The organism is Amycolatopsis thailandensis (assembly GCF_042723255.1).
Lineage (GTDB): Bacteria > Actinomycetota > Actinomycetes > Mycobacteriales > Pseudonocardiaceae > Amycolatopsis > Amycolatopsis thailandensis.
This window is the reverse complement of the sequence record NZ_JBHXJK010000042.1, coordinates 1-57,671: the sequence shown is the minus strand read 5'-3', so window position 1 is coordinate 57,671 and position 57,671 is coordinate 1. Positions and strand designations below refer to the sequence as shown.

Annotated in this window: 48 protein-coding genes and 1 riboswitch (1 of these 49 running past the window's edge); of the genes, 27 read left to right on the top strand and 21 right to left on the bottom strand. The window is 70.0% G+C overall.

Features of this window, described 5'->3' with window-relative positions; genetic code table 11:
- The 4 genes from gltB to ACFWMR_RS18765 all read left to right on the top strand — a co-directional run.
- Positions 1–1,641 carry the end of a glutamate synthase large subunit gene (gene gltB, locus ACFWMR_RS18780; protein WP_378379257.1) on the top strand. The gene continues 2,901 nt to the left of window position 1, outside the view, so 1,641 of the gene's 4,542 nt are visible here — the last part of the coding sequence; its start codon lies off the left edge, out of view; the stop codon is at positions 1,639–1,641.
- Positions 1,634–3,085, top strand: coding sequence for a glutamate synthase subunit beta (locus tag ACFWMR_RS18775; RefSeq protein WP_378379256.1), 1,452 nt, complete (start codon positions 1,634–1,636; stop codon positions 3,083–3,085). The genes gltB and ACFWMR_RS18775 overlap by 8 nt, the downstream gene beginning before the upstream one ends.
- 745 nt (positions 3,086–3,830) lie before the next feature.
- Positions 3,831–5,240, top strand: coding sequence for a Dyp-type peroxidase (locus ACFWMR_RS18770; protein WP_378379255.1), 1,410 nt, complete (start codon positions 3,831–3,833; stop codon positions 5,238–5,240).
- A gap of 284 nt (positions 5,241–5,524) precedes the next feature.
- Positions 5,525–6,310, top strand: coding sequence for a DeoR/GlpR family DNA-binding transcription regulator (locus ACFWMR_RS18765; RefSeq protein ID WP_093933661.1), 786 nt, complete (start codon positions 5,525–5,527; stop codon positions 6,308–6,310).
- On the opposite strand, the gene ACFWMR_RS18760 is transcribed toward ACFWMR_RS18765, so the two are convergent.
- Positions 6,300–7,193, bottom strand: a complete 894-nt coding sequence (locus ACFWMR_RS18760) for an ROK family protein (protein WP_093933662.1) — start codon at positions 7,191–7,193, stop codon at positions 6,300–6,302. The two genes, ACFWMR_RS18765 and ACFWMR_RS18760, sit on opposite strands and share 11 nt — an antisense overlap.
- Before the next feature lie 207 nt (positions 7,194–7,400).
- Here ACFWMR_RS18760 and ACFWMR_RS18755 point away from each other — a divergent pair, with 207 nt between their 5' ends.
- Positions 7,401–7,607 (top strand): CbtB domain-containing protein, encoded by a 207-nt coding sequence (locus tag ACFWMR_RS18755; RefSeq protein ID WP_005162643.1) that lies wholly within the window; start codon positions 7,401–7,403, stop codon positions 7,605–7,607.
- 14 nt (positions 7,608–7,621) lie between these two features.
- The gene (locus tag ACFWMR_RS18750) at positions 7,622–8,383 is read left to right on the top strand and encodes a CbtA family protein (protein ID WP_378379254.1); all 762 of its coding nucleotides are present in this window, start codon (positions 7,622–7,624) and stop codon (positions 8,381–8,383) included.
- Here the strand turns inward: ACFWMR_RS18750 and ACFWMR_RS18745 are convergent.
- A complete protein-coding gene (locus ACFWMR_RS18745; RefSeq protein ID WP_378379253.1) occupies positions 8,380–9,837 on the bottom strand; it encodes a cobyric acid synthase in 1,458 nt (485 codons plus the stop codon). The two genes, ACFWMR_RS18750 and ACFWMR_RS18745, sit on opposite strands and share 4 nt — an antisense overlap.
- Positions 9,834–10,766 carry a cobalamin biosynthesis protein gene (locus ACFWMR_RS18740; RefSeq protein ID WP_378379252.1) on the bottom strand — a complete coding sequence of 311 codons (933 nt, stop codon included), beginning with the start codon at positions 10,764–10,766 and terminating at the stop codon, positions 9,834–9,836. The genes ACFWMR_RS18745 and ACFWMR_RS18740 overlap by 4 nt, the downstream gene beginning before the upstream one ends.
- 36 nt (positions 10,767–10,802) lie before the next feature.
- On the opposite strand from ACFWMR_RS18740, the gene ACFWMR_RS18735 reads away from it, so the two are divergent.
- From ACFWMR_RS18735 to ACFWMR_RS18725, 3 genes are read left to right on the top strand one after another with little or no spacing between them, the layout of a single operon-like run.
- Positions 10,803–11,408: a bifunctional adenosylcobinamide kinase/adenosylcobinamide-phosphate guanylyltransferase gene (locus tag ACFWMR_RS18735; protein ID WP_378379251.1), complete on the top strand. Its 606-nt coding sequence runs from the start codon at positions 10,803–10,805 to the stop codon at positions 11,406–11,408.
- 11 nt (positions 11,409–11,419) lie between these two features.
- Complete coding sequence (cobT, locus tag ACFWMR_RS18730) at positions 11,420–12,439, top strand: nicotinate-nucleotide--dimethylbenzimidazole phosphoribosyltransferase (RefSeq protein WP_378379250.1); 1,020 nt, start codon at positions 11,420–11,422, stop codon at positions 12,437–12,439.
- Positions 12,436–13,182, top strand: a complete 747-nt coding sequence (locus ACFWMR_RS18725) for an adenosylcobinamide-GDP ribazoletransferase (protein ID WP_378379249.1) — start codon at positions 12,436–12,438, stop codon at positions 13,180–13,182. The genes cobT and ACFWMR_RS18725 overlap by 4 nt, the downstream gene beginning before the upstream one ends.
- Positions 13,183–13,266: 84 nt before the next feature.
- Here ACFWMR_RS18725 and ACFWMR_RS18720 read toward each other — a convergent pair whose 3' ends face one another.
- From ACFWMR_RS18720 to ACFWMR_RS18700, 5 genes are all read right to left on the bottom strand, one after another.
- Positions 13,267–13,896, bottom strand: coding sequence for a hypothetical protein (locus ACFWMR_RS18720; RefSeq protein WP_378379248.1), 630 nt, complete (start codon positions 13,894–13,896; stop codon positions 13,267–13,269).
- A gap of 125 nt (positions 13,897–14,021) precedes the next feature.
- Positions 14,022–15,038, bottom strand: a complete 1,017-nt coding sequence (cobC, locus tag ACFWMR_RS18715; RefSeq protein ID WP_378379247.1) for an Rv2231c family pyridoxal phosphate-dependent protein CobC — start codon at positions 15,036–15,038, stop codon at positions 14,022–14,024.
- The gene (locus tag ACFWMR_RS18710; protein WP_378379246.1) at positions 15,031–16,365 is read right to left on the bottom strand and encodes a cobyrinate a,c-diamide synthase; all 1,335 of its coding nucleotides are present in this window, start codon (positions 16,363–16,365) and stop codon (positions 15,031–15,033) included. Before ACFWMR_RS18710 ends, cobC begins: the two co-directional genes overlap by 8 nt.
- Positions 16,359–16,973 (bottom strand): cob(I)yrinic acid a,c-diamide adenosyltransferase, encoded by a 615-nt coding sequence (gene cobO, locus ACFWMR_RS18705; RefSeq protein ID WP_093933672.1) that lies wholly within the window; start codon positions 16,971–16,973, stop codon positions 16,359–16,361. Before cobO ends, ACFWMR_RS18710 begins: the two co-directional genes overlap by 7 nt.
- Positions 16,973–18,943, bottom strand: a complete 1,971-nt coding sequence (locus ACFWMR_RS18700; RefSeq protein WP_378379245.1) for a putative cobaltochelatase — start codon at positions 18,941–18,943, stop codon at positions 16,973–16,975. Before ACFWMR_RS18700 ends, cobO begins: the two co-directional genes overlap by 1 nt.
- Before the next feature lie 60 nt (positions 18,944–19,003).
- Between ACFWMR_RS18700 and cbiE the strand changes: the two genes are divergently transcribed.
- The 5 genes from cbiE to ACFWMR_RS18675 are packed head-to-tail and all read left to right on the top strand — an operon-like array spanning position 19,004 to position 25,777.
- The gene (gene cbiE / locus ACFWMR_RS18695; RefSeq protein WP_378379244.1) at positions 19,004–20,149 is read left to right on the top strand and encodes a precorrin-6y C5,15-methyltransferase (decarboxylating) subunit CbiE; all 1,146 of its coding nucleotides are present in this window, start codon (positions 19,004–19,006) and stop codon (positions 20,147–20,149) included.
- Positions 20,146–20,907: a precorrin-4 C(11)-methyltransferase gene (gene cobM / locus ACFWMR_RS18690; protein ID WP_093933675.1), complete on the top strand. Its 762-nt coding sequence runs from the start codon at positions 20,146–20,148 to the stop codon at positions 20,905–20,907. Before cbiE ends, cobM begins: the two co-directional genes overlap by 4 nt.
- Positions 20,904–21,899 (top strand): Gfo/Idh/MocA family protein, encoded by a 996-nt coding sequence (locus ACFWMR_RS18685; protein ID WP_378379243.1) that lies wholly within the window; start codon positions 20,904–20,906, stop codon positions 21,897–21,899. Before cobM ends, ACFWMR_RS18685 begins: the two co-directional genes overlap by 4 nt.
- Positions 21,896–22,639, top strand: coding sequence for a cobalt-precorrin-6A reductase (locus ACFWMR_RS18680; protein WP_378379263.1), 744 nt, complete (start codon positions 21,896–21,898; stop codon positions 22,637–22,639). The genes ACFWMR_RS18685 and ACFWMR_RS18680 overlap by 4 nt, the downstream gene beginning before the upstream one ends.
- 33 nt (positions 22,640–22,672) lie before the next feature.
- The gene (locus ACFWMR_RS18675; protein ID WP_378379242.1) at positions 22,673–25,777 is read left to right on the top strand and encodes an arabinosyltransferase domain-containing protein; all 3,105 of its coding nucleotides are present in this window, start codon (positions 22,673–22,675) and stop codon (positions 25,775–25,777) included.
- A 119-nt stretch (positions 25,778–25,896) separates the two neighbouring features.
- Here the strand turns inward: ACFWMR_RS18675 and helR are convergent, their stop codons facing one another.
- The gene (gene helR / locus ACFWMR_RS18670) at positions 25,897–28,071 is read right to left on the bottom strand and encodes an RNA polymerase recycling motor ATPase HelR (protein ID WP_378379241.1); all 2,175 of its coding nucleotides are present in this window, start codon (positions 28,069–28,071) and stop codon (positions 25,897–25,899) included.
- Positions 28,072–28,183: 112 nt separating this feature from the next.
- A complete protein-coding gene (locus tag ACFWMR_RS18665) occupies positions 28,184–31,849 on the bottom strand; it encodes an nSTAND1 domain-containing NTPase (RefSeq protein ID WP_378379240.1) in 3,666 nt (1,221 codons plus the stop codon).
- 94 nt (positions 31,850–31,943) lie between these two features.
- Between ACFWMR_RS18665 and ACFWMR_RS18660 the strand changes: the two genes are divergently transcribed.
- Positions 31,944–32,573 carry a LuxR C-terminal-related transcriptional regulator gene (locus ACFWMR_RS18660; protein ID WP_378278281.1) on the top strand — a complete coding sequence of 210 codons (630 nt, stop codon included), beginning with the start codon at positions 31,944–31,946 and terminating at the stop codon, positions 32,571–32,573.
- Here the strand turns inward: ACFWMR_RS18660 and ACFWMR_RS18655 are convergent.
- The 3 genes from ACFWMR_RS18655 to ACFWMR_RS18645 are packed head-to-tail and all read right to left on the bottom strand — an operon-like array spanning position 32,564 to position 35,783.
- Positions 32,564–34,069: a precorrin-2 C(20)-methyltransferase gene (locus tag ACFWMR_RS18655; protein WP_378379239.1), complete on the bottom strand. Its 1,506-nt coding sequence runs from the start codon at positions 34,067–34,069 to the stop codon at positions 32,564–32,566. The two genes, ACFWMR_RS18660 and ACFWMR_RS18655, sit on opposite strands and share 10 nt — an antisense overlap.
- Complete coding sequence (locus ACFWMR_RS18650) at positions 34,066–34,689, bottom strand: precorrin-8X methylmutase (protein ID WP_093933682.1); 624 nt, start codon at positions 34,687–34,689, stop codon at positions 34,066–34,068. Before ACFWMR_RS18650 ends, ACFWMR_RS18655 begins: the two co-directional genes overlap by 4 nt.
- Positions 34,686–35,783, bottom strand: a complete 1,098-nt coding sequence (locus ACFWMR_RS18645) for a precorrin-3B synthase (RefSeq protein WP_378379238.1) — start codon at positions 35,781–35,783, stop codon at positions 34,686–34,688. The genes ACFWMR_RS18650 and ACFWMR_RS18645 overlap by 4 nt, the downstream gene beginning before the upstream one ends.
- Before the next feature lie 98 nt (positions 35,784–35,881).
- Here ACFWMR_RS18645 and ACFWMR_RS18640 point away from each other — a divergent pair, with 98 nt between their 5' ends.
- From ACFWMR_RS18640 to ACFWMR_RS18610, 7 genes are all read left to right on the top strand, one after another.
- Complete coding sequence (locus tag ACFWMR_RS18640) at positions 35,882–36,790, top strand: ABC transporter ATP-binding protein (protein WP_093933684.1); 909 nt, start codon at positions 35,882–35,884, stop codon at positions 36,788–36,790.
- Entirely contained in the window at positions 36,787–37,638 is an 852-nt protein-coding gene (locus ACFWMR_RS18635) for an ABC transporter permease (protein WP_378278277.1), read from the top strand. The genes ACFWMR_RS18640 and ACFWMR_RS18635 overlap by 4 nt, the downstream gene beginning before the upstream one ends.
- A gap of 3 nt (positions 37,639–37,641) precedes the next feature.
- Entirely contained in the window at positions 37,642–37,887 is a 246-nt protein-coding gene (locus ACFWMR_RS18630) for a helix-turn-helix transcriptional regulator (protein WP_005162705.1), read from the top strand.
- A 76-nt stretch (positions 37,888–37,963) separates the two neighbouring features.
- On the top strand, positions 37,964–38,713 hold the full coding sequence (locus ACFWMR_RS18625; protein WP_378379237.1) for a hypothetical protein: 750 nt from the start codon (positions 37,964–37,966) through the stop codon (positions 38,711–38,713).
- A gap of 185 nt (positions 38,714–38,898) precedes the next feature.
- Positions 38,899–39,936: a hypothetical protein gene (locus ACFWMR_RS18620; protein ID WP_378379236.1), complete on the top strand. Its 1,038-nt coding sequence runs from the start codon at positions 38,899–38,901 to the stop codon at positions 39,934–39,936.
- A gap of 35 nt (positions 39,937–39,971) precedes the next feature.
- Complete coding sequence (locus ACFWMR_RS18615; protein WP_378379235.1) at positions 39,972–40,370, top strand: hypothetical protein; 399 nt, start codon at positions 39,972–39,974, stop codon at positions 40,368–40,370.
- A gap of 156 nt (positions 40,371–40,526) precedes the next feature.
- Entirely contained in the window at positions 40,527–41,780 is a 1,254-nt protein-coding gene (locus ACFWMR_RS18610) for an HNH endonuclease signature motif containing protein (RefSeq protein WP_378379234.1), read from the top strand.
- Between the two features lie 64 nt (positions 41,781–41,844).
- On the opposite strand, the gene ACFWMR_RS18605 is transcribed toward ACFWMR_RS18610, so the two are convergent.
- Positions 41,845–42,252, bottom strand: a complete 408-nt coding sequence (locus ACFWMR_RS18605) for a hypothetical protein (RefSeq protein ID WP_378379233.1) — start codon at positions 42,250–42,252, stop codon at positions 41,845–41,847.
- 130 nt (positions 42,253–42,382) lie between these two features.
- Positions 42,383–42,458, top strand: a riboswitch (cobalamin riboswitch).
- A 53-nt stretch (positions 42,459–42,511) separates the two neighbouring features.
- On the opposite strand from ACFWMR_RS18605, the gene cobN reads away from it, so the two are divergent.
- Positions 42,512–46,093 carry a cobaltochelatase subunit CobN gene (cobN, locus tag ACFWMR_RS18600; RefSeq protein WP_378379232.1) on the top strand — a complete coding sequence of 1,194 codons (3,582 nt, stop codon included), beginning with the start codon at positions 42,512–42,514 and terminating at the stop codon, positions 46,091–46,093.
- A gap of 376 nt (positions 46,094–46,469) precedes the next feature.
- On the opposite strand, the gene ACFWMR_RS18595 is transcribed toward cobN, so the two are convergent.
- Positions 46,470–47,558, bottom strand: coding sequence for a dihydrofolate reductase family protein (locus ACFWMR_RS18595; RefSeq protein ID WP_378379231.1), 1,089 nt, complete (start codon positions 47,556–47,558; stop codon positions 46,470–46,472).
- A 119-nt stretch (positions 47,559–47,677) separates the two neighbouring features.
- Between ACFWMR_RS18595 and ACFWMR_RS18590 the strand changes: the two genes are divergently transcribed.
- The gene (locus tag ACFWMR_RS18590; protein ID WP_378379230.1) at positions 47,678–49,249 is read left to right on the top strand and encodes an ABC-F family ATP-binding cassette domain-containing protein; all 1,572 of its coding nucleotides are present in this window, start codon (positions 47,678–47,680) and stop codon (positions 49,247–49,249) included.
- A 60-nt stretch (positions 49,250–49,309) separates the two neighbouring features.
- On the opposite strand, the gene paaE is transcribed toward ACFWMR_RS18590, so the two are convergent.
- Genes paaE through paaZ form a run of 6 tightly spaced genes read right to left on the bottom strand, consistent with a single transcriptional unit; the run spans position 49,310 to position 54,982 of the window.
- Positions 49,310–50,380, bottom strand: a complete 1,071-nt coding sequence (gene paaE / locus ACFWMR_RS18585; protein WP_378379229.1) for a 1,2-phenylacetyl-CoA epoxidase subunit PaaE — start codon at positions 50,378–50,380, stop codon at positions 49,310–49,312.
- Positions 50,380–50,868 (bottom strand): 1,2-phenylacetyl-CoA epoxidase subunit PaaD, encoded by a 489-nt coding sequence (paaD, locus tag ACFWMR_RS18580; protein WP_378379228.1) that lies wholly within the window; start codon positions 50,866–50,868, stop codon positions 50,380–50,382. Before paaD ends, paaE begins: the two co-directional genes overlap by 1 nt.
- Positions 50,862–51,719: a 1,2-phenylacetyl-CoA epoxidase subunit PaaC gene (paaC, locus tag ACFWMR_RS18575; protein WP_093933694.1), complete on the bottom strand. Its 858-nt coding sequence runs from the start codon at positions 51,717–51,719 to the stop codon at positions 50,862–50,864. Before paaC ends, paaD begins: the two co-directional genes overlap by 7 nt.
- 1 nt (position 51,720) lies before the next feature.
- Positions 51,721–52,005: a 1,2-phenylacetyl-CoA epoxidase subunit PaaB gene (gene paaB / locus ACFWMR_RS18570; protein WP_005168080.1), complete on the bottom strand. Its 285-nt coding sequence runs from the start codon at positions 52,003–52,005 to the stop codon at positions 51,721–51,723.
- On the bottom strand, positions 52,002–52,946 hold the full coding sequence (gene paaA, locus ACFWMR_RS18565) for a 1,2-phenylacetyl-CoA epoxidase subunit PaaA (RefSeq protein ID WP_093933695.1): 945 nt from the start codon (positions 52,944–52,946) through the stop codon (positions 52,002–52,004). The genes paaB and paaA overlap by 4 nt, the downstream gene beginning before the upstream one ends.
- On the bottom strand, positions 52,943–54,982 hold the full coding sequence (paaZ, locus tag ACFWMR_RS18560; RefSeq protein ID WP_378379227.1) for a phenylacetic acid degradation bifunctional protein PaaZ: 2,040 nt from the start codon (positions 54,980–54,982) through the stop codon (positions 52,943–52,945). The genes paaA and paaZ overlap by 4 nt, the downstream gene beginning before the upstream one ends.
- 204 nt (positions 54,983–55,186) lie before the next feature.
- Here paaZ and paaI point away from each other — a divergent pair, with 204 nt between their 5' ends.
- The 3 genes from paaI to ACFWMR_RS18545 are packed head-to-tail and all read left to right on the top strand — an operon-like array spanning position 55,187 to position 57,443.
- Complete coding sequence (gene paaI, locus ACFWMR_RS18555; protein ID WP_020634304.1) at positions 55,187–55,570, top strand: hydroxyphenylacetyl-CoA thioesterase PaaI; 384 nt, start codon at positions 55,187–55,189, stop codon at positions 55,568–55,570.
- Between the two features lie 2 nt (positions 55,571–55,572).
- Positions 55,573–56,856 (top strand): phenylacetate--CoA ligase PaaK, encoded by a 1,284-nt coding sequence (gene paaK, locus ACFWMR_RS18550; RefSeq protein WP_378379226.1) that lies wholly within the window; start codon positions 55,573–55,575, stop codon positions 56,854–56,856.
- A complete protein-coding gene (locus ACFWMR_RS18545; protein ID WP_378274729.1) occupies positions 56,853–57,443 on the top strand; it encodes a TetR/AcrR family transcriptional regulator in 591 nt (196 codons plus the stop codon). Before paaK ends, ACFWMR_RS18545 begins: the two co-directional genes overlap by 4 nt.
- Positions 57,444–57,671 lie beyond the last annotated feature (228 nt).

Genomic DNA, 57,671 nt, shown 5'->3' with positions numbered 1-57,671 from the left:
GGCCAGCTTCCCGGCGCGAAGGTGTACCCGTGGATCGCGAAGACGCGGCACTCCACGCCGGGTGTCGGGCTCATCTCCCCGCCGCCGCACCACGACATCTACTCGATCGAAGACCTGGCGCAGCTGATCCACGACCTCAAGAACGCCAACCCGGCCGCGCGCATCCACGTGAAGCTCGTGTCCGAGGTCGGCGTCGGCACGGTCGCGGCCGGTGTCTCCAAGGCGCACGCGGACGTCGTGCTCATCTCCGGGCACGACGGCGGTACGGGCGCTTCCCCGCTTTCGTCCATCAAGCACGCGGGCGGCCCGTGGGAACTCGGGCTCGCCGAGACGCAGCAGACGCTGCTGGCCAACCGCCTGCGCGACCGGATCGTCGTGCAGACCGACGGCCAGCTCAAGACCGGCCGCGACGTCGTCATCGCCGCGCTGCTGGGTGCCGAGGAGTTCGGTTTCGCGACCGCGCCCCTGGTGGTGTCCGGCTGCATCATGATGCGCGTGTGTCACCTCGACACCTGCCCGGTCGGCGTCGCGACGCAGAACCCCAAGCTGCGCGAGAAGTTCAGCGGCAAGGCCGAGTACGTGGTGAACTTCTTCGAGTTCATCGCGCAGGAGGTCCGGGAGTACCTGGCGGAGCTGGGTTTCCGGTCCATCGCCGAGGCCGTCGGCCACGCGGAGATGCTCGACAAGCGCAAGGCGATCGACCACTGGAAGGCCGCCGGTCTCGACCTGACGCCGATCTTCCACGTGCCCGACACCGCGCCCGCCGGTCTGCGTCACCAGCAGACGGTGCAGGACCACGGGCTGGAGAAGGCGCTCGACAACACGCTGATCCAGCTCGCCGAGGGCGCGCTGTCGTCCGGGGACAAGGTGCGGCTGGAGCTTCCGGTCCGCAACGTGAACCGGACCGTCGGCACCATGCTCGGTCACGAGCTCACCAAGCGGTGGGGTGGCGAAGGCCTGCCGGACAACACGATCGACGTCACCTTCACCGGGACCGCCGGTCAGTCGTTCGGCGCGTTCGTGCCCAAGGGCATCACCTTGCGGCTGTTCGGTGACGGCAACGACTACGTCGGCAAGGGCCTGTCCGGTGGGCGGCTCATCGTGCGGCCGCCCGAGGTGGCGCGGTACGACGCCGAAGAGCACATCATCGCGGGCAACGTGATCGGCTACGGCGCGACCAGCGGCGAGATCTTCATCCGCGGCAAGGTCGGCGAGCGGTTCTGCGTGCGCAACTCGGGCGCGCTGGCCGTCGTCGAAGGCGTCGGCGACCACGGTTGCGAGTACATGACCGGCGGTCGTGTGGTCGTGCTCGGGAGCATCGGCCGCAACTTCGCGGCCGGGATGTCGGGCGGCGTCGCGTACGTGCTGGATCTGCCCGCGCACCGCACGAACCCGGAGATGGTCGACATCGACCCGCTGGATTCGTCCGATGTGGACTTCCTGCGCGAGGCGCTCGAAAAGCATTACGACGAAACGGAGTCCGCGGTGGCGCGCACGCTGCTCGCCGACTGGGACGCCGCCGTCGACCGGTTCGGCAAGGTCATGCCGAAGGACTACAAGCGGGTGCTCGCCGCTCAGGCCGAGGCCGAGCGCGACGGGCGTGACGTGAACGAGGCGATCATGGAGGCCGCACATGGCTGACCCCAAGGGCTTTCTGACCACCACTCGCGAGACGCCGAAGAGCCGTCCCGTCGACCTGCGCCTGATGGACTGGCGCGAGGTGTACGAGGACTTCGCGACGACGAAGCTGCAAAAGCAGGCCGGGCGCTGCATGGACTGCGGTATCCCGTTCTGCCACCAGGGCTGCCCGCTCGGGAACCTCATCCCCGAGTGGAACACGCTGACCTGGCGCGACGATTGGCGTGACGCGGCCGAGCGGCTGCACGCGACCAACAATTTCCCGGAGTTCACCGGGACCCTCTGCCCGGCGCCGTGCGAGACGGCGTGTGTGCTCGGGATCAACGACGATCCCGTCACCATCAAGCGGGTCGAGATCTCGATCATCGACCGGGCCTTCGAAGAAGGCTGGGTCACGCCGCAGGAGCCGGTCGCGAAGACCGGCAAGAAGGTGGCGGTGGTCGGATCCGGGCCGTCGGGACTCGCCGCGGCGCAGCAGCTCACGCGCGCGGGCCACAATGTCGTGGTCTTCGAGCGGGCCGACAAGATCGGCGGGCTGCTGCGCTACGGCATCCCCGAGTTCAAGATGGAGAAGCACCGGCTCGACCGCCGTCTCGACCAGATGCGGGCCGAGGGCACGGAGTTCCGGACCTCGGTGAACGTCGGCGTCGACCTCACCGTCGAGGAACTGAAGTCGTCCTACGACGCCGTGGTCCTCGCCGGCGGCGCGACCGCGTGGCGGGATCTCCCGATCACCGGTCGCGAGCACGCCGGTATCCACCAGGCGATGGAGTTCCTGCCGCACGCCAACCGGGTCGCGTCCGGCGACCTGGACGTCACGCCGATCAGCGCCGAGGGCCTCGACGTCGTCGTCATCGGCGGCGGCGACACCGGCGCGGACTGCGTCGGGACCTCGCACCGCCAGGGCGCGAAGTCGGTCACGCAGCTGGAGATCATGCCGAAGCCGCCGCTCGCGCGCTCCGACGCGCACCCGTGGCCGACGTACCCGATGATCTACCGCGTCTCGTCCGCGCACGAGGAGGGTGGCGAGCGGCTGTACTCGGTCAACACCCAGGAGTTCGCCGCCGACGCCGATGGCCGGGTGCGGGCGCTGAAGCTGGTCGAGGTGCGCAACGAGGGCGGCAAGTTCGTCCCGGTGCCCGGAACGGAACGCGAACTGCCCGCGCAGCTGGTGCTGCTCGCGATGGGCTTCGTCGGCCCGGAGCGGGAAGGCCTGCTGGAGGCGCTCGACGTCGAGCTGGACCAGCGCGGCAACGTCGCCCGCGACAAGGCGTTCAAGACCAGCGTCGACAACGTGTTCGTGGCGGGTGACATGGGCCGAGGCCAGTCGCTCATCGTGTGGGCGATCGCCGAAGGCCGCTCCGCCGCGGCCGGGGTGGACGCGTTCCTCACCGGACGGGACGTCCTGCCCGCGCCGATCGCTCCGACCGACCGGCCGCTCACCTAGGCTCTCCTGCCGGTTTAGTACGTGAAGGCCCCCTTCATTGCGTCTAGCGCAGTGAAGGGGGCCTTCATGTACTTGATGCAAGGAAGCTGAAGGTCGGGTTTCCTCGGCTGAGCCGAGGGAAGGGGGCCTTCACGCGCGGCTTTCGTGGCTACTGATGCGTGTGGGGCGGAAGTGGCGATCATGCAGGTTGTGAAGGCCTCCTTCCGTACCTTCAAGGTAAGAAAGGAGGCCTTCACGGACAGGACCTGTCAACAACGGCAGCAGCCAGAGGCGCCAGTAGATACCTGACCCCCTTTGGCCCTGACACGAATCGCCACTTACGGCTACCTCGGTCGGCTCGACCCCGGCAGCTCGCCCTGGCACACAGCGTGAAGGGTCGAGTTTCCTCGGCGGACGTGGCGACCGCCGATTCCGTGAAGGCCTCCTTGAGGGACCCAGAGTCCCTCAAGGAGGCCTTCACGGACCGGATCCGCGACCACCCCGACCGACTCGGTCCTGGCGCATTTAGTCCTCTGCTTGCGCTGGTTCGACGACGAACTATCGCAAGTAGAGGACCGAATGCGTTCCGTAGTCGCCACATTGGTCCTTTCGAGTGAAAGAACCGCCGGAAGTGCATACTTGAGGGTGATCACAGCGGGGTTTCGGTATCGGTTGTATCAAGGAGTAAGTCCCCGCCCGGCGGTGGGGACCGGCAAGACCTGCCGGGGCCGCCGGACCGGGGTTCCCAAGGAGGGGGTTCCTTGTCATGCCCGTTGATCTGAGTATTCCCTTGGAATGGAAGACTGCGACCGGTGACGCCGCGAAGATGCTCGACGAACTTCAGCCGAACATCCTCAAACCGCATGCTCGCGACCATTTCACCGCACTTTTCCTCCGTTTCTCGGAGGAGAAGACCGCGAAAAAGTTCCTCGCGTCGCTCGTCCCGCTGATGAAGTCGGCGAAGACCCACCTGACCGAGGTCGAGCGCTTCAAGACAGAGGGTGTGAAGGGGTCGCCCTACGTCGGCGCGGGGTTGACCGTGGCGGGCTACCGTTTCCTGAAAATCGAGGCGCCACAAGACGAAGCCTTCCGTCGCGGCATGCGCACCCAGGACACCCGCGACAAGCTGAACGACCCGCCTCGCTCCACCTTCGACAGTGGGTATCACGACGAGATCCACGCCGTCGTCATCGTCGCCGACGCGGCCGACGCACCGATGACCGCGCGCCGGAACGCGGTTCTCGCGTTGATTCCGTCGACGATTTCCGTCGTCGCCGAGGAAACCGGACTCGGCCGGGTGAATTCCCACGGCGAGGGTATCGAACATTTCGGCTACGTCGACGGCCGGAGCCAGCCGCTCTTCCTGGTCGAAGACATCCACGCGGAAAAGACGGGAACGGACGGCGTCAGCGTCTGGGATCCGAGCGCGCCATTGAACCAGGTGCTCGTCCCCGACCGCGCCGCCCCTGAACCGGGGGCGCATTTCGGCAGTTACTTCGTTTTCCGCAAATTGGAACAGAACGTGCGGCGATTCAAGCAGGCGGAAGAAGCACTCGCCGACCAATTGGGTCTCGTCGGTGAAGACCGCGAGCGCGCGGGCGCGATGATCGTCGGCCGATTCGAGGACGGCACACCGCTGACCGCGCAGCGGCAAGAGGGCGCGGAAAGCCCGGTACCGAACAACTTCGACTACGGAAGTGACATCTCCGGCACCAAATGCCCGTTCCAGGCCCACATCCGGAAGACGAACCCGCGCGGCAGCGGCGGGGCGGAACCGGCCCCGCGGGAACGCCTGCACCTGATGGCGCGGCGGGGCGTGCCCTACGGCGAGCGGGCCGACGACCCGAACGCCGATCTGCCGCCGTCGGCCCGGCCGAGCGGCGGGGTCGGCCTGCTGTTCATGGCGTTCAATTCGGCGCTGGGCAACCAGTTCGAGTTCACGCAGGAGACCTGGGCGAACAACCCGGGGTTCCCGATCCCCGCGGTCGGGGTCAAGCCGCCGGGTCTCGATCCGGTCATCGGACAGGGCCCGCGTCCGGAATCCGTCTACACGAAGGACTGGGCGGGAAGCCGGACGGTGACGGCGGATCCGTTCCCGCAGGCGGTGACGCTGAAGGGCGGCGACTACTTCTTCATGCCGTCACTCGCGTTCCTGCGCGCACTCGGCAAGGGCTGATTCTTCACGCACTGTGGCCGGTTCCGGTGACCGAATGGCGGACTATCCGCTAAACGTCACCGGAACGGGCGCAAAGCGGATATCAGTCCGGAGTCAGCGGCGATAGTTTTCGAATCGGGCCGGCCCTGGGCGTGCCGGCCATCGGGTGGGCGCCGGTCACACTGGGGGTGGCCGGCGCCCGCTTCCCGGCGTCCCAAACCCGCCGCTTCTCTCCGACCGCATCGCGACGCGTAGTACTTTGTCCGGTGCGGTAAGCGACATCGCGCTTCGGGGAGGGAGCTCGGATGAACCGGCATGAACGGCTGACGGCTTTATTGGACATGGTGGGAGAGCGGGAAAAAGTCGACGTCGAGGTTTCGGCAGGTGAACTCGGCGTCTCCCCCGCGACCATCCGGCGGGATCTCGATCACCTGGCGGGGCGCAATCTGGTGGTCCGCACCCGCGGCGGCGCCGTCGCGAGCAACGTCGCCTACGACCTGCCGTTGCGGCACAAGGCGGCGCGCAACGCGCCGGAACAGCAGCGGATTTCCGCCGCCGCCGCGAAAATGGTCGACCCGGGCATGGTGGTCGGGCTCAACGGCGGCACCGCGAGCACCGAGGTGGGCCGCGCGCTCGCGACCAGGCCGGACATGGGCGAGTCGAGCGGCGGGCCGTTGCTCACCGTGGTGACGAACGCGCTCAACATCGCCCACGAACTCGCCGTGCGGCCCAACATCAAGATCGTGGTGACCGGCGGGGTCGCGCGGCAGCAGTCGTTCGACCTGTCCGGGCCGCTGTCGCAGCTGTTCCTCGACCAGATCTCGCTGGATCTGGTGTTCCTCGGGGTGGACGCGTTCGACCCGGTGCACGGCGCTCAGGCGCACCACGAGGGCGACGCGAGCACGAACCGGCTGATGGCCGCCCGCGCCCGTCAGGTCGTCGTGCTCGCCGACAGCGGGAAACTCGGCGGTCACGCCTTCGCGAAGATCTGCGCGACCGCCGACGTCGACGTCCTCGTCACCGACGGCCGCGCGGATCCCCAGCGAGTGCACGCCTTCGAAGAGGAAGGCGTGCGGGTGGTCAAGGCTTGAGGCGATCCAGCGCCAAGAGGGCCGCACCGAGCCTGCCCGCCTCGTCGCCGAGCTGCGCGATCCGCAGTTCCGGCATCCGCTGGAACTGGAGGTTCGCGCTCAGCCAGGCCCGCACCGGTTCGAGCACGTAGTCGCCCGCGGTGAACAGGCCGCCGCCGAGGACGATGACCTCCGGCGCGAGCAGGGTGACCAGGGTCTTGATGCCGTGCCCGAGCCCTTCGAGCGCGTCGTTGACCACGGAGATCGCGGCCTCGTCGCCGTGCCGGGCGGCGTCGACCACCTGCTCGGCGCCCTCGGCCGGACGCCCGGTGTGCTCGCTGTAGCGGCGGGCGATGGCCGACGCCGAGGAGATCGCCTCGAGACAGCCCGTGGCGCCACAGCCGCACGGCAGCCGGTGCCCGACGTCGATATGCCCGATTTCGCCGCCTTGCCCGCCCGCCGCGTACAGCTTCCCGTCGAGCTGGAGCGCGGCCGCGATCCCGGTGCCGACCGGGATGAAGGCGGCGTCGGTGCAGCCCTTGCCCGCGCCGACGCGGAACTCGGCGAGTCCGCCCGCGCGCACGTCGTGCCCGAACGCGAACGGCAATCCCAGCCTGCTGTCGAGCATTTCGCCGAACGGGACGTTCCGGAAGTCGAGGTTCGCCGAGAAGCGGGCCACGCGCTCGACGTCGTCGACGATGCCCGGGATGACCACGCCGACGGCGTCCGGCGTCCCGGTGCCCGCCTGCTTGCCCAGGGTCTCCACGATCCGCGCGACCTGGTCCGCGAGCGCCTCGCCGTCCGCTCCGCGCGCCGTCGGCTCGCGCAAGCTGGCCAGGTCTTTCAGGTCCGCGTCGTACAAGGCCGCCTTGATGGACGTTCCGCCGACATCGAGTGCCGCCACCGCAGGTGTCATAGCTGGATTGTCACATTGACCGGACGCTTTGCGGAGACCTACGCTCGACCGGCCAGACGACGGCACCCGGAACGCGGTGAGATTCCGCGCGGTCGCGCCACTGTGACCTCGAACCAGCCGGTTCGGGGAAGCCAGACCCGGAGCCGTCGTGTCACCCCTGAAGAGGCCGCGCTAGCCCGAGGAGGTCCCACCGCCATGTCCGAAGCGGTAGCCGCAGTACCCGTTCCCGTCCGGATCCCCGTCCGCGAGATCCTGCCCTGGGCGGTGCTCGTCATCCTCCTCTCGCTGATCACGCTGTACTTCATCAGCGCGGAGCAGGGCGCGGTGTCGGTGTTCGCGAATTCGTACGTCCACGAATTCGTCCACGACGGCCGGCACCTGCTGGCCTTCCCCTGCCACTAGGCGGCACCGGCCCCATGATGAGGACCTTGCTGGTCCGCGGCATGCTCGCGGGCCTGATCGCCGGTGTCTTGGCGACCCTTTTCGCGTACTTCCTCGGTGAGCCTTCGGTCGAGACCGCCATCGGTCTCGAAGGCGGCGCCGCGCATTCGCACAGTGCCCCGGGTGCGCACGAGCACGCTCCCGCCCCGGCCGAACCGGAGGAGGAAGAGCTCGTCACGCGCGGTGTGCAGAGCACCGTCGGTCTGCTGACCGGCGTCGGCCTGTACGGCGTCGCCGTCGGCGGGCTGTTCTCGCTCGCGTTCGCCTTCGTCTACGGGCGGCTCGGCACCCTGCGGCCGCGGGTGACCGCGGCGCTGCTCGCCGGCGGCGCCTTCGTGGTCGTGTTCCTGGTGCCGTTCTTGAAGTACCCGGCGAATCCCCCGGCCGTCGGCCAGGCGGGCACGATCGGGAGCCGGACTTCGCTGTACTTCGGCTTCGTCGCGCTTTCGCTGCTGATCGGCCTGCTCGCGGCGGCGTTCGGCCGGAAGCTGGCCGACAAGCTCGGCGCCTGGCGCGGCGGCCTCCTCGCCGCGGGCGGGTACATCGTGCTGATCGGGGTGGCGGCCGCGCTGCTGCCGTCGATCGACGAAGTTCCCGACGGGTTCCCCGGTTCCACGCTGTGGACCTTCCGGCTGGCGTCGGTCGGTACGCAGGTGGTGCTCTGGACCGCGCTCGGCCTGACCTTCGGGGCGTTGGCCGAGAAGGCGTTGAAGACCAAGGAAGCCGTTCGGGCTTAAGCCCCGGGCGGTACGAACGGCAGGCCTCCGTCGACACCGTCCTCGATCAAGCGCCAGAGAGCGACGGTGTCGACGTGCTCCTCGACGGCGTCGGCGAGCCGGTCCAGCATGCTCTCCCGGAGCGTGCCGAACCCGGGCGCGCCCTCGGCCGGTGACCAGTCCGCGACCTCGCCCAGCCAGGCGCGGCGGAAGCCGTCGTTCTCGAAGGCGCCGTGCCACATCGTGCCCCACACCGCGCCCCGCCGGTATCCGTCCAAAAAGGACTCGGCGGGGCCGGTGGCGGTCACGGTGCCGTGGTGGATTTCGTATGCCTCCACCGACTGGCCGCGCCATTCGCCCGAGGGCCGGGCCAGCACCTTGTCCGCGCCGAACGTGACCCGCGTCGGCAGCAGGCCGAGACCGGGGACGGTGCCCGCGCCCGATTCGACGTCGTCCTCGATCTCGGCGGCGAGCATCTGATAGCCGCCGCAGATCCCGAGTACCGGACGGCCCGCCTCGGCCCGCGACCGCACGGCGTCCGCCAGACCGCGGGCGCGCAACCACGCCAGGTCGTCCACGGTCGCGCGGGAACCGGGCAGGATCACCACGTCGGCGGAGCGGACCGTGTCCGGGTCGGCCGTCAGCGCGACCGAGACACCGGGCTCGGCCGCGAGCGCGTCGACGTCGGTCGCGTTGGAGGCGCGGGGAAACCGCACCACCGCGACCCGCAGGGAGCCGCCGGACGCGCCCCAGCCCGCGGCGGCCAGCGCGTCCTCCGAGTCGATCCACACCTGGTCGAGCCAGGGCAGCACGCCGAAGACCTCGCGGCCGGTGAGCTTCTCCAGCGTCTCCAGTCCCGGCCGCAGCAGGCCCACGTCACCGCGGAACTTGTTGACCAGCCAGCCGGAAACCAGCGCCTGATCCTCCTTGGACAGCAGCGCGAGCGTGCCGAACATCGCGGCCATGACCCCGCCGCGATCGATGTCGCCGACGACGACCACGGGCAGGCCGAAGCGCCGCGCCAGCCCCATGTTGACGTAGTCGCCCTCGCGCAGGTTGATCTCGGCCGGGCTGCCCGCGCCCTCGCACAGCACGACGTCGAAGCGCGTCCTCAGTGCGGCGAAGGTGTCGAAAGCGATCTCGGCGAGCCCGGCCCGGCCGGTCGCGTACTCCCCCGCTTCCAGCGTGCCGAACGGTTTCCCGAGCGCGACGACGTGGCTGCGGCGGTCGCTCCCGGGTTTCAGCAGCACCGGGTTCATCGCGGCTTCGGGTTCGACCCGGGCGGCCCGTGCCTGGAGCCATTGCGCGCGGCCGATCTCGGCGCCGTCCGCGCACACCATCGAGTTGTTCGACATGTTCTGCGACTTGAACGGCGCGACCCGCACGCCCCGGCGCGCGAGCCAGCGGCACAACGCGGCGGTCACCAGGCTCTTGCCCGCGTCCGAGGTCGTCCCCGCGACGAGCAGGCCGCTCACCGGGTGACCGCGACCGCGACGGCGAGCGCGGCGAGACCGACCACGCGCGACAGCCGGACGGCGCGGCGCACGTCCACCGGTTCCGGTTCGCGGCCCTCGCCGAGGACGCCGCGGCTTTCGGTGCGGCCGCCATAGCTGTTCGTCCCGCCCAGCCGGACCCCGAGCGCGCCCGCGAAGGCGGCCTCGACCTGGCCGGCGTTGGGGCTCGGATGATGTTTCCCGTCGCGGCGCCAGACACGGAACGCGGATCCGGCGAACCCGCCCGCGAGCGGGGCGGCCGCCACGGTCAGCGCCGCGCCGACGCGGGAGGGCACCAGGTTCGCCAGGTCGTCGGTCCTGGCCGAAGCCCAGCCGAAGTTGGCGTATTTCGGCGAGCGGTAGCCGACCATCGCGTCGAGGGTGTTGAGCGCGCGGTAGCCCAGCAGACCTGGGATCCCGGCGACCGCTCCCCACAGCAACGGCGCGACGACGGCGTCCGAAGTGTTCTCCGCGATGGACTCCGTGGTGGCGCGCGCGAGTTGTCCGGTGTCGAGATCGGTGGCGTCGCGAGCGCACAGGTGCGACAGCCGCCGTCGCGCGGCGGGCAGGTCGCCCTCGTCGAGCAGCCGGGCCATGTGCGCGCCCTCGGCCGCGAGCCCCCGGCCGCCCAGAACCACCCAGGTGGACGCCGCGGTGAGCGCGAACCGCGCGAAAGGACGCTTTCGGGTCACGACCTGGGCCGCGACACCCAATCCGGTGACAGTGCCCGCGCAGACGGCGGTGTACGCCGCGCCCCGCACCTTCGAATCGGCCCAAACCCGCTGCTCAAGGGCTTGCGCGGCGCGGCCGAAGCCCGCGACGGGATGCCTACGCCGTGGATCTCCGAACACGGCGTCGGCGACGTAGCCGGTAACGAGTCCGGCTGCGGTGGCGGCTTGTCGGAGTGGCACGTGGCGAACCGTAGCGCGTGCACGAGAATGCGGGGTATGACCAAGCTGACGCATCGCCTCGCGGGGGTTCTCGAGTCCCTCGCGAGGGCACTTCGCCGCTACTCGCGCGACGACGGCAAGGTGCTGATACTGGGCGGCGTCCGCTCTGGGAAGTCACACCACGCCGAGGGCCTCGCGTCCCGCCACCCGCACCTGACCTACGTCGCGCCCGGACTGCCGCCGAGCGCCGACGATCCCGAATGGGCCGCCCGGGTGGCCGCGCACCGCGCGCGACGGCCCGCCAACTGGAAGACGATCGAGACCACCGATCTGGCCACGGTGCTGCGCACGGCGACGCATCCGCTGCTCATCGACTGCCTCGGCACCTGGATCAGCCGGGTGCTCGACGAGGTCGGCGCCTGGGAGCAGCGCAAGGGCTGGGAACGGCGGCTCGACGACCGGCTGGAGGACTTCCTGGCGGCGTGGGCGCAGGCCGACGTGCCGGTGATCGCGGTCAGCAACGAGGTCGGCAGCGGTGTGGTGCCCGCGACGGTGTCCGGGCGCGTGTTCCGTGATGTGCTGGGCGCGTTGAACAACCGGGTGTCCGCCGGGTCCGATCGGACCGTGCTGGTCGTCGCCGGACGGATGCTGGACCTGCCTTAGGGAGCCTGACGATGTCTTTCGCCATCCCCACCCCGGACGCCGCCGCCGAAGCCGCCGCACGCGCCAGGCTCGACGGCCTGGTCAAGCCGCTGGGTTCGCTCGGTAGGCTCGAAGACCTGGCGGCCTGGCTCAGCGCGGCGCACGGCACCGTCCCGCCGCGGCCGCTCGACGACGTCCGCGTGGTCGTGTTCGCCGGTGACCACGGGGTTTCCGGGATGTCGGCGTATCCGCGCGAGGTCACCGCGGCGATGGTCCGGGTGTTCCTGGCGGGGAAGAGCGGCGTCGGCGTGCTGGCCGCGCTGTCCGGGGCGAAGGTGCGGGCGCTGGACATCGCCGTGGACTGGGACGGCGCGGACGTGCCCGCCGAGGTCACCGCGCACAAGGTCCGGCGGGGTTCCGGTTCGATCGACGTCGAGGACGCGCTCGACGAGGGCGAGGCGCGGACGGCGTTCGAGCACGGGCTGGCGATCGCGGACGAGGAGATCGACGGCGGCGCGGATCTGCTCGTCCCCGGTGACATGGGGATCGGCAACACGACGATCTGCGCGGCCGTGGTCGCTTCGGTGCTCGGCCTGGCGGCGGAAGAGGTCGTCGGCACGGGCACCGGGATCGACGAAGACGGGCGAGCGCGGAAGGTCGCGGTCGTCGAGGCGGCGCTGACCAGGGCCGGTGCGGTGAAGGACCCCTTCGCGGTATTGACCGCTCTCGGCAGCGCCTGTCTCGCCGCGACGGCGGGTTTTCTCGTGCAGGCCGCCGTTCGCGGGGTGCCGGTGCTGCTCGACGGCGTGTTCTCCGGGGCCGCCGCGCTCATCGCGCGCGAGATCGCGCCGGGCGCCGAGCAATGGTGGCTGGCCGGACACCGGTCGACAGAGCCTTCGCAGGCGTACGCGTTGAAGGCGCTCGGGCTGGAGCCGATCCTCGACCTCGGGCTGCGGCTCGGCGAGGGCAGCGGCGCCGTACAAGCGGTGCCGACGCTGCGGGCGGCGCGGGCGATCCTCGCGGACATGGGCCTGCTGGCGGATCTGGCTTGATCGCCGACGCGCTGAAAATGGCCGTCGGGACCCTGACCACGGTCCGGGTCCCGGCGCCGAAGCTGATCGACCGGCGGGTGGCGGGCGCCGCGATGGTGCTCGCTCCGCCGGCCGTCGTCCCGCTCGCCGCCGTCGCCGCGGTGATCGTCTTCCTTGGCGAGCTGATCGGTTTGTCCGCTTTCGCGTCGGCGGCGCTCGCGGTGGGCGCGGTGGCGCTGGGCAGCCGCGGGCTCCATCTGGACGGGCTCGCCGACACGGCCGACGGACTCGGCGCCTCCTACGACCGCGAACGGGCGCTCGAAGTCATGCGGCGCGGGGATTCCGGGCCGACCGGGGTCGCGACCCTGGTACTGGTGCTGCTCGTCCAGGTCGGCGCGCTGGCCGGGGCGATCTCGGCGGGCCACGGGGTCGCGGCGGCCGCGCTCGCGGTCTTCGCCGGACGCGGTGTGCTCTCGCTGTGCTGCGCGCGCGGTGTCCCCTCGGCCCGCCCGGACGGGCTGGGCGCGACCGTCGCCGGCTCGGTGCCGGTGTGGACGGCCGCGGTGGTGTTCGCCGTGCTCGCGGGCGCGGCGGCGCTCGTTCTTCCGTGGTGGCACGGGCTTGTCGCGGTGACGCTGGGGTATCTGGCCGCGTCGGCGCTGCTGGCGCGGTGCGTCCAGCGGTTGGGCGGGATCACCGGGGACGTGCTCGGCGGCTGCGTCGAGGTGGCCGTCGCGGGCGTTCTGCTGGGCTTGTCCTTCTGAGTCGGCGAGGTCGCGATGCCCCCAATGTGGCATTGGGGACGTTGAGCGTCCCCAATGCCACATTGGGGGCACTTGCGCGCGGGGTCAGGAGGGTTCCGGGACGGCGTCGGCCGTCAGCTTCTCGTCGATCTCCGGGATCCAGAAGCACAGTTCCAGGGTCTTCATCCCGGCCCAAAGACTGAGTTTCCGGGCCTGCGAGACCAAGGTGAGCGACGCGGACAGGAGCAGCACCGCGAGCACCGCCGCGACGAACGGATGTTTCCCGGCGAAGATCTCGACGATCGCCGCGACCGCGCCCAGCAGCAACGGCGGCGCGCAGTTGCGCACCATGAGCCCGGACGCGCGCAGCCTCGTGACGTCGACCGCGACCTCCTTGTCGTGCAGTTGCAGCGCACACAGCAGGAGATGCGTGTTCTCTTTCAGGAACGCACGGTCCTTCGCCGCAGGCGAGCGCTTGAGGAACACCTCGACCGGGTTCCGATCGCGCCTGCGCGGCACGATCCGCTCCAGCGCCTCGCCGAGCGGGTAGGCCAGATAGCCCAGCAGGAAACTCAGCACCACGATGACGACGACCAGCATCACGGTCGGAACGCCACCGATGCTCGCGGCGGTCAGGATGTGGAGCTTCGCCCCGAGGTAGCCGAAGAACGCGACGTACAGCGCGCCCGGGATGGTGTAGGCGAAGAGATCGAAGACGCCGATCACGAAGTTCACCGGCTCATCCAACCATCTTCAGCGCGGGGTGTGGTCGTGAGTGACGATTCGTGTTGCCGGGCCGGAAGGCGTGACTCGCGTGATCAGAGACGTGACTCGCGTGATCGGGCGGCGAACTCGCGTGATCAGACGGACGACAACACCTCGGCGAGGGCGGCCAGGAACCGGTCCACTGTCTCCCGGTCCCGCACGGCGATCCGCAGGTAGCGCGAGTCCAAGCCCGGGAAGGTGTCCCCGCGCCGGACCGCGAAACCGTGCTCCCGCAACCGTTCCCGAACCATGTCCGCACCGGGAAGGCGCACGAGCACGAAAGGACCGCGCGGCTCCCCCTGCACCTCTACGCCCAGCCCGGTCAGGCCCGAGACCAGGTACTCCCGGTCCGATTCCGCCGACACCGCGAGCTTCTCGGCTTCCTCCAGCGCCGCCGGACGGCAGCACGCCACCACGGCGACGGCGGCGAGCGAGGACACCGACCAGGGCGGCTGGACCGCGCGCAGACTGTCCACAACGGACTCTTCCGCTAGGACGTATCCGGCGCGCAGCCCGGCGATCCCCCAGGTTTTCGTCAGGCTCCGGAGGACGGCGAAACCCGGTTGTCCCGCAACGCTTTCGGTCTCGCCGGGAACGGCGTCGAGGAAGGCTTCGTCGACGACGACCAGTCGGCCGGGGCGTCGCAGAGCGAGCAGGTCCGCGGCCGGGTGCAGCACCGAAGTCGGGTTCGTGGGGTTCCCGACGTAGACCAGGTCGGCCTCTTCCGGAACGGATCCGAGGCGGAAGCCGTCGTCATCGGAGAGCAGCACCCGGTGCACGGGATGGCCTGCCGCGCGCAGGGCGGCTTCGGGTTCGGTGAACTGCGGATGCACGACCACCGCGTGCGCAGGTCGCAACGCCGTGGCCAGCAGCGTGAAGGCCTCGGCCGCGCCCGAAGTCACCAGCACCTGGGACTCCGGCAACCCGTGCCGGCGAGCCACCGCGGTCACCGCGGCGGTGACGTCCGGATACGCGGCCAGGTCGTCCAGGGCCGCCGCCAGTTCGGCGCGCAGCCAGGCGGGCGGCGCGGGGAGCCGGACGTTGACCGCCAGATCGACGAGCCCTTCGCCGACCTCGCGGTCTCCGTGGTGCCAGAGGTCGTAGTCAGCCATGGGCGTGGACAGCGGCGGCGAACCGCTCCGCGAGTTCGGGGTAGCCCGCCCAGTGGACGTGCAGGTACGACGCGTGCAGCGACGCCGACGCGAAACCGTCGGGGGTGCGGTCCCAGCCCCAGGCGGGTGTCGGACCACTGCCGGGTTCGACGATCGTGCGGTGGAACTCGTGGCCTGTGACGCGCTGTCCGGCGACGGTCAGCACGGTGTCCGCGGGCGAGAAAGCCTTGCGGTAGCCGAGTTTCCCGCGCTTGGTCATGGTGGCCGAAGCGTCGAGGACACCGGTCATCGGCATCCCGTCGATGTCCTGGCACAGGTACAGCAGCCCGGCGCATTCGGCCACGACGGGCATTCCGTCGCCGACAGCGCGAGCCACCGCGGTCCGCAACGGGACGTTCGCCGACAGCTCTTCGGCGTGCACCTCGGGGAAGCCGCCGCCGAAGTACAGCCCGGCGCAGCCCTCGGGAAGTTCCTTGTCCTGCAACGGATCCACCTCGACGACGTCGACACCGGCGGCGGCGAGCAGTTCGTCGGCCTCGGTGTAGCGGAAGGTGAACGCCGGACCGGCCGCGACGGCGACGACCGAACGCCGTCCGTCATGCGCGAGCGAAGGCCGCCAAGGCTCGCCTGAAAGCCGGGGCGCCGAGCGCGCGACCTGGACGACGGCGCCGAGGTCGACGCCCTCGCTGATCCATCCGGCCAGTTCCGGCAGCAGCCGCTCCGACTCGCTCGCCCGTTCCGCCGCCGGGACCAGACCGAGGTGACGGCTGGGCGCGTGGATCTCTTCGTTGCGGTACAACGTTCCCAGCAGCGGGACGCCGGTCGCCTCCAGCGCGGTGACGATCTCGTCCGCGTGCCGCTGCGAGCCCAGCTTGTTGAGGATCACGCCGGCGAGCCGGACGCGGGTGTCGTACTGCGCGAACCCGAGCACGGTCGCCGCGACACTGCGCGACGCCGCCGAAGCGTCCACCACCAGCACGACCGGGGCGTCCAGCAGCCGCGCGACATGCGCCGTCGACGCGTAGCCCTCGGTGCCCAGCGCCCCGTCGAACAGGCCCATCACGCCTTCGATGATCGCGATGTCGGCCCCGGCGGAACCGTGCCGCAGCAACGGGATCAGCTGATCCTCGCCTTGCAGGAACGGGTCGAGGTTGCGGGCGGGCCGCCCGGTGGCCAGCGCGTGGTAGCTCGGGTCGATGAAGTCGGGGCCGACCTTGTGGCCGGACACCTTCAGCCCTCGCGCGCGCAACGCCGCCATGAGACCCGCGGCGATCGTGGTCTTGCCGTGCCCGGACCCGGGCGCGGCGATGACCACGCGATTCACCATTCGATGCCTCGCTGGCCCTTTTGCCCGGCGTCCATCGGATGCTTCACCTTGGTCATCTCGGTGACCAGGTCCGCCGCCTCGATCAGCTCCGGCGGCGCGTACCGGCCGGTGATCACGACATGCTGGTGGCCGGGACGCGAAGTCAGCGTCGAGACGACGTCGTCGACTTCGAGCCAGCCCCATTTGAGCAGGTAGCTGAACTCGTCGAGGACGTAGAAGTCGTGGGTCTCGGCGGCGAGACGGCGTTTGATCTCGGCCCAGCCCTCGCGGGCGTTGGCGGCGTGGTCCTCGTCGGACCCGGACTTGCGCGCCCAGCTCCAGCCCTCGCCCATCTTGTGCCACTCGACAGCGCCGCCCTGGCCGGTGTCTTCGTGCAGCTTGCCGAGCGCGCGGAACGCGGCTTCCTCGCCGACACGCCATTTCGCCGACTTGACGAACTGGAACACGCCGATCGACCAGCCCTGGTTCCACGCGCGCAACGCCATCCCGAACGCGGCCGTGGACTTCCCCTTCATCTCGCCGGTGTGCACGGCGAGCAAAGGACGGTTGCGACGCTGACGCGTGGTGAGCCCGTCGTTCGGCACCGTTTCCGGTTTGCCCTGGGGCATTACGCCGCCTTTCCGGAGATGCGGCTACGGACGGCGCCCGCGAGGGTGTCGGCGGCGACCTCGGTGACCGGAACGTGTTCCGCGCCCAGGTGTTCCGCCAGTTCCGCGGCGAGCCCGAGGCGCATCTTCCCGCTCTCGCAGTCCATCACGACCGAAGTCACGTTCCCGGCCAGCAATCCGGCCGCCTGCTGTGCCCGTTTGACGGCGTCCGCGCCGCTGGTCGCGCGGCCGTCGGTGACGACGACGAGCAGCGGACGCCGCAGCGGATCCCGGACGGCCTCGATCCGCAGAACCCGTGCCGCCTCAAGGAGTCCCTCGGCCAGCGGGGTCCGGCCGCCGGTCGCGAGACCGTCCAAACGGGACGCCGCGGCGTCGACGCTGATCGTCGGCGGGAGCGCGAGTTCGGCACCGGAGGCCCGGAAAGTCACCAGGCCCACCTTGTCGCGGCGTTGATAGGCGTCGAGCAGCAGCGAAAGCACGGCGGTCTTGACCTCACGCATCCGCTGGCGCGCGCCCATCGAGCCGGACGCGTCGACGCAGAACAGCACCAGGTTGCCCTCGCGCCCTTCCCGCCGGGCGAACCGCAGGTCCTGGGACCGCACCACGAGTCCGGCGCCGCTGCGGCCGCGAGACCGCTGGTGCGGCGCGGCCGCGCGCACGGTCGCGAGCAGATGCGGGTGCCCGTCCTTGGTCCCGGCGGGCTGGACGCCGATGGTCCGCCCGTTGTCGGTGATCGCCCTCGACCGCCGTCCGGCGGCGCCCTCACCGGTGCCCTTCACCTCGAAACGCCTGGCACGAAAGGCTTCCCCGGCACCGACCGGCTTCTGGTCACCGCCGCTCCGTCCGCCTCCCGACGGCTCTTCGCCACCTTCCGACGAAGACGGCGGCGGCCCCGAAGCCTCGCCGCCCTCCGGCGGGGTACCGGAACCGGGACCGTCATCGTCGGGGCCGGGGTCCTCGGGCTGCGCGTCCTGGAGCGCCTGCTCCAGCTGTTCCTCGGAGATTCCGGGCGCGTCGAAGGGATTGCGGCGACGGCGGTGCGGCAGCGCGAGCCGGGCCGCGACCCGGACGTCCTCGGTGGTGACCTCGGTCCGCCCGGCCCAGGCGGCGTGCGCGACGGCGGTCCGCGCGGTCACGATGTCCGCGCGCATGCCGTCGACCTCGAACGACGCGCACACCTCGGCGATCTGCCGCAGCGCGTCGTCCGGCAGTTTGACCGACGGCAGAAGTCGTTGCGCCGCCTCGATGTCGGCCGCCAGTTCGGCGTCGGCCGCCGCGTACTGGCCGGCGAAACCGTCGGGGTCCGCTTCGTAGGCGAGCCGCCGCCGGACGACCTCGACGCGCAGTTCGGGATCCCGGCTCGACGCGACCTCGACGGTGAGCCCGAAGCGGTCCAGCAGCTGCGGCCGCAGTTCGCCTTCCTCCGGGTTCATCGTGCCGATCAGCACGAACCGGGCGGCGTGCGACACCGAGACACCCTCGCGTTCGACGGTCGCGCGGCCCATGGCGGCGGCGTCGAGCAGCGTGTCGACCAGGTGATCGTGCAGGAGGTTGACCTCGTCCACGTACAGCAGCCCGCGATGCGCGGCCGCGAGCAGGCCGGGCTGGAAGTCGGTGACGCCGTCGGCGAGCGCGCGTTCCAGGTTCAGCGAACCGATCACGCGGTCTTCCGCCGCGCCGACCGGCAGTTCCACCAGCCGCGCGGGACGGCGATGCGCGGCCGAACCCTCGGCGTGCGGGCCGTCCGGGCAGGCCGGGTCGGGTTCGACGGGGTCGCAGGAGAACCGGCAAGCGTCCACGACGTCGACGCCGGGCAGCAGTCCGGCCAACGCGCGCACCATCGTGGACTTCGCCGTGCCCTTCTCCCCGCGCACGAGCACCCCGCCGACAGCGGGCGAGATGGAGGACAGCACCAGCGCCAGGCGCAGATCCGGCATCCCCACAACGGCGGTGAACGGGTACGGCTTCACAGCACTCCCTCATCCTCGACGATCCGGTGCGATCATCGCATAGGAAAACCGTCGTCTAGCGTGACCGAGGTGCGCGAAAAATCACCCCTGACGGTCGTCGGGATCGGGACCGACGGCTGGTCCGGCCTGTCCGGGCAGGCCAGGGAAGCGGTGCTTCGTGCGGACGTCGTCGTCGGCGCGCCGCGCCAGCTCGCGTACCTGCCGGCCGGGGTGAAATCCGAACCGTGGCCAAGCCCGCTCCTGCCCGCCCTGGACCACTTCCTCGCGGGCCGAAGCGGCGTCTGTGTGCTGGCCAGCGGCGATCCACTCCTGTCCGGCATCGGCACGACGCTGATCCAGCGCGGCTACGACGTCGAGGTCCTGCCCGCGCTCTCCTCGGTGACGCTCGCCCGCGCGAGGCTCGGCTGGTCGGCGGAGGAGACCGAGGTGGTGACGGTCGTCGGCCGCGCGATCGGCCGGGTGAGCCGGGCACTGGCGCCCGGCCGGAAGATCCTCGTCCTCGGCGCGAACGCCGAAGACCTGCTTGACCTGCTCAAAGCCCGCCGGTACGAGAAGAGCCGCGTCACCGCGCTGTCCGACCTCGGCGGCCCCGACGAGCGGATCGGCCCCGGTTCGCTGACCGTGTTCGCCATCGAGGCCGACGGCCCCGCACTGCCGCTGACCGGGCTGCCGGACGACGCTTTCGAGCACGACGGCCAGCTCACCAAACGCGACCTGCGCGCGTCCGCGCTGGCCAGGCTCGCGCCGTCACCCGGTGAGCTGCTGTGGGACGTCGGCGCGGGCGCGGGCAGCGTCGGGATCGAGTGGTCCCGCGTGCATCCGCTGAACCGGGCGATCGCGATCGAGCGGTCGCCGGAGCGAGCCGCCAGGATCACCCGGAACGCGCACGCGCTCGGCGTCCCGGAACTCGACGTGGTGATCGGCGCGGCCCCGGACGCACTCGAAGGGCTGAGCAGGCCGCACGCGATCTTCATCGGCGGCGGGCTGACCGTGCCCAGGGTGCTGGACTCCTGCCTGGCGACCGGCGCGCGGATCGTCGCGCACGGCGTGACCCTCGAATCCGAACAGGCCCTGGCCCGCGCGTACACCGAACACGGCGGCGAGCTGATCCGCGTCGGCGTCGAGCAGGCGGCGCCGCTGGGCGGATTCACCGGCTGGACCCCGGCGCGAGCCGTGACACAGTGGAATCTTCGGAGCAAACCATGACCGTCCACTTCATCGGCGCCGGTCCCGGCGCCGCCGACCTCATCACCGTGCGAGGCCGTGACCTGCTGGGCCGCTGCGGAACCTGCCTGTACCCCGGCAGCATGACGCCGACAGCGCTCCTGGAGTACTGCCCTCCGGAGGCGGTGCTCGTCGACACCGCGAACCTCGACCTCCCCGCGATCGTCGAGCGGATGGTCGAAGCCCACAGAGGCGGCCACGAGATCGCACGGCTGTGCTCGGGCGATCCGTCGATCTACAGCGCTGTCGCCGAACAGATGCGCCGCCTCGACGCGGCCGGTGTCCCCTACGACGTCACCCCCGGCGTCCCCGCGTTCGCCGCCGCGGCCGCGTTGCTCAACCGCGAACTGACCGTGCCCGAGGTCGGCCAGAGCCTGGTCATCACCCGCGCCCAGGCCCGCTCCACGGCCATGCCGCCGGGTGAGACGCTGGCGAACTTCGCGCGGACCGGCACCACGCTCGCGCTGCATCTGGCGATCAACCGCATCGAGCAGGTGGTCGACGAACTGCGGCCGTTCTACTCCGAAGACTGCCCGGCGGCGGTGGTCGCGCTGGCGAGTCAGCCGGGTGAGCAGGTGTTGCGCGGCACGCTCGGCACGATCGCCGCGCAGTCCCGTGCGGCCGGGATCAGCCGCGCCGCGATGATCTTCGTCGGAGAAGTCCTTGCGGCCGAAGGATTTCCCGATAGCTTTCTCTATTCGGCCACTCGGGATCGCGCGAACCAACCGGAGTCACTGTGAAGAGTCTGCGCTGGGGCCTGCTGGCCGCCGGGACCATCGCCGCCGAGTTCGCGGCGGGCGTCGAGGAGAGCAAGCACGGTGTCCTCGAAGCCGTCGCCGCCCGTTCCGGTGACCGGGCGGCCGAGTTCGCGAGCCGCTTCGAGATCCCTAAATGCTATGGCTCCTACGAGGATCTGCTCGCCGATCCGGACGTCGACGCGGTCTACATCTCGACGCCGCATCCGATGCACGGCGAGTGGGCGATCCGGGCGGCCGAGGCGGGCAAGCACATCCTGTGCGAGAAGCCGCTGACCGTGTCGGTCAGTGAGGCCGAAAAGGTCATCGAAGCGGCGCGGGTCAACGACGTCTTCCTGATGGAGGCGTTCATGTACCGGCTGCATCCGCAGATCCGGCGGCTGGCGGAGCTGATCTCGTGCGGCGCCATCGGCGAGGTCCGCGCGGTGGACGTCGCCTTCAGCTACAACTTCGCCGTGCCCCGGCTCACCGATCCGGCGCTGGGCGGCGGCGGGATCTTCGACGTCGGCTGTTACTGCACCTCGCTCGCACGGCTGGTCTCGCAGGCGGCGACCGGACAGCAGGTCGTCGAGCCCGAGGAGGTGCTCGGGATGGCGCGGCTCGACGCGAACGGCGTCGACGAGTTCGCGTCCGGGCTGCTGCGGCTGCCGGGCGGGATCATCGCGCAGGTGTCCTGCGGGTTTCAGCTGACGCAGGACGACCACATCCGCGTCTACGGCTCGCAAGGGCAGCTGTACGTGCCGAAACCGGCGTGGATCCACGAGATGCGCAAGCCGAAGACCTCGCGGATCGTCCTCACGCCGGAAGGCGGCGAGCCTGAGGTGATCGAGGTCGAAGCGACTCAAGGCCTCTTTGCTCGCGAAGCCGACCACGTCGCCACGCACCTCGCCGACCGGCAGGCACCCGAACTCACCTGGGCCGAAACGCTCGCCAACCTGCGCACGCTGGAACGGTGGCGCGCGGCCGTGGCGCGATGAAGCTGCTGATCCTGGGCGGCACCGGCGAAGCACGGGAACTGGCCACAGCGCTGGTCAAGCAAGGCGAGCACGTCGTGTCTTCGCTGGCGGGCCGCGTCGCGCGACCGAAACTCCCCGACGGCGAAACCCGTGTCGGCGGCTTCGGCGGCCCGGAAGGTCTCGCGCGCTGGCTGACCGAGAACGACGTCGACGCGATGATCGACGCCACCCACCCTTTCGCCGAGCGCATCGGCGCCAACGCGGCCGAAGCCGCCCGCTCGACGGGAACGCCGCTGCTCAGGCTCGCCAGACCGGGCTGGACCGAACAGCCCGGCGACACCTGGCACTGGGCCGACGACCTCGACCACGCCGCGCGACTGCTGCCGGCTTTGGGCGAGCGCGTGTTCCTCACCAGCGGACGTCAGGGGCTCGCCGCTTTCGCCGGCCTCGGCCTGTGGTTCCTGATCCGGTGCGTCGACCCGCCCGAGGCACCGCTCCCCCGGCGGCACGAAGTCCTGCTCGACCGAGGGCCGTACACGCTGGAGAGGGAACGCGCGCTGATGGAACGGCACGACGTCGGGGTGCTCGTCACCAAGGACAGCGGCGGCGCGATGACCGCCGCGAAGCTCACCGCGGCTCGCGGGCTCGGCCTCCCGGTGGTCGTCGTCCGGCGTCCGCGACGTCCCGAAACAGCCAGCGTGACGTCGGTTCGGGACGCCCTAACCTGGATCGGGGTCGCGACGAAGGGCAGCCCTGCGTAAGCCGTTCGGACCAGACCCGTTAGCGTTGCGCCGATGCGTTTGATCGCTGTCACGCTGGGGTTGCTCTCCGCCTTGTGCGCATTGGCTTTCCCCTTCCTGCCGGTGGTGCAGGACACAGCGGAGGTCGTCTGGCCAACGGGCGGCGACACCCGCTCCGTCAACGCGCCCTTGACCGGGTACTGGGCCCAGGACCTCCGTGTCGACCTGCCGTGCACGACCGTCCGGTCGCTCGACGCGCGTTCGCAGGGCCAGGCACTGCTGTTCTCCACCGTGCCCGACGGCCGCACCGACCCGCGCGCGGGCAAGGGTGTCGGGCTGCAGCTGCGCATCGACAACGGCGTGCTGCTCGCGTCGAGCCAGGGACAGCAGATCGTGCAGCAGCCGCTGCCCGAAAACAAATGCGACATCAAGCTTTCGGCCGACGCGAACCAGATGACGCTGACCGTCGCCGAGACCGTGGTGTTCCACGCCGAGGGCGACGTCCGGCCTCGGCTGGTCGGGATCTACTCGTCGATCAACGCGGGCAAGGACCCGATCGCCGGCCTGCACGTCTCGGTCGTCCCGGACACCCGCTACCAGACGTCACCGACGGTGCTGAAGTGGATCGTCGGCGTGCTCGCGGCGCTCGGCTTCATCGGCTGCCTGATCGCGGTGTGGCGGATGGACTCCGGGTCCGCCCGCCGCGCTCCGCGCTGGGCGCCGGTCGGCTGGTGGCGGCTGACCGCCCGCGACGCGACGGTGATCATCGCGCTCGGCGCGTGGGTCTTCATCGGCCCGGTCACCTCCGACGACGGCTACATCCTCACGATGTCGAGAGTGGCCGAAGAGACCGGCTACCTCACGAACTACCACCGCTGGTTCGGCGTCGCCGAGGCCCCGTTCGGCTGGTTCTACCACGTGTATCAGCTGATGGCGCACGTCAGCACGGTGCCGCCGTGGATCCGGCTCCCGTCGTTCCTGCTCGGCGTGCTGAGCTGGCTGCTGATCAGCCGCGAGGTCATGCCCCGGCTCGGCACCCAGGTCCGGATGAGCCGCGCGGCCGGCTGGGCCGCCGCCGCGGTGTTCCTGGTCTGGTGGATGCCGTTCAACAACGGTGTCCGGCCGGAACCGGTCGCCGCGCTGGGCTCGCTGCTGGCGATCTGCGCCGTCGAACGCGCGCTGGTGACCCGCCGCCTGCTGCCGCTGTGCCTCGGGCTGACCGCCGCCGGGTTCACCCTGGCCGCGACGCCGACCGGGCTGATCGCGGTCGCCCCGTTCCTGGTCGCCGCGCGCCCGCTGTTCAAGCTGGTCCGCCAGCGCGCCGAGAACGGCTGGCTGCCGGTGCTCGCGCCGGTGCTGGCCGCCGGGCTGCTGGTGCTGGTCGTGGTGTTCGCCGACCAGACCTTCGCCACCGTGCAGGAGGCGACCCGGATCCGCACCCTGGTCGGCCCGAACCTGTCGTGGTTCCAGGAACTCGCGCGCTACCAGTTGCTCTTCGAAAGCCTGCCGGACGGGTCGGTGCCACGCCGGTTCCCCGTGCTGCTGGTGCTGCTGTGCACCGGGACCTGTCTGGTGGTGCTGCTGCGCCGCGGCCGGATCCCCGGCGCCGCGCTCGGCCCCAGCCGTCGCCTGATCGGCACGGTCGCGCTGTTCTTCCTGCTGCTGGCGCTGACCCCGACCAAGTGGACGCACCACTTCGGCGCGTTCGCCGCGGTGGGCGCGGCCATGGCGGCGCTGACCGCGCTGGCGACGAGTTCGACGGTGCTGCGGTCGAGACGGAACCGGGCGGCGTTCCTCGCCGGGCTGCTCGTGGTCGGCGCGCTGGCCGCGACCGGGCCCAACTCGTTCTGGTTCGTCTCGAAACTCGGCGTGCAGTGGACCGCGGTGGCGCCGTCGATCGGCGGGATCCCGCTGTCGACGATCCTGCTGGTCGCGGCCGCGATCTCCGGGATCTACGCGTTCGTGGAGAACGTCCGCGCGCACCGGCCCGGTCAGCAGGCGGGACCGCAGGAAGGACGGAGCCGCTCGCTGCGGCTCGGGTCGCTCTCGCTGGTGGTCGTCTGCGGTCTGATGGCGACGGGCGAGTTCGTCAGCATGGCGTGGGCGATCCACAACCAGCAGGGGTCTTACAGCCTCGGCGCCGCGAACTTCGGGCATCTGTTCGGCAAGAGCTGCAACCTCTCCGACCACGTGATGGTGGAACGCGACGCCGCGACCAGCATCCTTCGGGCCCAGCCCGAACAGCGGACGGTGCCGGTCAAGAAGGAGGAGCCGCCCGCCGGGCAGACCCCGCCGCCGTTGCCCGATCCCGAGCAGGACAACGGCCGCGTGCAGACCGGGTTCCACACCCGCGCGATCGACGACAAGGACCCGCTCGCGGAACCTCCGCACGGCTTCAAGCCCGACGAGGTGCCGATGTGGAGCAGCTTCCTCGACCCCGAAACGCGGGCCGGACGGCTGCGCAGCGACTGGTACGCCCTCGCCGAAAAGCCCGCCGACGGCCAGATCGTGGTCGCCACCGCGGGCGCGGCCCGGCGGCCGACGTCGGTCAGCCTCGACTACGGCGTGAACACCCCCGAAGGCGTGAAGGTCGTCCGCAGCCAGTTCGTGCTGCCGCCGGGTGCCGGGACCAACGGCTGGAACGACACCCGGATCAACCTGCGCGACCTCCCGGCCGAGACGACGTCCGTGCGGATCAACATCGTCGACAACGACCTCACCGAGGACGGCTGGATCGCCGCGTCCGCGCCGCGCGTGCCGACGTTCACCACGCTGACCGAGAAGATCGCGGGCAAACCGGTGTACGTCGACTGGCCCGCGTCGTTCGTCTACCCGTGCGTCGAGCCGGTGACCTCGCACGACGGCATCTCGAAGATGCCCGAGTACCGGATCACCGCGGGCGCCGTCGCCGACGAGGCGAACTGGGCGTCCAGCACCAACGGCGGCCCGATCGGCTGGCTCGAAGAGGTCGCCGCCGAACCCGAGGTGCCCAGCTACCTGATCGGCCAGCCCAGCCAGTCCTGGGGCCAGCTGCTGCAGGTCGAACCGTTCACCGAGGGCATCGCGCCGACGATCATCCACGGCGAGAAGGTCGTGCCCGGCTGGTGGTCGCCGGGTCCCGGCCCGCGGCAGCCGAACGGCAAGGACCCGACCCGCTAGACGTCACTCGCGTGTCTGAACCCGTGACTCGCGTGTTTGGAGGCGGAACTCATGAGTTCCGGCTCCAAGCACGCGAGTTCCGCCTCTGATCACGCGAGTCACGGGTTCCATCACGCGAGTTACGGGGTCAGGCTCGTCAAAGCGGCCGGAAGCGCACCCTCGTGGAGGACGCCGAGCCGCTGCGTAGCGCGCGTAAGCGCCACGTAGAGCTCAGCCGCGCCGCGCGGGCCATCGGCCAGGATCCGTTCCGGGTCCACGACGAGGACGGCGTCGAACTCGAGCCCCTTCGTCTCCGAGGCGGGCACGGTGCCCGGCATCCCCGGCGGCCCGATCACGACGCTGGTGCCTTCACGCCCGGCCTCGTCCTTGACGAACTCCTCGATGGCGCCGGCCAGGGAGTCCGCGGAGACCTGCCGCGCCCACGGCCGGACACCGTTGGACCGCACCGATTCCGGCGCCCGGACGTCCGGCGCGAACTCGGCGAGCACCGACGCGGCGACGGCCATGATCTCCGACGGCGTGCGGTAGTTCACCGTCAGCGACCGGTACACCCAGCGGCCCGGCACGTACGGCTCCAGCATCGCGCCCCACGACCGCGCCCCGGCCTCGGACCGGCGCTGCGCCAGATCCCCGACGACGGTGAACGACCGGTTGGGACAACGCCGCATCAGCACCCGCCAGTCCATTTCGGACAGTTCCTGCGCCTCGTCGACCACGACGTGCCGGTACGTCCAGTCCCGGTCCGCCGAGGCACGCTCGACGAGGCTGCGCGTGTCGTGCTCGACGAAGCGGTCGGCGAGTTCGTCGGCGAAGAGGAGGTTCTCCGCCGACAGCATGACGTCCTCGTCCATCTCCTCGCGGTCGAGCTTCATCGTGTCGAGCACACCTTCCGCGTACTCGGCCTCGGCCTTCTTCTCCCGCGCGAGGGCCTTCTCCGCCGCCTGGTCCGCGGTCTTGTCGCGGCCGAGCAGATCGACGAGTTCGTCGAGCAGCGGCGTGTCCGACACCGTCCAGGCTTCCCCGTCCGCGCGCAGCAACGCCTGATCGGCACCGGCCGCGCGAAGCCGTTCCGAGGACGAGAACAGCGACCCCAGCAGGCTTTCGGGCGTCAGGATCGGCCAGAGCTCGTCGAGCGCGGTGGTGAACGTCTCGCTCTCGGCCAGTTCCTTCAGCAGGTCCTTCCGCAGTCGCTCCCATTCGTCACGGTCGTCCCGGCTGAGCCAGCCGCGGCCGATCCGCGCGATCGCCCGCTCGGTCAGGACGTAGGTGACGATGTCGGTGAACGTCACCCTCGCTTCGTTGTGCGGCAAGCCACTCTTGCGCGCCTCGTCCCTGGCCCATTCCGCGGTCTCGGCGTCGATCCGGACCGTGACGTCGGCCAGCTCGATCAGCACCGGCTCCTCCGGCAGCCGCTGACGGTCGGCGACGGCGGCCTTGAGGACGTCCAGCATCTTCAGCGACCCCTTGAGCCGCGTCGCCTCCGGACCGTCCTCGGCGGTGACCTGCTTGCCGGGCACGAAATCACCGGTGGTCATGAACACCACATCGGTCTCGCCCAGCGACGGCAGGACCCGCCCGATGTGGTGCAGGAACGCCGGATTCGGCCCGACCACGAGCACGCCGTGGCGTTCCATCCGCTCGCGCTGCGTGTAGAGCAGGTACGCGACGCGGTGCAGCGCCACCACGGTCTTGCCGGTGCCCGGCCCGCCCTCGATCACGAGCACCCCGGGGTGCTCGTGCCGGATGATCTCGTCCTGTTCGGCCTGGATCGTCGCGACGATGTCGCGCATCCCGTCGCCACGCGGCGCGTTGACGGCCGCGAGCAGCGCCGCGTCACCCTCCGCGTCGCCGCCGGGGCGGCCGAACACCTCGTCGGTGAACCCGAGCAGCTCACGCCCGTGCGTGTGGAACTGACGGCGACGGCGCATCTTCTCCGGCGTCGCGGCGGTCGCGGTGTAGAACGGGCGCGCCGCCGGGGCACGCCAGTCGAGCAGCACCGGTTCGTAGTCGTTCTCCTCGTCGAAGAGACCGATGCGGCCGATGTGGGAGGTCTCCCCCGCGAGGCTGTCCAGCCTGCCGAAGCACAGGCCGTTGTCCACGACGTCCAGCCGCCGCGACTCCCTGCCCAGCGCGCGCACCTCGACGTCGCGTTCCATGGCCGTGCCGCCGGTCCCGCCCAGCGCGGCCTGGAACTCCCCCTTCACCCGCGCGCGTTCGGCGTCCAGGCGCGCGTAGAGCCCGGCGACGTAGTCGCGTTCGGACCGGAGCTCTTCTTCATGACCCTGAGTTGACACAGACTCCCATTTCGCCAGGTTTCGGCTACGGCGAGTGAGTCTGAAGCATGACCGGGGTCTTGTGGCAAGTCCCCCCATGCGCTATATGTTTATTACGGAGGGAGTTATCCCTTCAACACGGCGGCGCGTATTCGAGCCCCGGAAAGTACTTCTCCCACTCTTCCCTGGTGATCCTCGGCGTCGCCAGCCGGCAGATCTCCTCGCCCACTCGCGCGGTGTCCGTCTGCCACAGCTGGACACCGCTGCTCCCGATCGCGAGCGTATGCCCGTCGTCCCGGTACGCCAGCGAGTTGACCGTCGCGGCGAAGCCGGTGAGCTGCGCCGATTCGACCGGATTCCGCGGATCGGCCAGATCCCAGACGCGCACCGTCCGGAACGCCGAAGCCGCCAGTTCCTTCCCGGTCGGGCCGAACACGAGCGGCCCGACGCCTTCGGGATGGCCGCCGAGTTTCGCCAGCCGCACGGCGTGCGCGCGATCGGTGATGTCCCACAGGTAGACGTTCCGGTCGCTGCTGCCCGCCGCGACCGTGCGGCCGTCGGGGCTGAGCGCCATCTTGAACAACGTGCCGCTGTCGGGCCACAGGGTCGACACCAGCCCCGGTCGTTTGGGGTCGGCGACGTCCCACAGTGTCACGGCGGACGAGTCGGGGCCTTGACCGGACACGAGCGTCCGCCCGTCGGGGGTGAACGCGAGCGACCAGACCGTGCCGTCACCGACCGGCAGCACCCGAGGCTCGGCGAAGCGCGTCGGATCGCCGACGTCCCAGAGCTGGATCGGCCCGTCGTCGTGGCCGGAGGCGAAGGTCTTCCCGTCCGGGCTGAACGCGAGCGAGTAGGTCGGCAAGACCGTGGTCGACGCCGTCAGTTTCGGGGCGGCCGGATCGCCGATGTCCCAGCGCTGGAGCACGAACTTCCCGCCGACACCGGCGCCGTCGTGCGCCGCCAGCGCGAGGCTGCGCCGGTCCGGGCTCAGCGCCACGGCGGTGACGGTGGCCGGGCCGGGGAGTTTCGCGAGCTGTCTCGGGGCGCGGAGGTCGTCCATCGCCCAGAGCCGCACGTCGTCCCCGGAGGTGACGAGGATCCGGCCCTGCTCGGTGAACAGGCCCACGTTCCAGCCCGCGCTCGAAGCCAGCGCCAGTTCGCCGACGTCCTGCAGCCGGACGGTCCGGTCGGCGCTGGTGGACACGATCGTCTTGCCGTCCGGCGAGAACGCCGCCCACCAGATCGCGTTCGTGTGCCCGGACAGCGGCGGCAGTTCCTTCGCCGGTCCCGTGACGTCCCAAAGGCGGACGGACTGGTCGTCGCCCGCGGTCACCACGAGCCTCCCGCTCGGGCTGAACCCCGCCGCCCAGACGACGGCCGGGGTGGTCAACGTCGTCAGCGGGCGCGGCGCCGCCGGATCCGCGACGTCCCACAGTTTCGCCGTGCGGTCCCAGCTCGTGGTGAGCAGCCGTTTGCCGTCCGGGCTCCACGACGGGGTGAGCTGGAGGTCCTGGTGTCCGGAAAGGACGGAGCGCCGCCGCGGCGCGGACGGCGTGGTGACGTCCCAGAGTTCCGCCGTCCAGTTCGTGTTCGCGACCGCGAGCAGTTTGCCGTCCGGGCTGAACACGGCTCGTTCGAGCTGCCCGGCCGGGAGCACGCCGAGTGGTTTGGGCGCGCCGAGATCTCCGACGTCGGTGAGCCGCACGCGGTGCTCCACCGAACTGGTGACCAGAACACGGCCGTCGGGGCTGAAATCGGTGGAGAGCAAGGTGTCCTGATGACCGGTGACGTCGGCCTTCCGCACCGGGCGCCGCGGCTCGGTCAGATCCCAGAGCCGGACCCGGTGATCCCGGGTGACGGTCGCCAAAGCGTGTCCGTCGCGGCTGAACGCGAGCGGCCCGCGAACCTCCCCCGAACCGGGCAACGTCGACAGGAGCACCGGACGCCGCGAATCGGCGATGGACCACACCCGCGTCGACCGGTAGGAGTCGGAAGTAATCATGAGCTGCCCGCTCAGCACCACGGTGACGTCTCCGGGGTCGAAGGTCATCCGGGTGGCGAACGGCGCCGCCATGGACGCGAGCAGGCCGTCGTGGGTCTCCTGGATCGGCGCGAGCCGGTACGCGGCGAGGCTGAGCTGCGTCGACAGCGCCGGGTTCGACTCCCGCAACGTCTTCGCGTCGACCACGGCCTTGCGCGCGAGCGCCACGTTCCGCTGATCGGTCGCGGTGTTCTCGGCATCGACGGCGTACACGATGGCCACCGCCGCCAGCACCAGCAGCACGTGAAGAAGCGCGACAAGTCTTCGCAGCCTCTTGGTCCGTTTGCGGACGACGGCGGTCTCCTCGGCTTCGGCGTCGAGCCCTGCCTCCAGGAACTGCCGCTCGCGCGTGCTCAGCGCGTCCGGCTCCCTGGCCGCCCATTCGGCCGCGAGACCCAGCCGCGTGCCGCGATAGAGGCTGCCCTTGTCGCGATCGAGCGACTCCCACAGATCGGTCGCCTCGGCCAGCTGTCGATGCAGGCGGTGCCCTTCGCGGTCCTCCGCGAGCCAGTCGCGCAGCCTCGGCCAGCTGCGGATCAAGGCCTCGTGCGCGATCTCGACGCCGTCGCGGTCGAGGACGAGCAGACGCGCGTCGGCGAGGCGTTCGAGGACCTCCCTGGTCGCCGGATCGTCGTCGAGCTCGCGCCGGTTGAGACGGCGCTTCGTGTCTTCAGTGCCTTCGCCGGGCGCGGTCAGCCGCAGGAAGATCTGCCGGACGACGCTCCGCCTGTCCGGCTCCAGATCCGTGTGGACGGCCTCCGCGGTCTGCGCGATCGCGTTCAGGATGCCGCCCGCCGCCTCGTACGCCGCGCTGGTCAGCGTGATCCCCTGACGCCGCCGCCAGGTCTCCAGCAGCGCGTGCGAGACGAGCGGGAGCATCGCGGGCTGGCCGGTGGCGTCGGCGACGAGCGTCGTGACCAGCGCGGCCTCGACCCGGCAGCCCGCGCGGACGGCGGGTTCGACGATCGCGGTCCGGAGTTCGTCGGCGGTCATCGGGCCGACCATCACCTGCGCGTCGGTCAGGGCCTCGACGAGCCCGGCGTGACGGCAGAGGTGACCGTAGAAGTCAGCGCGGACGCCGAGGACGACCCGGGTGCCGTGCTCGTCGCCGGCGAGCGCCAGCAGCGCGTCGACGAACTTCTCCCGTTCGGCCTGGTCACCGCAAAGCGTGTAGACCTCCTCGAACTGGTCGACGATCAGCAGCCGCCCCTCGGCGTCGAGGTCTTCTTCGAGCGGGTGCGCGCCAGGCGTGCGAAGGACGACAGGACGTTCGCTCACCGCCGCCAGCCCGGCCCGCAGGACGGACGACTTTCCCGAACCGGACGCGCCGAAGACGCCGACGAGCCGTCGTTCCGAGAGCTTGCCGGTCAGCTCGGCGACCAGGCGCTCGCGGCCGAAGAACCGGGCGGCGTCGGCGGTCTGGAACGCGGCCAGCCCCAGGTACGGGAGTTCAGCGGCAACACAGTCGTCAGGGACCTCGGACGCCGCCGCGAGCCCGGCGGCGACCGCGCGCCAGCGTTCCTCCCAAGTCGCGACGTCGCCGCCGCACGCGGTGACGTACGCGGTCGTGACCGCCAGCCCCGGCAGTTTCCGGCCGCCCGCCGCTTCGGACAGCGCGGCGGCCGAGTAACCGGCGCGGGTCGAAAGCTCGCGGTACGTCGGCCCTCCGGCTTGCTCGCGAAGCAGGCGAAGATCCGCCGCGAACTCCACGACGACGTCTTCGCCCGGTCCCAGCGGACGCTCACGTCTCGGCACCAGGCCCCCCTGATTCGTCGAGCGTTATCGAATGGACATTGTTCACCGAAAACGGCCCGACACTGTACAAAAGTTCTGCGCTACAACCGAACGCGTGCCGATTCGAACCCCAGTGGTGAGCGTGGTCTTCGCCGGTGTCCCCGAGCCGCCCGTGTCCCCTGAGCTGGAGGTGTTCGCCCATACCCCCGACGAACGCGAAGCGATCTGGTTCGCCACCGCGCTGCGCCCGGACGTCCTGGTCCTGTCCGTTCACCCGCCCGCGCTCGACGGGCTCGCCATAACGCGCGAAGTGTCTTCCCGCGTACCGGGAACCGCCGTACTCGTGCTGACTCCGCCCGGCGACGGCGAATTCGTGGTCGCCGCGATGCTCGCGGGCGCCCGCGGGGTCCTGTCGCGGAGCGCCGGTCCCGACGACCTGATCCGGTTCATCCGCGGGGTCGCGGCGGGCGCGGTCGTGTTCGGCGAACGCGCCGCCGACCGGCTTTACGGCCTGCTGGCCGCTTCCCAGCCGGTCCGGGTGTTCCCCCGGCTGACCTCACGCGAGCACGAGGTGCTCGACCTCCTGGCCGGCGGGCTGGTGATCGCCCAGGTGGCACGGCAACTGGGACTCGCGCCCAAAACCGTGCGCAACGTCGTGTCGTCGATCCACGCCAAGGCCGGCACGGACGACCGTGAGGTGCTGCTCGGCCAGGCCCGGAACGCCGGGCTGGGCCGTCATTCGTAGCTGCGCGGCGTCCAGACGACTCCGTTCTCGGCGCGGGTCTTCGACGAACCCACGATCAGCAGGCACCGCATGTCCACTTCCGCGGGATCCAGGGTGCCGAGGGTGACGACGCGGATGTCCTCCTCCGGCCCGCCGACGTCCCTGGCGACGACCACCGGTGTCTCCGGGGCGCGGTGCCGGAGCAGGACGTCACGGGCCTGCGCGAGCTGCGTGGTCCGCGTGCGGGACGCCGGGTTGTACAGCGCGAGCACGAGATCCGCCGCGCCCGCCGCGTCGAGCCGTCGTTCGATGATCTCCCACGGCTTGAGCCGGTCGGACAGCGAAAGCACGCAGTAGTCGTGGCCCAGCGGTGCCCCGACCCGGGACGCGGCCGCTTGCGCGGCTGTCACGCCCGGCACGATCCGCACCCGCGTACCCGCGCCGTGCCCGGCCGCGACCTGCTCCAGCACGGCCGACGCCATCGCGAACACCCCGGGATCACCCGAGGAGACCACCGCGACCTTGGCGCCGTTCGCGGCCAGCTCCAGCGCTTCGACGGCGCGTTCGGCCTCGACCCGGTTGCCCGACGCGTGCCGCTGCTGGCCCGCGCGCTGCGGAACCCGCGCGACGTAGGGGCCGTAGCCGACGATGTGCTCCGCCGCGGCCAGTTCCTCTGTCGCTTCAGGGGTCAGCCAGCCGGGGCCCGCCGGGCCGAGGCCGACGACCACGACTTCGCCGCCGGTGTGTGTTTCCGGCTTCCGGGGGACTTCGGGTTCGTCGGCGAGGCGGGACGCGTACGCCGGGCTGGGCAGCAGCGCCAGCGAGAAGTACGGCACCGAGTCCGGGTCGACGTCGGCGAGCGGCTCGACGCGCTGCGCCTGCCAGGTCGCCCGTTCGATGTAGAAGGCGTCGTCCAGTTTCCCGGCCTCGGCCAGCGCCTCGCGGACGTTGCCGAACGTGCGGCCGAGTTTGAGCACCGCCGCGGCCTGTGTGTCGGCGAGGCGTCGCGCGAGTTCCGGCGCGGGCAGGGTGCCGGGCAGGATGGTGAGGACCTCGTCGCGCTGCACCAGCGGGCGGCCGAGCACCGACGACGCGGCGCTGACCGACGTCACGCCGGGCACCACGGTCGCCTCGTAGCGGTCCGCGAGCCGTTCGTGCATGTACATGTAGGAGCCGTAGAAGAACGGGTCGCCTTCGCAGAGCACCACCACGTCGCGTCCGGCGTCGAGGTGCTCGGCGAGCCGTTTCGCGCTCAGCTCGTAGAAGTCGGCGATGGCGCCTTCGTAGCCGCCGGGGTGATCGGTGGTCTCGGTGGTGACCGGGTAGACCAGCTTCTCCTCGACCTGGCCGTCCCGCAGGTACGGTTCGGCGACCGAACGCGCGATGCTCCGGCCGTGCCGCGCGCTGTGGTAGGCGATGACGTCGGCCTCGGCGATCAGCCGCGCGGCCTTGACCGTCATCAGTTCCGGGTCACCCGGCCCGAGCCCGACACCCCAGAGTTTCCCGAGCCCGCTCATTCGACCTCACTCGCCATCGCGTTGATCGCGGCGACGGCCATCGCGCTGCCGCCGCGTCGTCCGTGCACCACCAGATAAGGCGCCGGTGCCCGCTCGACGAGCTCCACTTTGGACTCGGCGGCGCCGACGAAACCCACCGGGACACCGATGATCGCCGCCGGGGCGCCGACCCCCTCGTCGAGCAGTTCCAGCAGGCGGAACAACGCGGTGGGCGCGTTGCCGATCGCCACCACGGAACCGGGCAGCTTGTCGCGCCAGAGTTCCAGCGCGGCCGCGGACCGGGTGGTGCCCATCCGCTCGGCCAGCCCCGGCACCTTCGGGTCGGACAGCGTGCACAGCACCTCGTTGGCGGAAGGCAAACGTTTGCGGGTCACGCCGGAGGCGATCATGTTGGCGTCGCAGAGGATCGGCGCGCCCGCTTCGAGCGCCGCGCGGCCGGATTCCACGACGTCCAGGCTGTAGCGGATGTCGTCGACCAGGTCGACCATCCCGCAGGCGTGGATCATCCGCACGGCCAGCACCGCGACGTCCTCGGGGAGGATCGCGAGATCCGCCTCCTCGCGGATGGTGGCGAACGAATGCCGGTAGATCTCGGCCCCGTCCCGGATGTAGTCGATCACTGCTGTCCCTTCGATTCGGCGCTGTCCTTCTCCGCCAACGTCCTCGCCAGCTCGCCGACCGGGACGAACGCCCCGTCGACCAGATAGCCGTCTTCCGTCGCGAGCACGTCGACGTGCTCGTGCGCGGGTTTTCCACATCGCCGTTCACAACCGGCGAAATGGGCCCTCGGGGCCTTGCCGACCCGCGCCGCGTCGGCCCGGACGTCGGCCGGCGACTTCGCGCAGCCCGGCCGTCCGATGCAGGCGCTGATCCCGAGCGACGGCTCGTCCGGATCGGTGATCAGGCCCGTGTCCGCTTCCAACGGGCCGAGGACCAGGATCGACCGCCACGGGGTGACCACGGCGTCCCCGGCGCGCGCGATCGCACGCGCCTGAGCCGAGGTCAGGCGACCGAGGACCGGGGCGACCGCGACCGCGTCACCGATCGGCCCGATCGGCAGGCCAGGCTTCGTCGCGAAGATCTCCGGCCGGGTTCGTTCCCCTGGGACGTCGCCGAGCAGCGGATCCGTGTCGGGAAGTTCGCTGACCCGCCAAGCCGCTCCCCTGGCCCCAAGGAACGCGCGCGCGATCGAAATCAGCGCGTCGACGGCGTGTTCCGGGCCGACGCGCAGGCCGGTGTCTTCGCCGGCGAGCAGCACCGCGCCGTCGCGCCAGCAGACGTCGGCGCCTTCCCCCGCGACGTCACCTTGACCGCCGTCGAGCGCGAAGAGGAAGCGTCCCGGGAGTTCGGCCAGCTCGGGGTCTGCGCACAGGGCCTTGTCGAGCGCGGCGGCGAGGTCCTGGGCGACGTCACTCAGCGGCGAGGCGAGGATGTTGCGGACGCGTTCGTGCGACGGCGAAGGCAGGAGCCCTGCCGCGGAGAGCCTGGTCGCGAGACCGGGACGGGTGACGCCTCGGAGCTGGACGTTGCCGCGCGAAGTGAGATGGAGAGCGCCGTCGCCGAGGTCGTCGGCGGCGTCCGCGAGAGCCCTGAACCTGTCCGCGGTGATGGCGCCACCGGGCAGCCGGACCCGGGCGAGGGGACCGTCCGCCGCGTCGTGCGTGGCGAAAACACCGGGGCACGCATCGGCTCGGACACGTGCGCTCGCGGACATGCGCTCACTGTAGATGGCCGATTTCGAGGAGAGTAATGGTCGGATCGAATGTAGTAGGTGTGCTACATTCGATCGCAGCACTGAGATGGGGGTGACCTATGAGAGATCCACACGACGTGATGATCTCCGTCCAAGATCTCCGGATGCGGTACGGGACGAACGACGTCCTCCACGGGGTGGACTTCACCGCGCACCGCGGCGAGGTGATCTGCCTGCTGGGGCCGAACGGGGCGGGCAAGACCACGACGATCGAGATCCTCGAAGGCTTCCGGATGCGGTCGGAGGGCGAGGTCAGCGTGCTGGGCATCGACCCGGCGCACGCGGACGAGGATTGGAGGGCGCGGCTGGGGGTCGTCCTCCAGTCCTGGCGCGACCACGCGAAGTGGCGGGTCCGGGAACTGCTGGAGCACCTGGGCGGCTACTACGCGCCGTACTCCACCGACCGCATCAAGCGGCCGTGGGATCCGGACGAACTGATCGCCGCGGTCGGGCTGACAGCGCACGCGGACAAGCGGGTCCGGATGCTGTCGGGCGGACAGCGGCGCCGTCTCGACGTCGCGATCGGCATCGTCGGCCGCCCGGAGCTACTGTTCCTCGACGAGCCGACAGCCGGCCTGGACCCGGAGGCGCGGCGCGAGTTCCACGAACTCGTGCACCGGCTCACCGATGACGACGACACGACGATCCTGCTCACCACGCACGATCTCGACGAGGCCGAGAAGCTGGCCGACCGGATCCTGATCCTGAACCACGGCCGGATCGTGGCCGACGGTTCGGCCGACGCGCTGAGCAGGCAGATCGCCGGCGAGGCCGAGGTGCGCTGGACGCTGGACGGCCAGCGGTTCGTCCACTCGACGACGGAATCGACGAAGTACGTGCACGAACTGTTCAAGCAGCACGGGGACGCCGTCGGCGACCTGGAGGTCCGGCGGGCGTCGCTCGAAGACACCTACATGACCCTGGTGCGCCAGGCGGAATCCCCGCTCGTGGAGGTGGGTGCGCGATGAACCCGGTTCAGCACAGTGTCCGGATGGGCGTCACACGAGGCTGGCTCGAAGCGCGCCAGATGATGACCAACCGCGAAGACCTGTTCAACACCTTCCTCTTCCCGGCGATCTTCGTCGTCGTCATGTTCTTCATGCGCGACGCGAAACTGCCGGGCATGGAGTTCTCGCTCGGCGCCGCGACCGTGCCGAGCGTGCTGGGTGCGTCGATCGTGTTCAGCGGCATGCTCGGGATGGCGGGGGTGCTCGCCGTCGAGCGCGAGGACGGCACGCTCCTGCGCGCCAAGGCGACCCCGAACGGCATGGTCGGCTACCTCGTCGGCAAGGTAGTCACGGTGTCGCTGAGCACGGTCATCGGGATGCTGCTGGTGCTGATCCCGAGCCTCATCCTGTTCGACGGCATCGCCCCGGGCGGGCTGACGTCCTGGCTGGGCCTGCTGTGGGTGCTGGTGCTCGGCCTGCTCGCCACCATGCCGCTCGGCGCGATCTTCGGCTCGCTGACCACCAACGCGCGCAGCATCGGCCTGATCATGCTGCCGACACTGGGCATCGGCGCGATCTCCGGGATCTTCTACCCGATCACCGCGCTGCCGGAATGGCTGCAAGGCGTCGGCCAGGTGTTCCCGATGTACTGGCTCGGTCTCGGCATGCGGTCGGCGCTGCTGCCGGACTCGACGGTGATGATCGAGATCGGGCAGTCCTGGCGGCCTTGGGAGACCCTCGGCGTGCTGGCCGTCTGGGCCGTGATCGGATTGGTGCTGGCCCCGGTGGTCCTGCGGCGGATGGCGCGCCGCGAATCCGGGTCCTCGGTGGCGGCACGACGGGAAAAGGCGATGCAGCGAATTGGCTAGCTCATGAGCGAGGTCGTTTACAACCGGATCGCGATGCTGAGGGCGGAACGGGGCATCTCCCGCCGCGAGCTGGCCGATGCGCTGGGCGTGCATTACCAGACCATCGGCTATCTCGAACGCGGCGAGTACAGCCCGAGCCTTTACCTCGCGCTGCGGATCGCGGAATTCTTCGAGGTGGCGGTGGAGATCATCTTCTCCACCGCGCCTTTCCCGCGGATCGGCGATTCCTCGTCGGAGCGGTCGGCCTGAACCATCGATCGGGGGAAAGGCTCCTCGCGCGCGGGCTGGCATACTGCCGTTGTCGGACCGTCACGTGGGGGGCGCCATGGGCAACGACACGACCAAACCCGGACGCCGGGGGCGAATCGCCAAGGCTCCCGAGGGTGACGAACCCGCGGCGGTCTTCGCCCGGCGACTGTGGGAGCTCAAGCAGGCCGCGGGGAATCCGTCCTACGACGCCATGCGCCAGGATCACGGCGCGCTCGTCTCGAAATCGGTGCTGTCGGCGGCCGCCCGTGGCGCGCAACTTCCTTCCTGGGACACGACCTGGGAGTTCGTCCGGTCGCTGGCGGTCGGCGTGCTCGGCCAGGACGAACAACGGGTCCGGGCGCAGTGGCGGCTGTGGTGGGACCAGGCTTCCGCCGCGATCCAGGTCCACGCCGAGCCGGTGGAACCCCCTCCGACGCCGCCGTGGATCAGGCGGCACCGGTGGTGGGCACTGGGCGCGGGCGTCGCGATCGGGGCGACGCTGGTCGTCGTAATGTGGCCGGCCCCGGAAAGACCGGTGCCCGCCACGATCGCCGAGCCGTGCGCGGCGACGTGGCTGTGTCTCTATCGCAACATCGGTTTCGACGACATGAACTTCCGGACCCAGCGGCAGAACACGTGTTGGCGCCTTGCCGATTACCATCTGCAGGACGCGGTCTTTTCGTATGACAACAATCTTCCCATCACCGGTCATTTCTACGACTCGGCGAAAACCGCCATCGGGAACATTCGCGCCGGCGACAGCAGCCAGGACAGTTCGGCGTTGCCCGGCGCGTACTGGTTCTGCACCGGCTCCGCCAGGCCGTGATTTGACCGGACGGCGCCGCGAGCCAAAACGCTGAACTGCGCGGACACCCGAATTTGGCCGTAATTCGACGCCAAGGCCGAACCGCCCTTCCCCCGTCACCGGAACGCTTCCTACCGTTGCCCCGGACAGAACTTCCGGAAACGAGGGGATGACTCATGACGATTTTCCGGGGAAGAAGACCTCGGGTGCGGCGAATAGCGTTCCTTGTCATCGGCGCCTTGTCGCTGACCGTGCTCGCGGCTCCGGCGGACGCGAGCACGGTCACGCAAGTCAGGTTCACGCCACAGCCCGTGCTCGCGCCGAAGGTACCCGCGACGAAGCCGGGTGAGCCGGTGAAGATCGACCAAGAGGTCAAGGCTCTGGGCAGCGTCGCCCTGGAGATGTCGGCGACGCAGACGGCGTATGTCAGGTCGGTCATGCGCGCGAATTCGGCCACCTATCGCTCGCTGTTCGACAACGAGGTGCGGTGCACCTGGCCGGGCGGTGAACAGAGTTACGTGACGGGACAGAACGTCCTGCAGCAGGGCGCGTCACTGGAGCCGGAGAAGGAGGACGTCCAGCTCACCACCCGCTTCCTGGTCCACCCCGGCGTCGCCACGAAGGTCACCTGCACCGCGTACGTCCGCGCGGCCACGATGCGGGACACCCTCGACGCCCGGTTCCAGCTGCACGACGGTTTCCTCGAGTTCGCGGCCACCTCCGTCGCCAACACCGCGGACGGCCTGCCCGCCCAGCGCGCCACCCCCCGCGGCCTCGTGCGGGTCGGGCCGGATCCCCAGGTCGTGGCGCGCGAGCCCGCGCTGCCGTACTTCACCCTCGCGCCGGGCTTCACGAAACTCAGCGTCTTCGCCGACACCGAATACAAGACGTGTTACCCGGTGAAGGACAAGGACTGCACCAAACCACCGTCGTCGACGGCCACCTTCACGCTGTTCGTCAACCAATGGAACGGCGACCGGCTCTGCCAGAGCAGCAACGCCACCACGACGACCCGCCGGATGTCCTATTCCGTGCACCACCACTACGTGGCGCTGCACCTGCCCGACTTCAAGGTCCGAACCGACTGCGAACAGCGGTTCAACGCCTACGTCCTGGTGAAGTGGCAGGACGGCATGGACGGCGGGGTGCAGGGCACCGCGATCGGCCTGACCGACTCGCGAGGGTCGGCCACGACGCACAACGCGGGCATGAGCCATGTCTTCGTCGTCCCGCTCAAGAGCTGACAGCACAACGATCACCCAAACAGAGGAGATTGCTCATGACGTTCGAAGCGAAACCGCGCCGATTCGCCGCGGCGGTGCTACTCGCGACGGCGGGTCTGCTGGTCACCAGCGGTCCGGGAGCCACCGCCGCACCGGGAGCCACCGCGACGCCGGAAGGCACCGCCCTTCTCGCGCCCGCGAAGTGCGCCGATTACGGCTGGGTGAAGGTCATCGCCCAGTCGTTGAGCATGCGTTCCGGGCCGGGCCTGAATTATCCCCCCGTGGGTCCGGCGCTTCAGCGAGGACACCGGTTGTCCTGTTTCCCGGTGGAGGCCCACGGCTCCAGATACGACCTGTGCGGGTACTCCGGCGCCAACGGCTGGATCCCCATCGACCGCGATGGCAACAGCCGGCGTGACGCCTACGTTCCCAGCACGTGCGTCGTGGACGACTAGCCGGTTCACCCGCCACCTTGAACAAGGGGGTCGGCAATCCCGCATTCAGCCGACTGAATGCGGGATTGCCGAATCACACGAAAGTGGGAAAAGCGCGAGTTAGTGGTGACGCAAAATTACGAACACGTGTTCGAAATGTGAGTGTATTATGGAGGGGTGTCCGAGACCTTCCTTCCCGAACTGCCGCAGGAGTTGTGGCGTGCCGGCGAGCTGGAGCTTGCCCATGGCGTGCGGCAGTTCTTGCAGGTGATGCGGGTGGCGTCGGCCGCGATGGGGCGGTTCCTGGCGGAGATCGAGTCTCGGGGCTCGAAAGACTTGTACGGGTATGGGTCGACGGCGGCGTGGTTCGCCGATGTGGCGGGACTTTCCCGGGCTGAGGCGGGGCCGATCGTGAAGCGGGCGATCGCGTTGAACCCCACCCGGGCCCTGGACGGCGGTGAGGTCCCGGCTGTCGCACCCACCACGGCCACGGTGGCGGCCGAGGGGCTGATCGGTGAGCACCGGATCGACCAGATCCTGGACATCCTGAAGAGACTCCCGGCCGACACCTCCGCGGAAGACCGGGAGCACGCGGAGAAAGTCCTGGCCAACCTGGCCCGGGACGCGGGGCCCCGGCAGGTGACGAAGGCCGAAGAGGACATCCTCGGCTGGCTCGACCCCGACGGCAACGAGCCCAAAGAGCCCGAACCGAAACAGCCACGCCGGGAAATCACCCTGGAACGCCGTCGGGATGGGTTCTGGAAACTCACCGGCCTCCTCGACGACGAACTCGGCGCCCGCACCGCAGCTGCGCTGGAGGCGTACGCGAAACAGCGACCGGTGGACGAGTTCGGGCAAGCCGACCTGCGGATGAAATGCGAGCGCCAGGGCGACGCCTGGGCCGAGCTTCTCGATCTGGCGATCGCGTGCCCGGATCAGCCCGGCACGAGCGGATACCGGACCCTCGTGCACGTCACGATCGGTCTGGAAGAGCTCAAGACCGGGATCGGGAAAGCCTGCCTGGACTTCGTCGGGGAGATGACCGCCCGCGACGCCCGGATGGCCGCCTGCGACTGCCTGATGCTGCCCGTGGTACTCAACGCGGCCGGTGAACCTCTTGATGTGGGACGGCTGAGACGCTTCGTCACCCCAGGCCAAAGACGGGCACTCAACATCCGGGACCGAGGCTGCGCGTTCCCGGGCTGCCATCGGAAACCGAAGAACTGCCACGCCCACCACATTCACCACTGGGCAGACGGCGGACCCACCGATCTCCGCAACCTCGTCCTCCTCTGCGGCTTCCACCACCGCCTGATCCACCACGGCGACTGGCAAGTCCGCATGGCAGCAGACGGACTGCCGGAGTTCATCCCACCCCAGTACTTGGACCCGCTACAACGAATCCGGCGCAACACCCTCCACCGCGCCTGAACCTCTGCATCACCCGAGGAGCCCGCCAGCCACACCGGCGACGGGCCCCTCGGCATGCCCGCAGCTAGATGAGCCGGTTGTACGAACCTCGGAAGTCGAAGAAGGTCAAGCCTTCGTATCGCGTGTGGGACCGGATCTCGCCCGCTGTCCACGCATGGTCGCTGTAGTCGTCCACCACGACACCTCCATGCTCGAGCAGAGTCAGGACCAGCCGGCGAAGCTGCTCCGTTCCGTCGACCCGGCCGGACACTTCGATCTCGATCGCCCAGGCCGGACGGTGACCGATCGCGGGGATCAGGCGCTCGTCGGCTTCCTGTTCCCAGCCCCGATAGAGACTGCCGTCCTCGGTCTCCAGCCAGCAGTACAGCACGTCCTCCACCAGCCAGGGCGCGTTCTGGCCTGGCGAAAGCGCATTAAGCACGGCGAAGGTGCCGACCTGGTCCAAGCGAGGGAACACGAACACCGATCGCATACCCGCGAGACTGTCAGAGCCCGCCACTCACGACCACCCCGACCAGCGCAAACCCGCCTGCCGGACACATCACCTTGACTCCCGCCGGACCGCACCGGAGAGTGAGCGGGAACCCACGCGACGGCAGAGGGAGGAACCCGGTGAGAGTCCGGGGCGGTCCCGCCACTGTCACCCCTCGTAGCCAAGCGAGGGGAAGCCAGGAACTCCGGCCGTCGCGACCGCACGACCCGGGGCGCGGACACCCCGAGTGAGGACTGCCGTGATCCTGCTTCTGTCCACTTCGGACACCGACCTGCTCAGCGCTCGCGCCAGCGAGGCCGACTTCCGGCTGGCCAACCCCGCCCGGCTCGACCTGGCCGAGCTGCCCACCCTGCTCGACGGCGCCCGGATCGTCGTCGTCCGGATCCTCGGATCCGAGCGGAGCTGGCAGGAGGGGCTCGACACGGTCCGCGCGAGCGGCGCGCACGTGGTGGTCCTCGGCGGCGAGCAGACGCCGGACGCGCAGCTCATGAAGCTGTCCACGGTCCCGGCGGGCACGGCGGCGGAGGCGCACGCGTATCTCGCGCAGGGCGGCCCGGCCAACCTCACCCAGCTGCACCGGTTCCTGAGCGACACGCTCCTGCTCACGGGTGACGGCTTCGAGCCGCCCGCCGTGCAGCCGCTGTGGGGCGTCCTCGAACGCGAGCCGAAAGCCACGAACGGCCCGGTCATCGCGATCCTCTACTACCGCGCGCATCACCTGTCCGGGAACACCGAGTTCGTCCACGCCCTCTCCGACGCCATCGAGGACGCCGGGGGCCGCGCGCTCCCGATCCACTGCGCGTCCCTGCGCACCCGCGAGCCGGAGATGATGGCCGAGCTGGCCAAGGCCGACGCGCTCCTGGTCACCGTGCTGGCCGCCGGCGGCACCCGGCCGTCCGAGGTCGGGGCCGGCGGGGACGACGAGGCGTGGGACGTCGCCGAGATGGCCGCGCTCGACATCCCGATCCTCCAGGCGCTTTGCCTCACCAGCGACCGCGAGACCTGGTCCGCCAACGACGACGGCCTCTCCCCGCTCGACGCGGGCAACCAGATGGCCGTCCCCGAGTTCGACGGCCGCCTCATCACCGTCCCGTTCTCGTTCAAGGAGATCGACGACGACGGCCTCCCCAAGTACGTACCGGACGCCGAACGCGCGTCGCGGGTCGCCAAGATCGCGCTCGCCCACGCCCGGCTGCGCCACACACCGCCCCAGGAGCGTCGCATCGCGCTGATGCTGTCCGCGTACCCGACGAAGCATTCCCGCGTCGGCAACGCGGTCGGCCTCGACACGCCCGCGTCCGCGATCGAGCTGCTGCGCCGCATGCGTGACCGCGGCTACGACCTCGGCGAAGACCCGTTCCCCGGTGTCGAGCCCACGGGCACCGACCAGCCGGACGGCGACGCGCTGATCCACGCGCTCATCGCCGCGGGCGGCCAGGATCCGGAGTGGCTCACCGAGGAACAGCTCTCCGGCAACCCGATCCGTGTCCCCGCCGACAAGTACCGCGCGTGGTTCGCCGAACTGCCCGCCGAACTTCGCGAGGGCATGGAAGAGCACTGGGGCCCCGCACCCGGCGAGCTGTACGTCGACAACGGCGACATCGTCCTCGCGTCCCTGCAGTCCGGCAACGTCATCCTGATGATCCAGCCGCCGCGCGGGTTCGGCGAGAACCCGGTGGCGATCTACCACAACCCGGACCTCCCGCCGAGCCATCACTACCTCGCCGCGTACCGCTGGCTGGAGGAGGAGTTCGGCGCGCACGCCGTCGTCCACCTCGGCAAACACGGTTCCCTGGAATGGCTTCCCGGCAAGACCGCTGGTCTTTCGGACTCCTGCGCGCCGGACGCCGTCCTCGGCAACCTGCCGCTGATCTACCCGTTCCTGATCAACGATCCCGGCGAGGGCGCGCAGGCGAAACGGCGCGCGCACGCCACGATCGTCGACCACCTGATCCCGCCGATGGCCCGCGCCGAGAGCTACGGCGACATGGCCCGTCTCGAACAGCTTCTCGACGAGCACGCCAACATCGCCGCGATGGACCCGGCGAAGCTGCCCGCGGTCCGCGCGCAGATCTGGACGCTGATCCAGGCCGCGAAACTCGACCACGACCTCGGTGTCGAGGAACGTCCGCACGACGCGGAGTTCGACGACTTCCTGCTGCACATCGACGGCTGGCTGTGCGAGGTCAAGGACGCCCAGATCCGCGACGGCCTGCACATCCTCGGCGCGGCGCCGGAAGGCGAGGCGCGGATCAACCTCGTGCTCGCGATGCTGCGCGCCCAGCAGATGTGGGGCGGCAAGCAGGGTGCCGTGCCCGGTCTGCGTTCCGCGTTGGGCCTCAAGGAAAACAGTGACACCCCACTGTCTGAAGTGGACGCAATCGAGCAGACGGCCCGATCGCTCGTCGAGGCGATGGAGGCCCGCGACTGGTCCCCCGCCGCGGTCGCCGAGGTCGTCGCCGATGTGCCGGAACACCAGGAAGTCGCGCGCGTACTGACCTTCGCCGCGACCGAGATCGTGCCGCGCCTGGCGGGCACCGGCGCCGAGATCGACGCGGTCCTGCACGCCCTCGACGGCGGCTACATCCCGGCGGGCCCCAGCGGTTCTCCCCTGCGCGGCCTGATCAACGTGCTGCCGACCGGCCGCAACTTCTACACCGTCGATCCGAAGGCCATCCCGAGCCGCCTCGCCTGGGAGACCGGGCAGGCCCTCGCGGACTCGCTTCTCCGCCGCTACAAGGAGGACACCGGCGACTGGCCGCGTTCGGTCGGCCTCTCGGTCTGGGGCACGTCGGCCATGCGCACGTCGGGTGACGACGCCGCGGAGGTCCTGGCCCTGCTGGGCGTCCAGCCGGTCTGGGACGAGGCGTCGCGGCGGGTCACCGGGATCGAGGCCATCCCGCTCGCCGAACTCGGCCGCCCGCGTGTCGACGTCACCGTCCGGATCAGCGGTTTCTTCCGCGACGCCTTCCCGCACGTGATCACGCTGCTGGACGACGCCGTGCGCCTCGTCGCGAACCTGGACGAACCGGACGAGCAGAACTTCGTCCGTGCCCACACCCGCGCGGATCTGGCCGCGCACGGTGACGAACGCCGTGCCACCACGAGGATCTTCGGCTCCAAGCCCGGCGCGTACGGGGCGGGCCTGCTGCCGCTGATGGATTCCGGGAACTGGCGCGACGACAAGGATCTCGCCGAGGTCTACGCGGTCTGGGGCGGGTTCGCCTACGGCCGCGACCTCGACGGCAGGCCGGCGCGCGAGGACATGGAGAACTCGTACAAGCGGATCGTGGTCGCGGCGAAGAACACCGACACCCGAGAGCACGACATCGCCGACTCCGACGACTACTTCCAGTACCACGGCGGGATGATCGCGACCGTCCGCGCGCTGACCGGCACCGCGCCGGCGTCCTACGTCGGCGACAGCACCACGCCGGACGCGGTCCGCACCCGCACCCTCGGCGAGGAGACCGCCCGTGTCTTCCGGGCCCGCGTGGTCAACCCGCGCTGGCTTTCGGCGATGCGCAAGCACGGCTACAAGGGCGCCTTCGAGCTGGCTGCGACTGTCGACTACCTCTTCGGTTTCGACGCCACGGCCGGGGTGGTCGGCGACTGGATGTACGAGAAGCTCACCGAGTCCTACGTGCTCGACGAGGTCAACCAGGAGTTCCTGCGCCAGGCCAACCCGTGGGCGTTGCGCGGCATCATCGAGCGGCTGAACGAGGCGGCCGATCGGGGGCTCTGGGCGGAGCCGGACGCCGACCTTTTGGCTCAGCTGCGCGAGGTCTACTTATCGCTTGAGGGGGACCTCGAATCCTGAAAGCCTGTTGGCGGAGCTGAGGTGTGGCCGCCGAAGGTGACGATACGCGTGAACCCGCCACGGCCGAAGGCCCCGCTATCGCGGTGGCAGGGCGCCCAGTCCGCATCCGCGACCGGAAAGGCCAGGCAGCGTCCTGCCGACGTCGATCGCGGTCGCGGGTTCACCGAGATGTTGCTGTCACTCGGTGGAACGGCGTCATGGCACTCCCGGCGGTACCACTGTCGTATGCGCAGAACTTAGCGTGACAAGGGCGGTGGGATGACAACGATCGGGAGGACAGCGATGATCAAGCGTCTGTTGAAGGTCGTGCTTCGCCACGGTTGCTGCTCGGCGTGCACCGGTCAGGGCTGCGGCTGCTGCGACGCCTGCAAGTAGATCAGGGGCGGACACCCGCGATGTGGGTGTTCGCGCGGCGGACGTCGGCGGCGAGGGCCCCTACCTCGATCACCCGGCGTCCGGCCGCCTCCAGTGTCTCGGCGCCGACGCAGTCGACGAACACCGACGGCTCGCGCCAGGCGAACACGACGCGCGGGATCCCGGCGTCGAGGATGAGCTGGGTGCAGCTTCGCGGATGTGACGTCCGCGAGCTGCACGGCTCCAGCGACGTGTACATCGTCGCCTCCGCCAGCCTCGGGTCTCCGGGTTCGAGTTTGGCGAGCGCGGCTTCCTCGGCGTGGTCGGTGGGATCGCCGTCGCCCGAGTAACCGGTGGAGATCACTTCGCCGTCGGCGTCGGCGATGACGGCTCCGACGCGGAAAGTTCGCGGCGGACAGTTCTCGGCCAGCGCGATGGCTTCGCGCAGCCGCAGAATGTCCACTTCGGACGGTTCCGGCGTCGCGTGATACTCCAGCACGGCGATGTCACCCAGCCGGGTGCTGTCGACGAGCTTGAGCCCGCGCGGGAAGGCGCCCGGACCGGTGAACCTCGGAGCCCGCGGGTCACCGACGAAGAACGGCGCGACGGCCAGGTGCAGTTCGTCGACGAGCCCCTCGGTGAGGAACTGCGTGTGGATCGCGCCGCCGCCTTCGACCATCAGCCGCCGGATGCCGCGCGCGTGGAGGTCAGCCAGCATGCCGCGCAGATCCGTCAGCTCGACGACGGTCGCCTTCACGCTCGTGACGACGCCAGGCGGAGCGTAGACCAGCTTCTCCGTGTCACCGACGGTGAAGAACTGCGCCGCCGGATCGAGTGACCCGCTTCGGGTGAGGGTGACCTTGACCGGCTGCTCCGGACGTCCGGCGGCGACCCGTTCCGCGACCAGCTCCGGCGACCGGACCAGGAGGCGGGGGTTGTCCGCGCGCACCGTGTTCGCGCCGACGAGGATCGCGTCCGACGCCGCGCGCAACCCGTCCACCCTGGCCCAGTCCTCGTCGCCGGACAGCACCAGGCGGGTGTCGGTCGCGTCGTCGAGGTAGCCGTCCAGCGAGACCGCGGCGGACAACAGGACGTGGGGTCGTTCGATCACGTCCGCCAGTATGCCCCCGCGAAATTCGGTCGCACCTCGGACGCGCGCGGGCTAGGGTGGCCCGATGATCTTGTGAGACGAACCTGCGCCCTCATCCCACCTCCTTCGCAGGGAGTCTCATGTCTTCTTCCTTGACGCTTTCCGACGTCACCTTCACCTGGCCGGACGGCGTTCCGGTGTTCGAGCACCTTTCGCTCACCATCGGCACGGGCCGCACCGGCCTGGTCGGTACCAACGGCTCCGGTAAGTCCACGCTGCTCAGGCTGCTCGCCGGCCGCCTCGAGGCCACCACGGGCTCGGTGACCGCACCCGCCGAACTCGGCTACCTGCCCCAGAACCTCGTCCTCGACACCGATCGCCGGGTCGACGACGTGCTGGGCGTCACCGCGATCCGCGCGGCGATCAAGGCCGTCGAAAGCGGCACGGCCACCGAGGAGCACTTCGCCGCCATCGGCGACAACTGGGACGTCGAGGAGCGAACCCGCGCGATCCTCGACCGGCTCGGCCTGGGCGCTGTCCGGCTGGACCAGCGGGCGGGTGAGCTGTCCGGTGGCGAGCTCACGCTGCTCGGGCTGGCCACCCTGCTCCTGCGCCGTCCCGCCGCGCTGCTGCTCGACGAACCGACGAACAACCTCGACCTGCGAGCGCGCGAACTCGTGCACCGCGAGGTCGCGGGCTGGGGCGGGATCCTCGTGGTCGTCTCGCACGATCGCGAGCTGCTTCGCCTGGTCGACCGGATCGCCGAGGTCCGCGACCGCGAGGTCACCCTGTACGGCGGCAATCTCGCGGCTTACGAACACGCCGTCGAGGTCGCCCAGGAGGCCGCGCGGCGGCATCTGCGCGCGGCGGAAGCGTGCGTCAAACGCCAGAAGCGGGAGCTGATCGAAGCCGGGATCAAACTCGCCCGGCGGGCCCGCTACGGCCAGAAGATGTGGGACCAGAAGCGGGAACCCAAGGTGCGGATGCGCAAACGTCAGGAGGACGCGCAGATCGCCGCGGGCAAGCACCGGAACCTGCACACCGACAGGCTGGAGGGCGCCGTCGAAGCGCTCAAGGCCGCCGAGGAACTGGTGCGCGAGGACGCCGAGATCCGCGTCGAACTCCCGGAGACCACGGTCTTCCGGGGGACGGACGTGCTCCGGATCGACGCCGTGCCACGGTTCGGCCCGCCGGTGAACCTGCACGTCATGGGCCCTGAACGGATCGCGCTCGTCGGCCCGAACGGTTCGGGGAAGACCACCCTGCTCCGCACGATCACGGGCGAACTCCCGCCGGAATCGGGCGAAGTCGGGCTGTTCGTCCCCGCCAGGCTGCTCCCCCAGCGGCTCGACATCCTCGACGACACGCTGTCCATTGTGGACAACGTGCGGCTGGTCGCGCCGTCGCTCACGGACAACGAGATCCGCGCGCGGCTGGCGCGGTTCCTGTTCCGGGGAACGACGGCCGACCGCGAGGTGGCGTCGCTGTCCGGTGGGGAACGGTTCCGGGCGGCGCTGGCGACGCTGCTGCTGACCGAACCCACGCCGCGACTGCTGCTGCTCGACGAGCCGACGAACAACCTCGACCTGGCGAGTGTCCGCCGGCTCACCGAGGCGTTGCTGGCCTACCGGGGCGCGCTGATCGTGGCGAGCCACGACCGGCCGTTCCTCGCCGACATCGGCATCACCCGGTGGCTCCCTCTCGGCATTTAGTCCTCTGGATGCGGTACTTGCGCACGCAACTACCGCATCCAGAGGACGAATTGCGGGTGGTCAGGCGTCGAAGTCCACGGTGACGGCTTCGGACACCGGCACGGACTGGCAGGTGAGCACGAAACCGGCGTCGACCTCGGCCTTCTCCAGGGCGAAGTTGCGCCGCATGTCCACCTTGCCGTCGCAGATCTTCGCCCGGCAGGTCCCGCACACGCCGCCCTTGCAGGCGAACGGCAGGTCCGGGCGGTACTTCTGCGCGCCGTCGAGCAGGGAGGAGTTGCGCGGCAGCGTCATCGTCGTCGACCGGCCGTCGAGGACCAGCGTCACCTCGCTGGACGAACCCACGACGGCCGGGTCGACGTGGTGCACCGGCTCCGGCGGAGTGTCCACATAGAACAGTTCCTGGTGGATCTTCTCCTCGGCGACGTCCAAGGAGCGCAGCAATTCCTGCGCACCGGTCACCATCTCGAACGGCCCGCACAGCCACCAGTGCGCGACGTCCTCGACCGGGATCAGCACGGTGCACAGGCGCCGCAGCTTCTCGACGTCGAGGCGTCCGGTGAACAGTTCGGCCTCGCGTGGCTCCCGGGAGAGCACGTGGACGAGTTCGAGCCGTGCCGGATAGCGGTCCTTCAGGTCCGCGAGGTCGTCGGCGAACATGACGGTGTCCGTACGGCGATTGCCGTAGAGCACGGTCACCGTGGCGTCGGAATCGCTGAGCAGCGAGGACGCGATCGACAGCACCGGTGTGATCCCGGATCCGGCCGCGATCAGCACGTGATGCCCGGGAACGTCCAGTTCGGGGCTGAAGTTGCCGGTGGGCGGCGCGACCTCGATCTCGTCGCCGCGTTTCACGTCGCGCACGAGCCAGGACGAGAACAATCCGCCCGGCACCTCGCGGACGCCGACCCGCGGCGCGGCACCGGCGGGCGCGCAGATCGAGTACGAGCGGCGCTCGTCGCGGCCGTCGACCTCGCGGCGCAGGGTCAGCGACTGGCCCGCCTTGAACCGGAAGGTCTCGGCGAGGTCTTCGGGGACGTCGAAGGTCACCGCGACGGCGTCGTCGCACAAGCGCTGGACGTCCGCCACCTTCAGGGTGTGAAACCCGGTGCGGCGCAGGATCGCGGTCACTAGATCTCCTTGACGTGTTCGAACGGTTCGAGGCAGAACCGGCAGCGGCGCAAGGCTTTGCACGCCGTCGCGCTGAAACGAGACTGCTCTTCGGTGTCCGCGGAACCGCAGTGCGGGCAGCGGACCGAAGACACCGCCGGGCTCAGCGTGAGCGGGATCGGTCCGGTCCGCCGCGGCGCGGCCCCCGGCGGCGCGATCCCGGCCTCGGCCAGTTTCCGTTTGCCGTCTTCGGTGATCCAATCGGTGGACCACGCCGGCTGCAGCACCGTGCGGACCTCGACGTCGCCGTAGCCCGCGCCGGTGAGCGCGTGCACGAGGTCGTCGCGCATGGTGTCCATCGCCGGGCAGCCGGTGTAGGTCGGGGTGATCGCCACGACCACGCGACCGTCCTTTTCGGACACTTCGCGCAGGACGCCGAGGTCGGCGAGGGTGAGCATCGGCAGTTCCGGGTCGGTGACCGTGGCCGCCACGGCGTACGCGGTCACCATGTCGCGTCCGGATGTTCCCTGGCGACGCTCTGCAGGGTCGCCAGCAGGTAGCCCATCCGCTCGGTGTGCACGCCGTCGCGGCCCATCCGGCCGGAGACGCCGGCGAGCGCGCCGACCTCGGGCCGCGTCAAGTGAGCGACGGCCAGCACCTGGTCGAGGATCGCGTCGAACTCCGGCCGCAGCGACGGCGATTCGACGAACTCGGCCTCGTGCGCGGTGAAAAGCTCGCCCACGTAAGGCCAGACCGCGTCGAGGCCTTCCTGCATGCGCTCGTGGGACAGCTCGGTGCCGTCGCCGAGACGGACGGCCCACTGCGCGGCGTAGTCGCGGTGGTAGGCGACTTCCTTGACGCCCTTGTCCGCGATGGCCGCGAGCACGGGGTCCACAGAGGACTGAAGCTGTTGCAGCAAAGCGAGGCGCCAGATCGAGAACACCAGCAGCCGCGCGATCAGATGCCCGAAGTGCCCGCCTTCGAGCTCGGCGAGCCGGACGTTGCGGTATTCCTGCTCGCTCCGGAAGAAGGCGTACGAATCCTCGGTGCGGTCGCTGCCGTCGGCCTTGCCCGCGCGGGCCAGCAGCAGCCGCGCCTGCCCGAGCAGGTCGAGCGCGATGTTGGCGATCGCGACCTCGTCCTCCAGTTCGGGCGCGTTCGTGCACCACTCCTGGAGCCGGTGCGAGAAGATCAGCGCGTCGTCGCCGAGCATCAGGCAGTAGGCCGCCAGGCGCGCGCCGTCCACACCGGACGGGACCGTGGTGTCCACACCGGACAGCGGGTCCTCGAACCCGGTGCCGAAGGCCCAGCGGGAGTCGTTCTCCTCGGTGATCGCCTCGTAGGCGTTGTCGAAGCTCATGTCAGATGTGGGGAACGTTGTCGGGGATGTCGTAGAACGTCGGGTGCCGGTACACCTTGTCGCCGCTGGGCGCGAAGAACGGGTCCTTCTCGTCCGGCGAGGACGCGGTGATGTCGGACGCGCGCACGACCCAGATCGACACGCCTTCGTTGCGGCGGGTGTACAGATCCCGCGCGTGGTGCAGCGCCATGTCGTCGTCCGCCGCGTGCAGCGAACCGACGTGGACGTGGTTCAGCCCGCGCTTGCCCCGGACGAACACCTCGTACAGCGGCCAGTCGTGTTTCATGCCGAGGCACCCTTCTTCGCGGCGTGGGCGGCCGCGGCTTCCCGCACCCACGCGCCGTCTTCCTGGGCCCGCCGCCGGTGCGCGACGCGCTGGGCGTTGCAGGGGCCGTTGCCCTTCAACACGTTCTTGAACTCGTCCCAGTCGACGGCGCCGAAGTCGTAGTGCCCGCGTTCGGCGTTCCACTTCAAGTCCGGGTCCGGGAAGGTGACACCCAGCGCCTCGGCCTGCGGAATGGACATGTCGACAAAGCGTTGCCGAAGCTCGTCGTTGGTGTGGCGTTTGACCTTCCACGCCATCGACTGCGCGGTGTTCGGCGAATCCGCGTCCGGCGGGCCGAACATCATCAGCGACGGCCACCACCAGCGGTTCACCGCCTCCTGCACCATTTCGCGCTGCTCCGGCGTGCCGCGCATCATGGTCATCAGCAGTTCGAAGCCCTGTCGCTGATGGAAGGACTCCTCCTTGCAGATGCGGATCATCGCGCGGGCGTACGGCCCGTACGAGCTGCGGCACAACGGGACCTGGTTGCAGATCGCCGCGCCGTCGACCAGCCAGCCCACCACGCCGACGTCGGCGAAGGTCAGCGTCGGGTAGTTGAAGATCGACGAGTACTTCTGCTTGCCGTTGATCAGCTTGTCGGTCAGGTCCGCGCGGTCGGCGCCGAGGGTGGCCGCCGCCGAATACAGGTACAGCCCGTGTCCGGCCTCGTCCTGCACCTTCGCGAGCAGGATCGCCTTGCGCCGCAACGAAGGCGCGCGGGTGATCCAGTTGCCCTCGGGCTGCATGCCGATGATCTCCGAATGCGCGTGCTGCGCGATCTGGCGGATCATCGTCTTGCGGTAGCCCTCGGGCACCCAGTCGCGCGGCTCGATGCGCTGGTCACGCTCGATGGTCGCCTCGAAGTGCTTTTCGAGGTCTTCTTCCGGCAACGTCGCGGTCATGACTGCTCCTTCGCCACCAGGGTCAGCACGTCGTACTTGGCGACCGAGTCACCGTCGGCGTTGGTGACGTCGGCGTCCCAGCGGACTTCGCCGTACTCCTGGTCGATGCGCGGGGTGATCTGCTTGGCGGTCAAGGTGACGGTGAGGGTGTCGCCGACCTTGACCGGCGTGAGGAACCGCAGGTTCTCCAGGCCGTAGTTGGCCAGCACCGGGCCGGGTTCCGGCGAGACGAACAGGCCGGCGGCGAAGGAGACCACGAGGTATCCGTGCGCCACGATCCCGCCGAACAGCGGGTTCGCCGCCGCGGCTTCGGGGTCTGTGTGCGCGTAGAAGGTGTCGCCGGTGAACTCGGCGAAGTGGTCGACGTCGGACTGGAGCACCTCGCGCGGTCCGGCGACGACAGAGTCGCCGATCTTCAGCTCCGCCAAGGACTTCCGGAACGGGTGGACGTCACCCTCGGTGCGCGGTGCACCCGTGACCCAGCGGCCGGTGACCGTGCTCAGCACGGCGGGCGAGCCCTGGACCGCCGTGCGCTGCATGTGGTGCAGCACGCCGCGGACGCCGCCCATCTCCTCGCCGCCACCGGCCCGGCCGGGGCCGCCGTGCACCAGCTGCGGCATCGGCGAACCGTGGCCGGTGGACTCCTTCGCGTCGTCGGCGTCCAGCACCAGCAGACGGCCGTGATACGGCGCGACCCCGAGGACGACGTCACGCACGAATCCCTGGTCGGCGGAAACGATCGAACCGACGAGGCTGCCGCCACCGCGGGCGGCGAGCTCGATGACCTGCTCGGTCGAGGTGTAGGGCAGCAGCGTCGACACCGGGCCGAACGCCTCGACCTCGTGCGGCTCGGAACGCTCCGGGTCCGCCTTCAGCAGCACCGGCGAGATGAACGCGCCGCGCTCGGCGTCCGCGCCGACGACGTCGACCTGCTCCGGGTCACCGAAGACGACCGTGCCGACGTCCAGCAGCGCCTTGAGCGACCGCCGGACCTCCTCGCGCTGCTCCAGGCTGGCCAGGGCGCCCATCCGGACACCCTCGGCGGTCGGGTTGCCGACGGTGGTCTTCGCCAGCCGCGCGCTCGCGGCCTCGGCGACGGCGTCCAGCAGGTCGGCGGGGACGAAGGCGCGGCGGATGGCGGTGCACTTCTGACCGGCCTTGACCGTCATCTCGGTGGTCAGCTGCTTGACGAAGAGATCGAACTCGGTGGTGCCGGGTTTGGCGTCCGGGCCGAGGATCGACAGGTTCAGCGAGTCGGCCTCGGCGTTGAACCGGACGGAGTTGCGCACGATCGCGGGGTGCGCGCGCAGCTTCTGCGCGGTGGACGCGGAGCCGGTGAACGAGACGAGGTCCTGCGCCGTGACGTGGTCGAGCAGGTCGCCGACGCTGCCCGCGACGAACTGCAGCGTGCCCTCGGGCAGGATGCCGGATTCGATGATGATCTCGACCAGCCGCGCGGTCAGGTACGCCGTCTGGCTGGCCGGTTTGATCAGGCTCGGGACACCGGCGAGGAACGCGGGCGCGAACTTCTCCAGCGGGCCCCAGACGGGGAAGTTGAAGGCGTTGATCTGGACGGCGACGCCGCGCAGCGGGACGGCGATGTGCTGGGCGACGAAGGTGCCGCCCTTGCTCAGCGGCTCGACGTTGCCGTCGACGTAGACGGTGTCGTTCGGGAGTTCGCGCTTGCCCTTGCTGGAGTAGGCGAACAGCACGCCGATGCCGCCGTCGATGTCGACCATCGAGTCGCCCTTGGTGGCGCCTGTCCTGGCCGAGAGCGCGTACAGCTCCTCACGGTGTTCGCGCAGGTGGGAGGCCAGGGCCTTCAGCAGCGCGGCACGCTGGTGAAAGGTCAGCTCGCGCAGCGCGGGGCCGCCCACGCGGCGGCCGTGCTCCAGCGCGGCGGCGAAGTCGATGCCGTCGGAGGAGACCCGGGCGACCTCCTCGCCGGTCGAGGCGTCGTGCAGCGGTACTCCGACAGCGTCACCGTTTTCCGCCGTGTGCCACCCGCCGGAGACGTAGCTGCGCAGCAATGCCATGAGGGCCGACCCTTCAGTGGTGGTATTTACAGACCGTCCGTTCAGTAATTGACTGTAGCTCGTGACCGGGGTCTTGCAAACCCCCTGACGGCGGTGGACCCTTGACATCTGCCCGAAAACACGCCTTTACTGGCGACACCCTTTAGCAACCGTCCGTTCGGTCAGTAACTAGGTGGTTTCGGTTTGACTAACGCCGCGCACACGATGTTCGCCGACGACCTGGCCTCCAACGCGCTGGGCATCGAGCTGGTCGAGGCCGCCGAAGGGCATGCCGTCGCCACCATGCGGATCACCGAGACGATGGTCAACGGGCACGACATCGCGCACGGCGGCTACGTCTTCCTGCTGGCCGATACGACTTTTGCCTGCGCCTGCAACAGCCACGGTCCGGTGACCGTCGCGTCCGGCGCGGAAATCTCCTTCGTCGCCGCGGGCAAACTCGGCGACCACCTCATCGCCACCGCCACCGAGCGGACCCGCTACGGCCGCAACGGCATCTACGACGTCACCGTGCACCGGGAGACCCCCGACGGGCCGGAGGTCGTCGCCGAATTCCGCGGCCGCAGCCGCACCATCCAGAAGGCGTGACGATGACTTTCAGCGACGAAGCCGAGAACCTGACCATCGACGAACTCCAGGCGCTGCAACTGAAACGCCTCCGGTGGACGCTGCGGCACGCCTACGACAACGTGCCGTTCTACACCCGGAAGTTCGACGAGGCCGGGGTTCACCCGGACGACTGCAAGGCGCTGGAAGACCTGGCGAAGTTCCCCTTCACCACCAAACAGGACCTGCGCGACAACTACCCGTTCGGCATGTTCGCCGTGCCGGAATCGCAGGTCAGCCGCATCCACGCGTCCAGCGGGACCACCGGGAAACCGACCGTCGTCGGGTACACGGCCGAGGACATCGACACCTGGGCGACGGTGATGGCGCGCTCGATCCGCGCGGCGGGCGGGCGGCCGGGCGACAAGGTCCACGTCGCCTACGGGTACGGCCTGTTCACCGGCGGGCTCGGCGCGCACTACGGCGCGGAAAAGCTGGGCTGCACGGTGATCCCCGCGTCCGGTGGCATGACCGCGCGGCAGGTGCAGATCATCACCGACTTCAAACCCGAGATCATCATGGTCACGCCGTCGTACATGCTCACGCTGCTCGACGAGTTCGAACGGCAGGGCATCGACCCGCAGGCGAGCTCGCTCAAGGTCGGCATCTTCGGCGCCGAGCCGTGGACCGAGCAGATGCGCACGGAGATCGAGGAGCGCGTCGGCATCGACGCCGTCGACATCTACGGCCTGTCCGAGGTGATGGGCCCCGGCGTCGCGCAGGAATGCGTCGAGACCAAGGACGGGCTGCACATCTGGGAGGACCACTTCTTCCCCGAGGTGATCGACCCTTTCACCGAGAAACCCACCGACGCCGAGGGCGAACTGCTGTTCACGTCGCTCACGAAGCAAGCGCTGCCGATCATCCGGTACCGCACGCGCGACCTCACCCGGCTGCTGCCGGGCACCGCGCGGCCGGCGTACCGGCGGATGGAGAAGGTGACCGGGCGCAGCGATGACATGATCATCCTGCGTGGCGTCAACGTCTTCCCCACGCAGATCGAGGAAGTCGTGCTGGTGACCCCCGCGCTCGCGCCGCATTTCCAGCTGATCCGGTCCACGAAGGGCCGGATGGACCACCTGACCGTCCGCGTCGAGGCGCGCCCGGACGCGAACCCCGACCAGCGCGCCGAGGCCGCCGCCCGGCTGATCGCCGGGGTCAAGGACGGGGTCGGCGTGAGCGTCGGCGTCGAGGTCGTCGACCCGGACACGCTGGAGCGGTCGTTGGGCAAGATGCGCCGCGTTCTCGACGAACGGGACCGCGGGTGAGCACCCCCGCCCGCCGAGGCCGGCCCGGTTACGACCTCGAGTCGCTGCTGCAGGTCGCGGTGAAGCTGTTCAACGAACGCGGCTACGACGGCACCAGCATGGAGGACCTCTCCCGGAAGCTCGGCATCACGAAATCCGCGATCTACCACCACGTGCCGAGCAAGGAGGAACTGCTGCGGCTCGCCGTCGACCGCGCGCTGAACGGCCTGTTCGCCGTCGCTCTGGAGACGGAGTCGTTCGAGGGCAAGGCGATCGAGAAGCTGGAGCACCTGGTGCGGGGCAGTGTCCTCGTGCTGATCGAGCAGCTGCCGTTCGTGACGCTGCTGCTGCGGGTGCGCGGCAACACCAAGATCGAACGGGCGGCGCTGGCGCGGCGGCGCGAATTCGACCGGCTGGTGACGGACCTGGTGAAACAGGCCGAAACCGAGGGCGACGTGCGGCCCGACATCGATCCCGCGGTCACCGCGCGGCTGCTGTACGGCATGGTGAACTCGCTGATCGAGTGGTACCGGCCGCGCCGGGGCTCGGCGGGGACGGAACTGGCGGACGCGGTGTGCAAGATCGCTTTCGACGGCCTGCGGGCTTAGTGACCGGTCTCGTGGGCTGAAGGGGCCTTTCGCCGCATGGGATGTGGGGAAAGCGCCCTTCGCCGCGTGGGATGCGGGGAAAGTCCCCTTCAGCTACTCCCCCCGCGGCAACGACGCTCAGCTGCCCGTAACTCTTCGGCAGTAGTCCGTGAAGGCCTCCTTGAGGGACCCTAGGTCCCGCAAGGGGGGCGTAACGGACTTTGGCGTGCCCCGCTGGCGCCCCCCCAG

Excerpts from the sequence above, each read along its gene's own strand:
- ACFWMR_RS18775 (WP_378379256.1), top strand. The coding sequence starts at position 1,634 with ATGGCTGACCCCAAGGGCTTTCTGACCACCACTCGCGAGACGCCGAAG.
- ACFWMR_RS18770 (WP_378379255.1), top strand. The coding sequence starts at position 3,831 with ATGCCCGTTGATCTGAGTATTCCCTTGGAATGGAAGACTGCGACCGGT.
- ACFWMR_RS18765 (WP_093933661.1), top strand. The coding sequence starts at position 5,525 with ATGAACCGGCATGAACGGCTGACGGCTTTATTGGACATGGTGGGAGAG.
- ACFWMR_RS18755 (WP_005162643.1), top strand. The coding sequence starts at position 7,401 with ATGTCCGAAGCGGTAGCCGCAGTACCCGTTCCCGTCCGGATCCCCGTC.
- ACFWMR_RS18750 (WP_378379254.1), top strand. The coding sequence starts at position 7,622 with ATGATGAGGACCTTGCTGGTCCGCGGCATGCTCGCGGGCCTGATCGCC.
- ACFWMR_RS18735 (WP_378379251.1), top strand. The coding sequence starts at position 10,803 with ATGACCAAGCTGACGCATCGCCTCGCGGGGGTTCTCGAGTCCCTCGCG.
- cobT (WP_378379250.1), top strand. The coding sequence starts at position 11,420 with ATGTCTTTCGCCATCCCCACCCCGGACGCCGCCGCCGAAGCCGCCGCA.
- cobC (WP_378379247.1), bottom strand. The coding sequence starts at position 15,038 with ATGGCTGACTACGACCTCTGGCACCACGGAGACCGCGAGGTCGGCGAA.
- ACFWMR_RS18710 (WP_378379246.1), bottom strand. The coding sequence starts at position 16,365 with ATGGTGAATCGCGTGGTCATCGCCGCGCCCGGGTCCGGGCACGGCAAG.
- cobO (WP_093933672.1), bottom strand. The coding sequence starts at position 16,973 with ATGCCCCAGGGCAAACCGGAAACGGTGCCGAACGACGGGCTCACCACG.
- cobM (WP_093933675.1), top strand. The coding sequence starts at position 20,146 with ATGACCGTCCACTTCATCGGCGCCGGTCCCGGCGCCGCCGACCTCATC.
- ACFWMR_RS18680 (WP_378379263.1), top strand. The coding sequence starts at position 21,896 with ATGAAGCTGCTGATCCTGGGCGGCACCGGCGAAGCACGGGAACTGGCC.
- ACFWMR_RS18675 (WP_378379242.1), top strand. The coding sequence starts at position 22,673 with ATGCGTTTGATCGCTGTCACGCTGGGGTTGCTCTCCGCCTTGTGCGCA.
- ACFWMR_RS18655 (WP_378379239.1), bottom strand. The coding sequence starts at position 34,069 with ATGAGCGGGCTCGGGAAACTCTGGGGTGTCGGGCTCGGGCCGGGTGAC.
- ACFWMR_RS18645 (WP_378379238.1), bottom strand. The coding sequence starts at position 35,783 with ATGTCCGCGAGCGCACGTGTCCGAGCCGATGCGTGCCCCGGTGTTTTC.
- ACFWMR_RS18640 (WP_093933684.1), top strand. The coding sequence starts at position 35,882 with ATGAGAGATCCACACGACGTGATGATCTCCGTCCAAGATCTCCGGATG.
- ACFWMR_RS18635 (WP_378278277.1), top strand. The coding sequence starts at position 36,787 with ATGAACCCGGTTCAGCACAGTGTCCGGATGGGCGTCACACGAGGCTGG.
- ACFWMR_RS18630 (WP_005162705.1), top strand. The coding sequence starts at position 37,642 with ATGAGCGAGGTCGTTTACAACCGGATCGCGATGCTGAGGGCGGAACGG.
- ACFWMR_RS18625 (WP_378379237.1), top strand. The coding sequence starts at position 37,964 with ATGGGCAACGACACGACCAAACCCGGACGCCGGGGGCGAATCGCCAAG.
- ACFWMR_RS18615 (WP_378379235.1), top strand. The coding sequence starts at position 39,972 with ATGACGTTCGAAGCGAAACCGCGCCGATTCGCCGCGGCGGTGCTACTC.
- ACFWMR_RS18605 (WP_378379233.1), bottom strand. The coding sequence starts at position 42,252 with ATGCGATCGGTGTTCGTGTTCCCTCGCTTGGACCAGGTCGGCACCTTC.
- ACFWMR_RS18590 (WP_378379230.1), top strand. The coding sequence starts at position 47,678 with ATGTCTTCTTCCTTGACGCTTTCCGACGTCACCTTCACCTGGCCGGAC.
- paaD (WP_378379228.1), bottom strand. The coding sequence starts at position 50,868 with ATGGTGACCGCGTACGCCGTGGCGGCCACGGTCACCGACCCGGAACTG.
- paaC (WP_093933694.1), bottom strand. The coding sequence starts at position 51,719 with ATGAGCTTCGACAACGCCTACGAGGCGATCACCGAGGAGAACGACTCC.
- paaB (WP_005168080.1), bottom strand. The coding sequence starts at position 52,005 with ATGAAACACGACTGGCCGCTGTACGAGGTGTTCGTCCGGGGCAAGCGC.
- paaA (WP_093933695.1), bottom strand. The coding sequence starts at position 52,946 with ATGACCGCGACGTTGCCGGAAGAAGACCTCGAAAAGCACTTCGAGGCG.
- paaZ (WP_378379227.1), bottom strand. The coding sequence starts at position 54,982 with ATGGCATTGCTGCGCAGCTACGTCTCCGGCGGGTGGCACACGGCGGAA.
- paaI (WP_020634304.1), top strand. The coding sequence starts at position 55,187 with ATGTTCGCCGACGACCTGGCCTCCAACGCGCTGGGCATCGAGCTGGTC.
- paaK (WP_378379226.1), top strand. The coding sequence starts at position 55,573 with ATGACTTTCAGCGACGAAGCCGAGAACCTGACCATCGACGAACTCCAG.